We start from the raw sequence: 55,961 nt of genomic DNA on the forward strand, positions 1-55,961 counted from the left end.
TGGAATATCCCCGACGGAAAGGGTGGAAGTACCGAACTCCCAGGTCAATTGGAAGTACTGCCGAACCGTGCGCCAAAGGGTTCCGTATATGGCCAACTTCCACTGAATCGTGACGAGCCCCAGGAAGGAGTGTTCTCCTTCTCTTTCCCGCAGGTTGTAGAAGCTCCAGTTCTATCAGGAACCTTGGCTAATGGTGGAACAGTAATTCTTCTTGACGCCCACATTACTTACTGGACCATGAACCAGGGGCACGTGACCGGCAGCGCGGCCCTCTTGAGCAAAGGTGGAGAATTCTTCGGTCGGCGCACTTCGCAAACGATATCCGATAATAAAATCCCCCTTGTGTCGTCAATAGAATTTCAAATAACAGCACTCGACGCACTAACCGGAACTACCCCGATCGCGAGCGTGCAGACTCCAGGCATACATCCGGACAATCCCAAGGATTTGTGGAGTGCGAATCTCAACCTGGAAGCAAGAGCTGAGTGGGCGAAGGAAGGCGCGGAGCTTTCCGTTGGCTACAACGGCCGAATGCGAACCGCAGACGGATTCGAATTTCGCCTTTGTTTCAGCCCGGTGGCGACGGTCACCTTTCAACAAGGCGTATCACTTCGGGTTGCATTTGAAGATTTCGTAGAGCCGCTCCGACGGATCAGCTCAATCGCAACTGGTAAGCCCCAAGATCTGACGTACGTAGCAGTCAGGCTGACTGACATTGCGGGTCAGTACCAGGTGTACGGCACCGGTATCACGCAGGCCCCATTTGCTAGCTCAGCAAAAGACGTTAGGAATCACCGGAGCGCCATCAGAGCCAAAGCTGACGAACTATCCCTTTTGGACCTGGTTCTCGAATGGCGCAAATATTCAGCAGAGCACCACCCTTTGGTGGAAACATACGGCTCCATGCTGCACGCACACGACCAGCACCCACGGTCGCGCTTCTTGCTGCTAATCCAAGCATTGGAAGGTCTGCACGGATACGAAACACGCAACGAGTACAGCCAACGCAGGCAAAGGCATCTATCCAAGCGCGAGCAAGTCATTGACGGCCTGAGTAGCGTAGCCGACCGGGATGTGATGCAATTTTTGAAGAAGTTCCTTTCGAAGAACCCTCCCACGAGCCTCGATGCCGTATTGAAGTCCATGACTGGCGCGCTCCCCGTTGACATTATGGACCGCATCGCCGCAACCTCACTCGTCACAGAGGCCATGTCTAACCCCTCAGTAAGTACACCGGCAAATGCGCTGCGCATCGTTCGGAATAACCTTGCGCACGGCACGCGAGGCTACGATGCGTTCGAACTTGATGAAGTGGTGCGCATCCTTGAATTGGCAGTACGGGCTCATTCACTGAGAATCCTGGGGTGTCCAGATGACGTAGTGAAACGAGTCTTCGAAGAGTCTGATTGATCAATCGGCCCGCCTGGGTTCTCGTTACACCCAGGAAGCCGCAGCGCTCACGGGCTACGGCTTCCTGGTGTTCAGGCGGCGGGAAGGTCCGGCCGCCCCTCGGTGGCGATGCCCCGCAGAAGACCGGCCACCATGTCCGGCACGCGGGCGCGCTGCGCGGCCGTCAGCTCCAGGGCCTCCAGCGCCCGGTTCATCGCCTCGAACATGATCTTCGTCTGGACCTCGGCCAGGGTCACCAGACGCTCTTCCACGCCCATGCGCGCCGCAAGATCGCACATCTTCAGCAGCCGGTCCCGTTCTTCCCCCGTACAGCCGCACCCACCCGTTCACGGCCGCGCTGTACGTGGTGTCCACGCCGGGGAACTCCCCGCCCTGGCGCTCCACTTCGGAGGTCATGCCCCACACCAACGGCTCGGCCTCGGTCTCCTGCACCCGCTCCAGCAGCCACGCCACATGGCCGGACGCCTGCCGGATCAGCCGGGAGACGACGACCGCCGGGTCTTCCTGCGGACCGTCCACGTCCCCGTAGGTGCGCAGTAACTCCGCCGTGGCCTCCCGGCGCTGGGAAGCGCACGCTGCCCCTGCCGAAGCCGGTCCTGCGGGCTCTGAAGGCGTTCCACGCCACGCAGGCGGCGGAGAAGCTGGCCGCCGGGGAGGCGTACGAGGACAGCGGGTACGTCCTCGTGGACGAACTGGGGCGGCCGTGGAAGACGGACAAGCTCCGGCGCGAGGCGCACAAGCTGATGGCCACCACGGGAGTACGGAAGGTGCGGCTGTACAACGCTCGGCACGCCTGCCTGTCGTGGATGGCGAACAACGGGGTGCCGGACACGGTGGTCTCCGCGTGGGCCGGTCACTCGGACCTCGGGTTCACGAAGCGGACCTACGTGCACCCCGACCCGCAGTCGTTGAAGGCGGGTTCGGAGAAGCTGGCCGAACTGCTCGGCTGACCTTGATCAACAGCGTTTGTGAGAAATTGTGAGACGGCGCCCCTGGAAACGATCAAGAGGGATCCCGAAGGACCCCTCTGACCTTGTACTTCACCGTCGGGACGACAGGATTTGAACCTGCGACCCCTTGACCCCCAGTCAAGTGCGCTACCAAGCTGCGCCACGTCCCGGTGCGTCCGTACGGCCTGCCGTGTGAACGCGCGGGTCAACACTACCGCACGCGCGGACTGCTCTCAGCCGGTGGCGGTCCCCGCGCGGTGCGCGGCCTCGCCGGCGGGCTCGGTCTCGGCGTCGACGTCCTTGGCGTAGGCGAGGAAGTCGTCGACCATGCGGTGGAACAGGGTGGCGAGCCGGCGCAGTTCGTCGGCGGACCAGCCCGACAGGGCGGCCTCCATGCCGCGGGCGCCGACCTCGCGGACCCGGGCGATGGCGTCCCGGCCCTGCTCGGTGAGCCGGATGCGCTGGGCCCTGCGGTCGTCCGGGTCGGGGACGCGGGTGACGTACCCGGACTTCTCCAGTTGCTGCACGGTGCGGGTGACGTGGGAGGCTTCCACGCCGAGGCGGTGGGCCAGCTCGCCCGGCCGCAGCGGCTCCGAGTCGGCGATCTGGCGCAGCAGCGCGACCGCGGCACGGTCCAGCGGGACCCCGGCCAGTCCCATCAGCTTCTCGTGCTGCCGGGCCCGCGTGCTCAGGTACGTGATCCGGGTGAGAGCGCGCTCGATCTCGGCCACTTCGGGCGAGACGGGTCCGGGGGGCGAGGATGCTGTGGACATACCCCCAGTTTACCATATCGTTGCGTTACTCAACTAATTCGCGAGTGCACGCGCCGTGAGCGCCCACCGCCGCCCCGGCCCCGGTCCGCCGCCCGCCCGCCACGGCGCCCACCCCGGCCACTGGGCCCCGCGCTCGGCCGGCCCCCGCCGGGTGGAGCTTCCCGGGCGCAATCACGGTGGCGGCCGGCGCCACGCCCGCAGGACGGTCCCCGGGGACGTCCCCGCCGTCCCCGGGACGCGGGGACGGCATCGCCGGCGGCCTGCGCGGACACGCTGGGCGGCAGGTGATCACGGCACGTGGTCACGGAACGACAGCCCGGAGGTTTCCATGATCCGACGGACCCTCACCGGCGGCCTGCTGGCCACGGTCGCGATGCTCGCGCTCGTGCCCACCGCCGCCGATGCCGCCCCGGCCGCCCCCGCCCCGCGCGCCGCGGTCTCGGCGACCGCCCCGAACCCGCTCCCCGGCCGGGCGCTCCCGACCGCGCACCACGTCAACCACTCTGCCACGCACAGGCGTTCGCACCACCCCCTCGGCCGGGTGGTCACCCGCCACGCGTCCCTGAACGTCCGCTCCGGCCCGGGCACCGGCTACCGCGTGATCGGCGTACGGCACGCGGGACGGCTGGTGGCGCTCAGGTGCCGGACGTACGGGTCCCGGGTGCACGGCACCCACCAGTGGTACCGGCTCACCCACGGACGCGGCTACGTCTCCGCCCACTACGTACGCGTGGTGCGCGGCACCGTGCCGTGGTGCTGACGCGGCTCGCCGCACGCACCCGGTGACACGACCGCCCGGCGCGGGGACCCCGTGGTCCCCGCGCCGGGCCCGCGCCGCGCCGGGGGCCCGCCGGACGCGGCCGCACGCCCTGGAGCACCCGGACGCGGCCGCATCTGCGCACGCCCCCGGTCGCCTCGGGTTCACCGTCCTCACACCTTCCGGATGTGTGGCGGCACGCCAGGCCAGGGAAACCATCCGGACATCCGGGGTGAAACACCCGAAGCGGGAACGGAGTCGGGAGCAGCGAGATGCGGCAGCCCCAAGAAGCGGCAGCGTCCCCCGTGCCGCTGGTGGCGACCCTGCGCGAACTGAGGGACCGTACGGGCCTGAGCCTGGCGGCGCTCGCCACGCGCACCCCCTACAGCAAGTCGGCCTGGCACCGCTACCTCAGCGGGGCCAAGCACCCGCCCCGCTCGGCCGTCGAGGCCCTGGCCCGTCTCGCGGGCGCCGACCCCGCCCCGGTGCTGGCCCTGTGGGAAGCCGCGGACGGCACCGGACCCGCCGTGCCCGCCCAGCGCGGGGCCGCCCCGCGCGGGTCTGCCGCCCCGGACGCGCCCGGCGGGTCCGGCCGGCCGCCCGTCCGGCGGCGCCGGCTGCCGCTGCTGCCGGCGCTCACCCTGCTGACCGCGGCCGCCGCGGTCGCCACCGCCCTGGCCGCCTCCTCGCGCGGCGCCTCGCCGGGCTCACGGGCGGCGTTCACCCCCGCGCGCTGCCACGGCCGCTCCTGCCAGGGCGAGCTGCCCGGCGCCTCCGCCTGCGCGCGGGACGCGCAGACCAGGAGCGCCGTGTCCGACGCGACGTACACGGTACGGCTGCGCTGGTCACCGTCCTGCCACACCGCCTGGTCGCAGGTCGGGGTGCGGGACGCGGTGGCCCGGGAGATCTCCGTACGGACCGGTGAGGACGTGCTGTCGGCCGCCTACCCCGCCGGGGACACCGCGAGTGACACCAGTCCGATGCTGGCCGTCTCCTCGCCGCGCGGGGTGGAGGCGTGCGCCGAGGTGAACGGTGAGGTGGCGTGCACCGGCCTGGACGCCGACGCGGGCGGTGAGCCGTGATCCGCGCGCGAGTGCCGGGCGCCGCGCCGGTGCGCGTCCCGTCGCGGCCCGTCCCCGCGGGCGCGGCCACCGCGGGCGGGCCGCCGCACGGAACACGGCCGCGCCGGCCGGCCCGGCGGCCGGCGCGCGGGTGCGGGGGTGCGGGGGCGCGGGGCCTACTTGATGACCGCGTTGGCCACCACGACGATCAGGCCGAACAGGGCGTCCACCACGCCCGTGACCAGCACGATCGGCCAGCGGCGTCCCGCCCACCGCGCCGAGAGCAGCCCCAGCACGAACAGCAGCGCGATGTTGAAGACGAACGCCGGGTACTCCACTCCGTCCGCGGACCACCAGCCCCAGCCCGCGCCGGCGAGGATCAGCACCGTGGGCAGCATGGCCACGACCAGCGGCCACTCCGCGGCGAGCGCCAGCAGCGCCTCACCGCGCCGGCGCGGGCCGCGCTCGGCGATGTAGTGGGAGTAGCCGTGCGCCAGGGCCGAGGCGAACGCGGTCACCAGCAGCCAGGCCGCGTCGTAACGGCGGGCGCCCGGCGAGTTGTGCCCGTACTCGGTCAGCGCCGCGACCATGGCGCTGGCCACCACGGCGCCGTAGACCCCGCCGAAGAGCAGGAGGGACCGGGTGTCGTCGTGCGCGGGCCGTGCGGGGACGGCCGCCGCGGGGTCCGCCATGGGCTGCTCGCTTCCCGGACGTACGAGGACGGATTGTCCCCACGATCACCCCAAGCACCGGCCTCCGCCACTCCACGGACGCCTGCACCGCATCGCGCTCCGGCCACCACTCCCCGCACCCACCTCCCCACCTCCCCGCCCGATGACATCCCCACCGCCTTGTCCCCACCGCACGCTCTCCCCACCGCACGACGAAGTGTCCGGGCGTCCGGGCCGATCCCCCACACTCTGTCCAGACCACCGGGGCGCGGGGCCCCGTTAGGGTCCGTGCATGGACCGCAGCTTCGTTCTCCACGTCCCCGGCGTCCTCGATGCCGAGCTGGTTCCCGAGCCGCTCGCCCCCGGGCAGATCGTCTCCGGCTCGCCCGAGGTGACCGGGAAGGTCGTCTGGGAGTCGGCGGACGGCCGTCAGGTGCGCGGGATCTGGCAGATCACGCCCGGGGTCGTCACCGACACCGAGGCGGACGAACTGTTCGTCGTGGTCAGCGGGTCGGCGACCATCGAGGTGGAGGGCGGGCCGACCCTGCGCGTCGGCCCCGGTGACATGGCGGTGCTGCGCGAGGGCGACCGGACGACGTGGACGGTGCACGAGACGCTGCGCAAGGTGTACGCCGTCAACCTCTGAGCGGGGCGCCCCGGGGCCGGCCGGACACCGCGGGCGCGCGTCACCGGATGGCGGATCCGGCCCAGGTCCCGGCGCGGGTCGTGGTGCGGGTCGCCTGCCTGCGGCGCGGGTCACCGGGCGGCGGGCTGCGCCGGCAGGTCGAACACGTGCCGTGGCGTGACGATCCCGGTGACGGCCCGGCCGAACAGCGTGCTGGGCTCGGCGCCCTGGTGGCCGGTGTCCGTGTTGAGCAGGACGACGAGCGTCGTGCGGGCGGCGGGCAGGTAGACCGTGAGGGACTCGTAGCCGGGCAGGGAGCCGTTGTGGCCGATCCAGCCATGGACGGCGAAGATGCCCAGCCCGTACGCCGCGCCGGGGACGGACGTCGGCGGTGTGGTGAGCCGCTGCTTCTGCGTGGCCGGGCTGACCAGGGCACGACCGTCGGGGAGCACCCCGGTCGCCACGGTCCGCGCCCAGACGCGCAGGTCGTCGAGGTCGGAGATCATCGCGCCGGCCGCCCAGCCCCAGGAGGGGTTCCAGCCGGCGGTGTCGGCGGTGCGGCCGTTCGCGGTCTGGTCCGTGTAGCCCTGCGCGTGCGGCTCGGGGAACTCGGCACCGGCCGGGAAGAGGGTGTGGCGCAGGCCGGCCGGTCCGAGGACGTTCGCGCGGATGCAGTCGGCCAGCGACCGGCCGCTGACCTTCTCGATCACCAGCCCGAGCAGGATGAGGTTGGTGTTGCTGTAGTCGAACTTCCGGCCCGGCGGGAAGAGCACGGGGTGCCGGAAGGCGTACGCGAGCAGCTGCCGCGGGGTGAAGGGGCGCCGCGGGTCGGAGGTGAACGCCTTGCGGAAGCCGTCGTCCTCGGAGTAGTTGAACAGGCCGCTGCGCATGCCGGCCAGCTCGCGCAGCGTGATCCGGCCGCCGTCCGGCACCCCGTCGACGTACTTGCCCACGGGGTCGTCCAGGCCCACCCGGTGCCGGTCGACCAGCCGCAGCAGCGCGGTCACGGTGAACGTCTTGGTCTCGCTGCCGATGCGCATGTACAGGTCGGCGGACATCTTCCGGCCGGTGCTCCGGTCGGCGACGCCGAAGGACTTCACGTACTGGCCCTGGCCGGGTGTCCACAGGCCGACGATCACGCCGGGAACGTTCGCCTCGCGCTGGACGCGCCGCACGGCCCGGTCCAGCTGCCGGACCACGGCGGGTGTGAGGGTGCGGACCTCGGAGGCGGAGCCGGACGGGGAGGGAGAAGCGGACGCATAAGGGGAAGGGGGAGGGGACGCGGGCCGGGACGGGAGCTGTCCGGGCGGTGGCGCGCCGGTCCGGGCGGGAGGCGGGAACGGGGCGGCGGCACCGGCGGGCGAGGTCCGTGCGGCCGGGGCGGCGGCCGCGGGGCCCGCGGTGAACGAGGCGGTGGCGAGGAGTGGGATGACCAGGATCCCGGCGGCGGTCGCGGTGGCGGCCCTCCCGCGCAGCCGTCGTGGGCACGCGTGCGTCATGGGCTGACTCCGAGCGCTGCGGATCGCACCCGCGGCCGTCGTCGACGGGCGCGGGACCAGGAGGCGTCCTTACCGCGGCGGACGCCGACGGGACCGGCCATGACGTCAGGGGCGTCCGCAGGTGCACCGGCCGCGCGGCCCGACGTCCTCAGTACAGAAGGCACTCTCGGCCCAGGGGGCACCCCCGCAGGAGCGGACACCCGCGGGAGGAGTCACCCTCGGCGGAGGAGACCTCCCCAGCATAGGAGCGGCCCCGCCCGGCCGCCTGCCGGCGCCGCCCCTCTCACGCGCCGCGCCAGACGTTCGCGAAGGCGGCCTCCTCGATGGCGCGGCGCCGGCGCACCGCCTCCAGCTCCATCACGGCGTCGTGCACGGTGGCGAGCACGGTGAGGACCGCGTCGTCGGTGACCGCCGGCTCGTCGGGGGCGATCTCGTCGCGGATCCCGGCGGCCGCGGCCAGCGCCAGCAGCACCGGCTCGTCCGCGGCCCAGCGGAACGCCGCCCGCCGCCGCGCCTCGGTGTCACCCAGGACGGTGCGCGAGCCGCGGAAGGGCAGCCGGCGGGTCCGCTCCCACGTCACCTGCCCCTCCTCCTCCAGCGCCGCCAGGTAGGCCGCGGCCAGGCCGCGACCGCGCCGCCACAGCCAGTCCGGCAACGATTCGTAGGGGGCCTCGCGCAGGAGTGCGGCGGCGGCCTCGTCCAGGAGGCGGTCGCCGAGCCGGGTTCGCGGCCGGGGCAGGATCCGGCCACCGCCGTCCAGCCCGATCGCCTCCGCCCGGAGCAGGTCGTACGCCTCCGCCCCCGCCAGGGCGAGCGCGAGGTCCCCGCGCTCCACGGGCCGGGCGGACGCCACGTCCAGGGCGACGATCATCAGGTCACGCGGTGTGCTCATGAGGCTCCCCGTCGAAGGGCGTGTCCGGCCCCGCGCCGCCGGGCGACCGGCGCGGGACGTGGCGCCTGGTGATGCCGTACCCGGCCGACTGTAGCGCGGCGCGAGCGGCTGGGAACGGGGAGCGGGGCCGGGCGAGGGAGCGGTCGCGCACCGGCGGGCGGCACGGGACCGGCGGAAGTGACCGGGCCGGACCAACGGATCCCGCCGGAACCGGGGACCGCACCGGACCGGCCACGGATCTCACCGGACCACGGGGCCGACCGGAGCGCGGGACCGAGCCGGAGCGCGGGACCGAGCCGGTGGGCCGCCGGGCCCTGCTGCCGGGGTCCGGACCCACGTCGTCGCCCTGTTCCTGGACGACGCAGACGAGGTCCAATTTCCTGCACCTCACTGTGCGACGGGGGGAGGCCGGCCCCGGCGGGGTGGTGCGGGTCCTCGCCGGTTCACGGACGGCTGGTGCGCTGGGACGGGATCCACTCCCCTGCGGTGCCCGCTGTCCATAGTTTGTCAGGACATCACTTCAGAAGTAGGTCCGTATGTTAGAACAAAGCATTGACAGCGCACTGCCGCGGGCCCTACACCTTGGGGACGGCGGGCTCCCGGATCCGCCCTCCCCCGCCGGGGTCGATCCCTACCCGTTGTGTCCCGTCCTACCCCCGGGGGGCGGCCGACGGCCTGCCTGCGCCGGCCCGCCCCTGCACCCCCGCCCCTCCGCCCTCTCCTCGGCCGACCACCGCCGACCGCCTGAACGGAGCCCGGCCTTGCGCCTCCTGAACGGAGCCCTCCCTTGAGCGTCCGCATTCCCGACCTCACCTCGGTCAGAGCCCGGCACCCCGGCGCCGTCGCCGAGGCGGCCGAACGCCGGGTGCGCCGCCCGCTGGTCGGAGGCAGCGGACGGCTGCTGATCGTGGCCGCCGACCATCCCGCGCGCGGCGCGCTGGGGGTCGGGGAGCACGGCCTCGCCATGGCCGACCGCGCCGGGCTGCTGAAGCGCCTGTGCGTGGCCCTGTCCCGGCCCGGTGTCGACGGAGTGCTCGCCTCCGCCGACATACTGGAGGACCTGCTGCTCCTCGGCGCACTCGACGGCAAGGTGGTCATGGGCTCCATGAACCGAGGGGGGCCGGCGGGCGCGTCCTTCGAGATGGACGACCGCTTCACCGGCCACCGCGCCCGCGACATCGCCCGGCTCCGCTTCGACGCCGGCAAACTGCTGCTGCGCATCGACTACGACGACCCCGGCTCGCCGGCCACCATCGAGTCCGCGGCACGGGCGGTGGACGAGATGGCCGCGGCGCGCCTGCCGGTGTTCGTCGAGCCGTTCATCTCGCGCCGGGCGGACGCCCGGATCGTCAACGACCTGTCCGCCGGGGCCGTCACCCGTTCCATCGCCATCGCCTCCGGCCTGGGCGGCACCTCCGCGTACACCTGGCTGAAGGTGCCGGTCACCGCGGACCCGGACGCCATGGCCGAGGTCCTGGCGACCTCGGCCCTGCCCGCCGTGCTGCTGGGCGGGGAGGTCGGCGACGACCAGGAGGGGGCCTACGCGCGCCGGCGGAAGGCCCTGCGGCTGCCCACCGTCCAGGGCCTGGTCGTGGGCCGTTCACTGCTCCACCCCGCGAAGGGCGGTGTCGAGGACGCGGTCGACACCGCCGTCAGCCTGCTGCGACGAGGAGGGACCGCACCCGATGACCCGCACACCCCCGCGCCCCGGACCCACCGGGCCCGACCGACCCACCGGACCGGACGAACCCACCGGCCGCGCAGACCTCACCCCCGGACCCGACGGCTCCACCGCCCCGGCGGCCCCGACCCGGCCCGACCCGCCCACCGGCCCCGCCGAACCGACCCGGCCCGACCGGCCCGACCGACCCGACCGGCCCGCCGGTCCCGCCGGCCCGACCGGACCTGACGGCCGCACCGGCCCGGCGAGTCCGTACCACCTCCGGGCCGGCCGGGCGGCCCACGGCCCCTACGCGGTGCACGTCACCCCCGAGTCCGCCGGCTGGGGCCACTGCTCCCTCCGGGTCCTGGAACTGGCGCCGGGCGGCTCGCACACCTTCGACACCGGCGACAGCGAGTGGATCGTGCTGCCGCTGAGCGGGGGCTGCGCGGTCGCCTGCGCCGACGGCTCGGGCCACGACACGTTCGCGCTGACCGGCCGGGCGAGCGTGTTCAGCGGCGTGAGCGACTTCGCCTACGTGCCCCGGGACGCCCGGACGACGGTCTCGTCCGCCGGCGGCGGGCGCTTCGCGCTCACCGGCGCCCGCTGCACCCGGCGCCTGCCCGCCCGCTACGGCGCGGCCTGCGATGTGCCGGTGGAACTGCGCGGCAGCGGCCCGTGCTCGCGCCAGGTCAACAACTTCGCCGCGGCGGGGGTGTGGGACTGTGACGCCCTGATCGCCGTCGAGGTGCTCACCCCGGGCGGCAACTGGTCGTCGTTCCCGCCGCACAAGCACGACGAGCACCGGCCCGGCGAGGAGTCGGTCCTGGAGGAGATCTACTACTTCGAGTTCGCCGGCCACGACGGCACCCCCGGTCTGGGCTACCAGCGGGTCTCCCCGTCGGGGCCCGGCCGGGACACGGACGTGCTGGCCGAGGTGCGCGACGGCGACGTCGTGCTGATCCCGGACGGCTGGCACGGTCCGTCGATGGCCGTGCCCGGCCACCACATGTACTACCTCAACGTCATGGCGGGCCCCGGTACCGAACGCGCCTGGCTGATCCGGGACCACCCCGACCACGCCTGGATCCGCGGCACCTGGCCCGCACAGCCCGTCGACCCGCGTCTTCCCCTCTACTCGGCACCGGAGCAGACCCCATGACCCCCAGCCACCACTCCCGTCCCGGCCCCGAGCCGGGCCCCGGCCCCCGCACCCGCCGTCTGACGGTCGCCCAGGCGCTGATCCGCTTCCTCGCCGCCCAGTACACCGAGCGCGACGGGGTGCGGCAGCGGCTGATCGCCGGCACCTGGGGCATCTTCGGCCACGGGAACGTGGCCGGGATCGGCCAGGCACTCGTCGAGCACGCGGACGTGATGCCGTTCCACCAGGGCCGCAACGAACAGGCGATGGTGCACGCGGCCGTCGCCTTCGCCCGGCAGCGCGGCCGGCTCTCCGTCCAGGCGGTCACGACGTCCATCGGCCCCGGTGCCACCAACCTCGTCACGGGGGCGGCCCTGGCCACCGTCAACCGCCTGCCCGTCCTGCTGCTGCCCGGCGACTACTTCGCCACGCACCCGGCCGACCCGCTGCTGCAGCAACTGGAGCACCCGACGGCGGCGGACGTGTCCGTCAACGACACCCTGCGCCCGGTCTCCCGCTTCTTCGACCGCGTCACCCGCCCCGAGGCGCTGGTGCCGTCCGCGCTGAACGCCGTACGCGTCCTGACCGACCCGGCCGAGACGGGCGCCGTCACGCTCGCGCTGCCGCAGGACGTCCAGGCGGAGGCCCACGACTGGCCGGAGGAGTTCTTCGCCGAACGCGTGTGGCGGATCCGGCGGCCCGCCCCCGACCCGGCCGAACTCGCCGACGCGGTCGCGGCGATCAGGTCCGCCGCCCGCCCGCTGATCGTCGCGGGCGGCGGCGTCCACCACAGCGCGGCCGAGGACGCGCTGCGGGCGCTCGCCGACGCCACCGGCATCCCGGTCGCCTCCACGCAGGCCGGCAAGGGCTCGCTGCGGTACGACCACCCGGCCGACCTCGGCGGCATCGGGCACACCGGCACCGCGGTCAGCGACGACCTGGCCCGCACCGCCGACCTCGTCATCGGGGTCGGCACCCGCTACACGGACTTCACCACCGCCTCCGGCACGCTCTTCCAGCACCCGCACGTGCGTTTCGTCAACCTGAACATCACCGCGTTCGACGCGCACAAGATGGCGGCGGCCACCCTGGTCTGCGACGCGCGGGCCGGTCTCGCCTCGCTCGTCGACGCGCTGGCCGGACACCGTGTCGACCCCGCCTACGAGGGCGAGTACCGCGCCGGGAAGGAGCGGTGGCAGCGGGTGACGGAGGCCGCCTTCGCCGCCTTTGACGACAGCGCGGTGCCCACGCAGGCCCAGGTCCTCGGTGCCCTGGACGCGGTGGTGGGCGACGAGGACGTGGTGATCAACGCGGCCGGTTCGCTCCCCGGCGACCTGCACCGGCTGTGGCGGGCCCGCTCACCGCGCCAGTACCACCTGGAGTACGGCTACTCCTGCATGGGCTACGAGATCCCGGCCGCCGTCGGCGTGCAGCAGGCGGCACCGGACACGCCGGTGTGGGCCCTGGTCGGCGACGGCACCTACCTGATGATGCCCACCGAGATCGTCACCGCCGTCCAGGAGGACCTGCCCGTCAAACTGCTGCTGGTCCAGAACCACGGGTACGCCTCCATCGGCGGCCTGTCGGAGACGGTGGGGGCCGAACGCTTCGGCACCGCCTACCGCCACCGCGCCCCCGACGGCTCCTTCACCGGCGCCCCGCTCCCGGTCGACCTCGCCGCCAACGCCGCCAGCCTCGGCATGGACGTCCTGCGCGCCGGGACCGTGGGCGAGCTGCGCACGGCGCTGCGCACGGCCCGCGCCGCCCACCGCCCGACCTGCGTGTACGTCGAGACGGACACCGGCGCCACGGCGGCGGCCGCCGCCCCGCCCGCCGAGGCCTGGTGGGACGTCCCGGTGGCCGAGGTGGCCGCCCGCGAGGCCGCCGTCGACGCCCGCAAGCGCTACGAGCAGGAGGTCACCGCCCGCCGCCGCCCCCTGTAGGACGCCGGCTCCTGCCCCGCCCGCCACGTCACCCGGCCGCGGCCGTGACCCCGGGCCCCGCCGCCGGTTGACCAGGTGACCGGTCGGATCGGCGAGGCACGGGAGGACGGCGGATGGACAGCGGTACGCAGGCGGGTACGGAGCACGGGACCGTCAGCCGGCGGCGTTTCCTGGAGACGTCGGCCGTCTCCTTCGCCGCGGTGTCCCCGGTCGCGGCGCCCGCCGCCCGGGCGCGCGCCGCGGACGGGGACACGCGGCTGCTGACGTACCGGGAGGCGACCGGCGGGTCGGTCACCGCGCGCGCGGACGGACAGGTGCTGATCGCCGAGGTGCAGGGCGTGCTGTGGCGGGTGCCGCGGGCGGGCGGTGCGGCCGAGCGGCTGACCGGCTGGGAGGTCGAGGCGACCCGCCCGGCCCTCTCACCGGACGGCCGGAGCCTGGCCCTGTGCGGCTACGCGGGCGGCGCCTTCCACCTGTGGACGATGCGGCCCGACGGCGGCGGGCTGCGCCGGCTCACCGACGGCCCGTGGGACGACCGCGCGGTGGCCTGGTCGCCGGACGGCAGGCGGCTGGCGTTCTCCTCCGAGCGCGGCGGCGACCCGGTGGCCGGCGGCTCGTTCGGCCTGTGGACGCTCGACGTGGGCAGCTCCCGGCCGGTCCGGGTGACGAGCGGCCCCTTCGAGGACTACGACCCGGCCTGGTCGCCGGACGGGCGGACGCTGGTGTGCGTACGCGCCGCCCACACGCCCGACGGCGGCAACGACGGCGGTATGTCCCTGGTCCGGGTGTCCCTCGCGGACGGCACGGCGCGGACGGTGCGGACCGTCACCACGGGCCGTCTGCTGTGCCCCGCGGTGTCCCCCGGGGGCCGGATCGCCTGGCTGCGGCTGTCCGGTCCCGGTGGCCCGCCGTCCCTCCCGCCGTCCCGCGCGGAGCTGCTGGTGGACGGGCAGGTGGTCGCCGCGGACGAGGACCTGGCCGCGGCGCCGCCGTGCTGGCTGGGCGAGGACCGGCTCCTCTACGTGGCCGACGGGCGCATCCGGATCCGCACCCTGAGCACCGCCTCCGTCACGGACGTCCCCTTCACCGCCCGGATGCCGGTGCCCGCGCCGCGCCGCCGCAGCGAGCGGCGCCGGACGGCGGAAGGCACCGGTTCCGCCCCGGTGCGCGGGCTGCACCGGCCGGTGCTCTCCCCCGACGGCCGCCAGGTGGCGTACGCGGCGCTCAACTCGCTGTGGCTGCGGCCCGCCGACGGCCCCGGCGCACCCCGCGAGCTGGTCCGGGCCGCCGACGCGCACTACGTGCAGATGCCCGCCTGGTCCCCCGACGGGCGCTCCGTGCTGTACTGCACCGACCGCGACGGTCTGCCCGCGGTGCGCAGGGTCCGCGTGGACGGCTCGGCGGACGAGGCGGTCACCGGCACCGGCCGCCTGTCGCCCGCCCCGTCGCCGGACGGCACGCACCTGGCCTGTCTCGACGTCACCGGCGGCCTGCTGGTGCGGGACCTGGCCACCGGCCGGGAGCGGACCGTGGCCCGTCCGCTCGCCACCGACGGCCCGCCCGGCACCCCCACCTGGTCACCGGACGGGCGGTACGTGGCGCTGTGCGACCGCAACCGGCTCAACCACCGCTTCCGCGAGGGCTACAACGTCATCCGTGTCGTCGACGTACGCACCGGCACCGAGCGCCGCCACCTGCCCGCCGCGCACCAGTCGCTGTCGGACCGGGTCGCCGCCGGGCCGGTCTGGTCGCCCGACGGCCACTGGATGGCGTTCGTCGCCGAGTCCGTCCTGTGGCTGCTGCCGGTCACGCCCGACGGCACCCCCGCGGGCCGCGCCCGCCGGCTCACCGACGAGCCGGCCGACCATCCGAGCTGGGCGGCCGGCTCCCGCACCCTGCTGTACCTGTCGTGCGGGCGCCTGCGGCTGCTGCGTCTCGACGACGCCCGCACCCCGGTGCGGGCGCGCACCCTGCCCGCCGCGCCGCCCGCCCGCCGCCGCGCGCCCGGCGGCCGGGAACCGCTGCGCGTGCACGCCGGGCAGCTGTGGGACGGCACCGGCGGCGGACCGCGCCAGGACGTGGACATCCTGGTCCGCGGTGAGCGGATCACCACCGTCGAACCGCACCGCGCCCGCCGGCCGGGCCACCGCACGCTCGACGCCTCCGCCCACACGGTCCTCCCCGGCCTCTTCGACAGCCACACCCACCCCTACCAGGCCACCTACGGCAACCGGCAGAACCTGACCGCGCTCGCCTACGGCATCACCACCACCGCCTGCATGGGCGGTCCGCTGTACGAGACGGTCCGGCTGCGCGAGGCGACGGGCTCCGGGGCCTGCCTGGGTCCGCGGTCCCTGGCCTGCGCCGAACTGATCGACGGCTCCCGCACCGCCTACAGCATGGGCCGCGCCCACCGCACCGAGAGCGGCGTGCGGCGCACACTGGAGCGGGCCACCGCCCTGGACGTCGACTTCGTCAAGACCTACGTACGGGCCCCCGGCCGGTACATGGCGCTGGCCGCCGAGGCCGCGCACCGCCTGGGCGTGCCGTGCGGCAGCCACCTGTGCGCTCCGGGCCGGGCCTCGGGCCAGGACCTGACCACCCATCTCCAGGCCACCCAGCGGCTGCCGTACGGCCATGCCACCACCCCGCTCGGCCACATCCACCAGGACCTGGTCGAGCAGTACGCCGACGGCGACTTCGCCATGATCATGACGCCGTTCAGCGCGCAGTTCCTGCTCGGCGCGGATCCGGCGCTCGCCGACGACCCACGGGTGGACGTCCTCATGCCGCCCTGGGACGTGGCCGCCGTCCACGAGCGGGCCCGCACCCGGCCCACCGGCCCTGAACTGGCGGCGCTGAAGCTGGAGTTCGAGGACTACCGCCGGCTGGCCGCACAGGGCGCCCGGCTCGCCCTGGGCACCGACTCGCCCCTGGTGCCGGTCGGGCTCTCCCTCCACCTGGCCCTGCGCGGACTGCACGCCCACGGTTTCACCGCGGCGCAGGCCCTGCACACCGCGACCACCGTCCCGGCCCGGCTGTTCGGTCTCGCCCGGGACCTCGGCACGGTCGAGGCGGGCAAGCTGGCCGAGCTGACGGTGGTGGGCGGCGACCCGTTCACCGACTTCGCCACGCTCGTCGACACGGTCGCCGTGGTGCGGGGCGGGGTGCCTCACCGCAGTGCCGACCTGGTCGCCCGGCGCCGCGGGACCGCTCAGGCGCGGGCGTAGCCCGTCGGAGGCGCGGCCCACGAAGAAGGCGAGGGCCTTCCCGGACCGGTCCGGGAAGGCCCTCGCTCAGTGCTCCGTGGAGCTTGTACGACGGGAGGGGGCGGGGTCTCAGACCCAGTCGTCGCCCGCGGTGATCTGCCAGTACGTGCCGGTGTTGATGCGCACGGCGACCTTTCCGTCCGTGGTGTGGACCCACAGGTCGGCCTTGCCGTCGTTGTCGGCGTCGGCGAAGAGCAGCTCTCCCTTGGGGCGGCCGAGGAAGTTGCTCCAGCCGGCGCTCCAGTCCTTGCCGCCGTCCCAGTACGTCCCGGTGTTCGTGCGCACGGCGATCTTCCCGTCCGTGCCGTGCACGATCAGATCGGCCTTGCCGTCACCGTTGACGTCCGCGAAGTACAGGCGCCCCTTGCCCTCCTGACCAAGGAAGTTGCTCCACCCGGCGCTCCAGTCCTTGCCGCCGTCCCAGTACGTCCCGGTGTTCGTGCGCACGGCGATCTTCCCGTCCGTGCCGTGCACGATCAGATCGGCCTTGCCGTCACCGTTGACATCGGCGAAGTACAGGCGTCCCTTGCCCTCCTGACCAAGGAAGTTGCTCCACCCGGCGCTCCAGTCCTTGCCGCCGTCCCAGTACGTCCCGGTGTTCGTGCGCACGGCGATCTTCCCGTCCGCGCCGTGCACGATCAGATCGGCCTTGCCGTCACCGTTGACATCGGCGAAGTACAGGCGCCCCTTGCCCTCCTGGCCGAGGAAGTTGCTCCACCCGGCGCTCCAGCGGACGCCGTCGTTGAACCGGTAGTAGGGGTCGCCCGGCTTCACCGCGATCTTGCCGCTCTTGGCGGTGCGCACGGTGATGACGCCGTCGGCACCCAGGATGACGAGGTCGCTCAGTCCGTCACCGTTGACGTCGGCCGCGTACAGGACCTCCCGCAGGCGGTCCCTGGCCTCCTTGGCCCATGCCTGGACCGCGCTGTCGTCGACCCGCGCGGACACCGCGCCGGTGCGGGTCTCCGCCGGGTCCTGGCCGAAGCATCCGCCCTGCCAGGAGCGGCTGTTGACGGCGACGAGCTCGACCGTGCCGTCCTCCTTCTCCCGGAGCAGCGGCCCGCCGGCGTCACCGGCGCAGATCGCGTCCCCGTTGCGGCCGGTGATCGTCAGTTGGTCGCTGTCCGCGGCGTCGACGCCGAAGACGCCGGTGTGCTGCTTGAGCGGTGACCACTCGGTCCTGGTGCGGCCGAAGCCGACGGCCTTGAGGGTCTCGCCCGCGGCGGCCGGTGTGGTGGCGAAGGCGACCGGGGTGATCCCCGTGGTCGGCTGCGCCAGCCGGGCCATGACCAGGTCGCGTCCCTGGTACGGCACGAGTTCGGTGATCTCGGTGACGAGACCGCCGGTGGCCGTGAGGTCGGGGCGGCCGACGGTGACCTTGGTGGCCTTGGCCGGCTTCCCGGCGGCGGGAACGGCGCCGGAGGCCGGGTCGTCCACGAAGCAGGACGCCGCGGTGACGACCCACCGCGGGTCGACCAGGGCGCCCGAGCAGGCACGTTCGCCGTCGCCTATGTCGATCCGGGCGGTGAACGCGTAGGCGCTGTCGGCGGCGTCGCCGGTGACGGCCTGGGCGTTCGGGACGGTGAGCGCACCGCACGCGACGGTGACCGCGAGCAGAGTGCTCGTCAGGGCCGCGCGAGAGCGGGATCTTGACATGGTGGAGCCTCCCCGGAGGTCGTACGAAGTGCTGACGGATGGACGGACCAGGACGTGCTGACGGCGGTCCGCGGACGCGTGCGTGCGGGACGCGGCCGGGCGGGGGCCGCCGCCTGGAGCATCCGCCGGAGGCGGATCGTGCCGGGCCGGCTGATCAGCCGGTGACGCGGATCTCGACGAGGACCGAGCGCAGGCCCGTGTCGCCGGACTCGCCGACCGGGGTGAGGTCGTTGGCGGGTGCGTTGACGACCGTGTTCTTGCCTTCCGCGGTCAGCGTGGCCTTCACCGGGTGGTTCTGGGTCCAGATGCTGAACGTGTCGGGCAACTCCAGCGTGAGGTAGCCGGACTTGGCGTTGGTCTTGAAGCAGAAGAGGCCCTTGCGGGACTCGATCGCGATGTTCGACGCGCCGCTGCACTCGTTCAGGGACGTCACGTCGGTGAGCCAGACGTGTCCGTCGCCGCGCTTGAGCGTGACCCCGCGGTCCTGCTGCACCTGGGCGGCGCCCGGGTAGTTGAAGTCCTCCACCAGGCTCGGCACGTCGCCCGCGGCGGTGCTCGTGGCGGCGGACGTGGTGGTCTGCGGAAGGGCCAGCGCGGTGGCGCCGAGGCCCATCACCAGGGCGGCCGTCAGACCACCCAGCAGCACCTTGCGGGCGGGGGTTATCGCCATGGGTTCCTCTCAGAGTGCGGCGTGCGGAGCATACGTGAAGGCGGAGTAATCGCCTCGTCGAGCTGAAGTAAAGCACATGTAAGATCCGTAAATAAGTGGGCTCCGGCGTCACCACCTGCGGTTATGGGCCTTCCTGACGTGCTGCCACCACCTGTCGGCAGCCGTGGGGGCCCGGCTGCTCCGTTTCCTGCGAGAGCCCGGGGACGAGGGACACGGACTCCTGTGTCCGGTCCCGCCCAGGGGTGTTCCGCCGGGAGTCCGGTCACCGATCCATGAAGGACCGTCAGGTGAAACAACCATCACGCCCGATACCACCCGGGCACAGCCGCAGACCGCGACGGGGCGGCCCGGCGCGCGGAGCGGGCCTGCGGGCCGCCTGCGCGACCGTACTGGCCGTCACGCTCACGGGAACCCTCCTGGGCGCCTCTCCGGCCGTCGCGGCCGACCCCGACCCGGCCGCCAACCGCGGTCTGGTGGTGGGGTACTGGCTCGGGGGCGGCACCGGCATCAAGGAAGCGGCCGAGAAGGCGCTCGTGGGCACGGACGACGACGTCCGGCAGTTCCTCACGGACGCGCCCGCGATCCAGGAGATCGACGACCGCGTGGACGTCTCCCGCGTGGTGAACGCCGGCGGCCCCGCCGTGCGGGAGGCCGCGAAGAAGGCGCTGGCCGGCACCCCGGCCGATGTCGAGGCCTTCCTCGACGAGGGCTGGAAGACGGCGGACGAGCAGGACCTGCGGGTGCAGGCCACCCGGGTCGTGAACTTCGGCGGCCCCGGCGTCCAGGACGCCGGCAAGAAGGCGCTGCAGGGCACGTCCGCGGACCTCAAGCAGTTCCTGCGGATCGACCAGTACAAGGCGCAGCAGACCGACGAACGGGTCGAGGTCAGCAAGCTCTACAACAGCGGCGGCCCGAACGTGAAGGCCGCCGCCAAGCTCGCGCTGCGCGGCACCCCCGACGACGTCGTCGAGTTCCTGGAGGTCGGCCAGTTCGTCGCGCGCAACCGCGACCAGGAACGCGCCACGATCGAGCAGCTGATCGAGCAGGCCGAGAAGGCCGGCAAGCAGGCCGAGCACGCCACCGACGAGGCCGAGGAGGCGTCCGGCAAGGCCATCGCCGCCGCGGCGCTCGCCGAGGAGGCCGCGCAGAAGGCGGCCCGGGAGACGCAGGCGGCGAAGAACGACGCCCAGCGCGCGTCGCTGAAGGCCGGGCAGGCCGCCGACGCGGCCCGGGCCGCGGCCGCCGCCGCGCAGCAGGCGATCGGTGCCGCCGACGCGGCCAACCGCTCGGCCCGCAGGGCGTCGCTGGCCGCGGCGCAGACCGCGAACGCCGCGGCGGCGGCGGCCGAGGCCGCGAGCCGCGCCTCGAACGCGGCGTACGCCGCGAGCAAGGACAAGAACAACGCGCAGGCCGCCCGTGACCGGGCCGCCGAGGCGCGCAAGGCGGGGGCGCTGGCCAAGAAGTCGGCGCAGGCCGCCGAGCAGGCCGGCAAGGCCTCGCTCGCCGCCGCGGACGCGGCGGCCGCCTCCCGCAGCGCCACCGGGAACGCGAACAAGGCGGCGGCCGCGGCGGACGAGGCGGCCGACTACGCCGAGGCCGCCGGAGGCAGCGCCGCCGAGGCCCGGGCCGCCGCCGCGGAGACCCGTCGGCACGCCGCCGAGGCCAACCGCGCCGCCAACGCCGCCGAGGCACTGGCCCGCAAGTCGGCCGCGGCGGCCATGGAGGCCCGTGACGCCGCGAACTCCGCCGCCGCGCACGCGAACAGCGCCGCCGACGCGGCCGACGCGGCCGCCGAACACGCCGGTGAGGCCGCCGACCAGGCGGCGGAGGCGGTCAAGCAGGCCGCCGCCGCCAAGGCCGCCGCCGACGACGCCACCAAGGCGGTGGCGACCGCGCAGAAGACCTTCGACATCGCGCGGGAGGTCGAGACCGAGGATCTCAACACCCGTACGAACGCGGGCGTCGAGGGCGCCATGACGCAGAAGGCCTCGGCCGACGGCTTCACCGTCGACGTGTCCCGGTCGGTCATCGAGGGCCAGGCGATCACGGACGACACCCGGGCCCTGAGCGCCGAGGCGGCCGAGCCGGGGGCGGACCCGGCCGCGCTGGCCGCCAAGGGCCGCGCCGTCGCGCTGCGGGCGATGCAGTACTTCGGTTCCTGGCGCAAGGACGCCGCCGCGCAGGCCCTGTCCGGCACCGACGCCGACGTGATCGAGTACCTGCGCACGGGCTGGGACAAGGCCGTGGCCGACGAGACCCGCCAGCAGGTCGCCGACCTCGCCACAGACAGCCCCTACGAGGCCGTGCGCACCGCCGCCGCCGAGGCCCTGAACGGCACCGACCAGCAGATCCGCGACTTCTACACCACCGGGCAGCACCAGGCGGCCAACGCCGACTACCGCGTCGCCGTCACCAAGCTCGCCAACGACGGCGGGCCCGGTGTCAAGGAGGGCGCCAAGAAGGCCCTGGCGGACGGGGGCACGCAGGCCCTGCTCGACTTCCTCGACAAGGGACAGTACGAGGCCCAGCAGGCCGACGAGCGGGTGGCCGCCACGCAGCAGTACAACGCGGGCGGGCCCGAGGTCAGGTCCGCGGCCAAGATCGCCCTGGCCGCCCCCGCCGACCAGCTCCACCAGTTCGTCGAGGCGGGCCAGTTCATGGCCGCCCGCAAGGACGCCCTCGCCGACACGCACGTCGCCCAGATGCAGCGGCTCATCGCCGAGGGCCAGGAGATCGCGGCCACCGCCCGCAAGAACAGCGCCCTCGCCGCGCAGGCCGCCGCCGAGGCGCAGCACGCCTCGGCCGACGCCGACAAGGCCAAGAAGGACGCCGAGCAGAGCGCCAGGGACGCCGCGGGTTACGCCGCCGACGCCGACGCCGCCGCCGACCGGGCCGAGACCAGCGCCCAGCAGGCCAAGGCGTCCGCGACCACCGCGCGGGCCGCCGCCGACCGCGCCGCCCGGGATGCCGCCGCGGCCGAGGAGTCCGCCGCGCAGGCGGAGTTCTCCGCCGACTACGCGCGCACCTCCGCCTACGAGGCCAAGCAGGCGAGCGACCGGGCCCAGGCCGACGCGGTGGCCGCCGGGAAGAGCTCCGAGGAGGCCGGCAAGGAGGCCGCCGCGGCCTGGAAGGACGTGGTGACCAAGCGCCAGGCCGAGGAGGCCGAAGCGCGGCGGGTCGCCGCGGAACGGCGCAAGAAGGAGGAGGAGAGCAAGCCCAAGTGCTACATCCCGGTCAACCGGGACAGCCTCCCGCCGTGCGCGCTGGCCGGCCAGGAACTCGTGTTCCCCACGATCGACCCGACGATGAAGGAGTTCGCCTGGGAGATCCTCGGCCTCAACGACGCCAAGGACTGCGCGAAGAACCCCAGTCTCGGCAAGTGCGCCCTGGCGGCCATGAACTTCCTGCCCGTCGGCAAGCTCAAGCTCCTCAAGAAGTCGGTCGAGGGCGTGGAGGGCGCGATCGACAGCAGCCGTGCCGCGCGCATGGCCCAGAAGTGCGCCGAGTGCTTCCTCGCGGGCACCGGGGTCCTCATGGCGGACCGCTCGGTGAAGGCCATCGAGTCCGTCCGGGCCGGCGACCGGGTGCTGGCCACGGACCCGGTGACCGGGCTGACCGGGCCGCGCAGGGTCACCGACCTGATCGTCACCGAGCACGACAAGTACTTCACCGAGCTGGGCGTCTCCACCCCGCGCGGCCGGGAGAAGCTGACGGCCACGGAGGAGCACCCCTTCTGGTCGCCGTCCGAGGGCAAGTGGACTGCGGCGGCCGACCTCCGGCCGGGCATGACGCTCAGGACCGACGGCGGGGACACCGTCACCGTCCAAGACAGCCGGTTCTACAGCGGCTTCGCACGGACCTACAACCTCACGGTCGAGGGCCTGCACTCGTACTACGTGCTGGCCGGCGGCACCCCCGTCCTGGTCCACAACAGCCGGTGCCTGATCGCCGACGTCCTCGGTCCCAAGGGGGAGAAGCTGTGGCTCCCCAAGGGCCGCAAGGCCGTCGCGACGGCCAACAACCTCAAGGGGTGGGTGTACGAGATCAAGAAGAGCGAGGCCGTCGCCAACGGGCTCAGCGACAAGGTCGCCTACGTCCGGGTCATGGATCCGGTCACGAAGGGCAAGTTCCAGTACCCGAACGGCTACGTGGAATACTTGAACGCCGTGGGACAGACCGTGCACCCGCTGACCGGCCGGGCCGACATCGCGAAGTCCGATCCCTACTACCACATCCCGATCCCGTGATCTCCATCGAAGAACTGTTCACCGGCGCCGCGGACGTCACGCGGGCGGTTCCCGTCGACTGGGACCCGCTGCGGGAGGAAGCCGCGCTGCAGGAGGTGCACCTCCTGGACTGCCGGGTGTCTCCTCCCACGGGCCGTGCGGGACTGCTCCTGGACATGCGCACCGCGCTGCAGTACGACACGGGCAACGCCGCTCTCCTGGTGGTCCGCGGACTGCACACGTTCCGGTGGCAGGAGGAGCCGCTGGAACGCACGCTGCTCCCCTTCGCCATCATGAACAGCGTGCCCTCGGTGACCAGGAGGGAATGGCGGATGGACCTCGGCCTCTTCCCGGACGGTGAGCTCTCCCTCTCCGGCACGGCGGCCGAGTTCCATCTCCTGCAGGCCGCCGGGATCCCCGAGGGCCTGCCGGACTACTCCGAGCACCGGTTGGACGAGATCCGCGCGGATCTCCCCTGGTGGGATTCCGGCTGCACGGTCCTGCAGTCGTCCACCACGAGCACCACCTGACGGGAACGGCGGGGGTGGGCGCCCGGCCACCGGCCGGGCGCCCGCCCCCGTCCGTCATCCGGGGCCGCCAGAGGAACGGTTCAGTTCGGCGGCCAGACGGTGCAGGGCCGTGCGGTTGGCGCGCCGCATCACGGTCCGCACCAGGGGCGCCAGCAGCCGGTCGGCGAGCGGGGCGCGCCGCCAGGCGTACGTGAACGTGACGCGGCTCGCGCCGGCGCCTTGCGGCTCGATGGTGTAGGTGCCCTGGGCCAGCCGCCGGCCGGCGGCGCTGACGTTGCGTTCGACCAGGCGCCGCGGTGCGTCCGCCTCGACGGTCTCGATGGTCACCTCGGTCCTCGCGCCGGCCAGTGCGGCGGTGACCGTGGCGCGCGACCCGACACCCCGGGCCGGGCCGTCGCAGCGCCAGCCGGAGAGGTAGTGGTCGGTGAAGCGCTGGTGGTGCGCCATGACCTCGAGGAACTCGTAGACCTGCTCCGGCGTCCGCGGCACGTCGATCGACACAGTGACAGGCTGCATGAGCCCACCGTAGCGGCGGGCCGGCCCCGCGAACACGGGCGTGACGCGACGAACACGCCGACCGTGCCGCCCCGGAAACGATCGAGGGCCGGTCCCGGATCGCTCCGGAATCGGCCCTGACCTGCGACTCCTACGAGTCGGGACGACAGGATTTGAACCTGCGACCCCTTGACCCCCAGTCAAGTGCGCTACCAAGCTGCGCCACGTCCCGACGCGCTCACGTGCGGTGACCCGCGTGATCGCGTGAACGTCACTTTACCGCACGCCGGGGGCCGCGCCGAAGGGGGCGCTCGGGCGGGGCGGGCGGCGGGGGGCAGAATCGCACCATGAGCAGCACATCCTCCGGCCGGGCGGCCGGCGCACGCGACCGGGACAGCGAGGGGCGGGCGCGCAACGCCAGGCCCCGGGACGGCCTGGGGCGCCCCCTGCCCTACGGCGCGGACGGGGTGGCCCGGCAGCCCGAGGGCGTGGTGCGCACGCCCGCGGAGACGGTCGCGGAGGCCCAGGAGCTGCTGGAGGCGGGCAGGCCGTTCCACGCGCACGAGGTGTTCGAGGACGCCTGGAAGTCGCGGCCCGCGGGGGAACGCGGTCTGTGGCGCGGGCTGGCCCAGCTGGCGGTCGGGCTGACCCACGCCGCCCGCGGCAACGTCACCGGCGGCGCCCGGCTGCTGCGGCGCGGGGCGGGCGCGGTGCGGGAGTGGACGGCGGACACGGGCGAGCGCGAGCCGCACGGCCTCGACCTGGCCGGTCTCGTCGCCTGGGCGCAGGAACTGGCCGTCGCCGTGGAGAGCGGGACGGCGGCCCCCGTGGACGCGGCCGAACGAGCACCCCGGCTGAGGCGCGAGACGTAGGCGGACGGGACCGGCGGGCGCGGCGGAGCGGAAGGACGACGGGCGCGGCGGGCGACGGCAGGGGGCTGGTGGGTTGGGGGGGCGGGACGGGCGTCGGGCCGGCGGCCGGGCGGCCGGTGTGGTGCCGGTTGGGGTGTGGGGGCGCGCAGTGCGTGGGGCCGGGCGGGCGGTGCGTGCTTGCGGGCGAGGTGGCCAGTGCGCAAAGGCCAGCCGGCGGGCCGATACGTGCCTGCGGGCCGGGTCGCCGGGGGCGGAGGCCGGCCGAGCGGGCGGTGCGTCGGGGTCCGGTGGCCCGGGCGCGGCGGGGCGGCCGGTGCGGGGGTGTCGGTGGCCTGCGGCAGACTCGGGGTGTGCGGAAGATTCATGTCATCGGTATCGGTGCGGGCGACCCCGACCAGCTCACTCTGCAGGCGGTCAGGGCGCTGCGCGACACGGACGTGTTCTTCGTCCTGGACAAGGGCGAGGTGACGGCGGACCTGGTGCGGCTGCGCCGCGACATCCTCCGCACGCACCTGCCCGCGGGCGGCTACCGGGTGGTGGAGGCGCGGGACCCGGAGCGGGACCGTGCCGCGGACGGCGCGGCGTACTCCCCGGCGGTCGGGCAGTGGCGCGGCGCCCGCGCCGGCGTCTACGAGCGGCTGATCGCCGAGGAGCTGGGTGAGGACGCGACCGGCGCGTTCCTGGTCTGGGGCGACCCCGCGCTGTACGACAGCACGCTCGGGATCCTCCAGGAGGTGCTGGCGCGCGGGTCGGTCGCCTTCACGTACGACGTCGTGCCCGGCATCAGCAGCGTCTCCGCCCTGGCGGCCCGCCACCGCACCGGGCTGAACCGGATCGGCCGTCCCGTGCAGATCACCACGGGCCGGCGGCTCGCCGAGGGGTTCCCCGAGGGCGTGGACGACGTGGTGGTGATGCTCGACGCCCACCGGACGTTTTGGCGGTACGCGGACCAGGACATCGACATCTACTGGGGCGCGTACCTGGGCACTCCGGACGAGATCCTGGCCTGCGGCCCCCTCGCCGAGACCGCCCCGCGCATCGAGCGGCTGCGTGCCGAGGCCCGGGAACGCAAGGGCTGGATCATGGACACGTATCTGCTGCGCCGCAGGCCGAAGGGGTAGGGGCGGCCGGGGCGGGGGCGGCACGCCCGGCCGGGCGCCGCCGGGGCGTGCCGCGGCCCACCTCGTGCTCGGCCAGGGTGCCCACCTCCCAGCCGGCGTCGCGGCAGGCGGCGACCAGGCCGGGCAGGGCACCGAGGGCGGCGTGCCAGCAGCCCGGCGCCGAGGCGTGGTCCGTGTCGTGCAGGAGGACCGTGCCGCCGCCGCGCAGGTCCGCCCGGACGCAGTCCCGCACGGTGACCGCGGTGGCGTCCGCCGTCCAGTCCCGGCCCCAGGCCGACCACAGCACGGGCCGCAGCCCCAGGCTCCGGGCGGCCGTCCAGCGGCCCGCGGTGAGGATGCCGTAGGGAGGGCGGTACCACAGGGGCCGGCGGCCGGTGAGGTCGTGCACGACGCGGACCGCGCGCGCGGTCTCCCGCAGGTCCCGGCCGGGGGCGGGCAGCCACGGGCGGCTGTGGGTCCAGCCGTGCACGCCGAGTTCGTGGCCGCGCGCGGTGACGGCGCGGGTGAGCGCGGGATGGCGGGCGGCGCTCTCCCCGAGCACGAAGAAGGTGGCGCGTACGCCGAGCCGGTCCAGGACGTCCAGGAAGTACGGCGTGGTCGCGGGGTCGGGGCCGTCGTCGAAGGTGAGGGCGACGTGGTCGGACCTGCCGTGGCCGGCCAGGCGCGGGAAGCAGCGCGAGCGCAGGCGCGGCAGCCAGGTGGCGGCGGGGACGATGTGGGCGGCCGCCACGGCGGACACGGCGGCCGGCACCGCGAGGGCCGCGGCCGTGAGCGGCGGGACACCCGCGGCCCGCGTGAGGGTGCCGACGGCCCCGGACCCGCGCCGTCCCGTTCCCCGGTCGCTCACCCGGCTCACCCGAACCGTGCGGCCAGGCGCCGGTACAGGCCGGGCGCGGCGCCGCGGACGCGGCCGGGCAGCCGGGTCCAGCCGGGGACGTAGACCTCGTCCCGCCCCCGCGTGACCGCCTCCCAGACGGCGTCGGCGACCCGGGCCGCCGGGACGGGCCTGGGCCGCGACCGGCGGTACGGTACGCCGCGGCGGTCGAAGAACGGGGTGTCCACCACGCCGGGCACCACGTGGCTGATGCCGACGCCGGTGCCGCGCAGTTCGTAGCGGACGGCGTCGGCGAAGGCGCCCAGGGCGGCCTTGGCGGCGGAGTAGACGGCCTCGTCGCGCACCCCGACCGTCCCGGCCAGGGAACCGATGATGACCACCCGGCCGGCGCCCTGCCCCACCATGTGCGGCAGCAGCAGCCGGACCAGGCGCACCGTGGCGAGCACGTTGACGTCGAACACCTCGTCGATGGCGGACTGCGGCATCGTGCTGAACGGTCCCGCCCAGCCGATGCCGGCGCCGGCCACGAGGAGGTCGACCCGGCCTACGCGGTCGAGTGCGAACTCGGCGAGCCGGCGCTCGGCCCCCGGCCCGGACAGGTCCGCCGGATAGGCCAGCGCGGAGGTGCCCCGGGCGACCTCTTCCAGCCGTGCGCGGTCCCGCCCGTTGAGCACCATCCGCCAGCCGCCCTCCGCCGCGAGCCGCCGCGCGACGGCCGCGCCGATCCCGGAGGAGGCGCCGGTGACCAGCGCGCCCCCGCCCGTGGGCGTGCCGTCGGCGCTTCTGCGGCGCTCGGCGCCCTGCGTCGCCGGTGCCTCGGCGCGGAGCCCGGAGCCGGACCGTACGCGGGAAGGGGCTTGGGTCATGGGGGCGCACCTCTGGATCGACGGGCCCGGGGCCGCCGGTGCGGCGCCGGTGGTCCGGGACGGCCATGCCGGGCGTGGAGTATCCCGGTGGCCGGGTCCGAAACGCGGGACGGGCTGGGGCGGGTCGGTTCGTTTGACTGCGGTGGGTGAGGGTTACTCACTTCCAGTGTCGTCCGAAACGCCCGCGCCGCCACCGCTGCCCGCCGCCCGGGGTCCCGTGACCGGGGCCGGGCGGGATCCCTCGGCCGCCCCGGGGACCGGCCCGGCCGCCGTCGGCGGTCCCGTTCCCGGTGAGGGCTCCGTCACCGGGGCGGGGCGACTGCTCGTGGTGAGCGCCAGCATGGGCTCCGGGCACGACACGGTGGCCGCGGAACTGGCCCGCCGGGCCCGCGCCGCCGGCGGCCGGGCCGACGTCGTCGACGTGCTGGAGCTGCTGCCGTACGGGCTGGGCGCGGGGCTGCGCGCGGGCTACCAGGGCGCCGTCCGGCACTGTCCGTGGGTCTACTCCGGTGTCTACGACCTCTTCCTGCGGCCCGGTCCCCGGCCCCGCCCGAGCGGCACGCCGCTCGCGCGGCTGGCGGGGGACGCGCTGATGGCGCTGGTGCGCGAGACGTGCCCCGACGTGGTGGTGTCCGTGTTCCACCTGGCGGCGCAGCTCACCGGGCATCTGCGGGCGCGCGGGACGCTGCGGGTGCCCAGCGCGGTGGTCGTGGTCGACTTCGCCGTGCACCGCCAGTGGCTGCACCCGGGCAACGACCTGCACCTGTGCCTGACGGACGAGGCCGCGCGGGAGGTGAGCCGGGGCCTGGGCCGTCCGGCGCGGGCGACGGGACCGGTGGTGGACCCGGCCTTCTTCGCGCCGGGGGCGGGGGCGGCCGAGTGGCGGGACCGGTTCGCGCGGCAGGCGCCCGGGCGCCCGGCGGTGCTGGTCTCCGCGGGTGCCTGGGGGGCGGGCGCGCGGCTGCCCCGTACCGCGCGGCTGCTCGCGGCGCACGGCTTCCTGCCCGTCGTGCTGTGCGGGCGCAACGAACGGCTGCGGCGGGCCCTGTCCGGCGTGCCCGGGGTGCTGACCCCCGGCTGGGTGAGGGACATGCCGGAGCTGCTGCACGCCTGTGCCGCGCTGGTGGACAACGCGGCCGGGCAGACGGCCGTCCAGGCGCTCGCCGCGGGTGTGCCGGTCGTCGGGTACCGGCCGCTGCCGGGGCACGGGGCGGAGGGGGTCCGCACGATGGCCGGTCTCGGGGTGTCCGACCACGCCGGGGACGAGACCGGTCTGGTGCGGTCCCTGGCCCGCCTCACGGCGGAGGGTCCGGAGCGGGAGCGGCGGATCGCGGCGGGGCGCGCGCTGTTCGGGACGGACGCGCTGACGGAGGTCGTACGCCTGCGCGGGTGACCGGAAGCCCCGGCTCCGCGCGCCCCGCTCCACCCGTCGTCCTCACACGGGCACGCTCACCCCGTCGTCGGCCCGCTCCCGCCGGGGCGGACCCGGTCCAGGCGCATCACGTGGTCCACGTTCCCGCGGTCCTCGGCGTCCTCGCTGGGCACGGCGGCGAACCAGGCGTCGAGGATCTCCTTCAGCAGGGGCTCGGAGGTCAGCCGCAGGCCGAGGGCCAAGACGTTGGCGTCGTTCCAGCGGCGCGCGCCGTCCGCCGTGTACGCGTCGGTGCACAGGGCGGCGCGGACGCCCGGCACCTTGTTCGCGGCGATCGACGCGCCCGTCCCGGTCCAGCAGCACACCACCGCCTGGTCGCTGCGGCCCTCGGCTACGTCGCGGGCCGCAGCCCGGGAGCACACCGCCCACCGGGGATCGTCGCCGGCCCGCAGGGCGCCGTGGGTGACCACGTCGTGGCCGCGCTCACGCAATGCGGCGACGAGGGCGTGGGCCACGGGTTCGGGCATGTCCGAGGAGACGGAGATCCGCATGCCCGGAAGGCTACGCCTGGAACAGGGTCATGCCGAGCAGGAGGGCGCAGACGAACAGGGCGGCCGCGCCGACGACGGCGACCAGCCGGGAGTGGCGCCGCAGCGAGGTGCGCACGCCGGGACGGCGCGGGGGCACCCGGTGGACGGTGGTGTTCCAGCCGGTGTCCACCCCCGGGACCTGCGGGTGCGCGGCGGTCCGGTCCGGTACCGCCCGCCCGGGGCCCGGGTGGGGCGCGGCGGCGTAGGGCTCGTGGGCGAGGCCCGGCTGCTCGGGCGGCAGCGGTTCCGGTGCCCCGCGCCAGGCGCCGCTGCGGAACCAGTCCGCCGTCTGCCGGGCCGTGGGCCGCTCCTCGGGGCTCTTGGCGAGCATGCTCAGCAGGTACGCCTCGAAGGCGGGGGGCAGCGCGGCGCCGCGCTGGTGCGGGGGCACGGGCGGGGAGTCGACGTGCTGGTACAGCAGTCCGGTGGCGGTGTCCGACTCGAACGGCGGACGGCCCACGGCCAGTTGGTAGAGGACGCAGCCCAGCGAGTACATGTCGGAGGCCGAGGACGCCGGGGTGCCGATGGCGCGTTCGGGCGCCAGGTAGAGGCCGGTGCCGACGATCTGGCCGGTCGTGGTGAGGCCGGCCGACGGGTCGTCGACGAACCGGGCGATGCCGAAGTCGCCGATGCGGACGGTGCCGTCGCGGTCGCTCAGCAGATTGCCGGGCTTGATGTCGCGGTGCACGATGCCCTGGGCGTGCGCGGCGGCCAGCCCCTCGGCGGCCTGCTCGGCCACCTGGGCCAGCCGCTCGGGTGTGAGCGGACCGCCCGAGGACAGTTCCCCGGAGAGGCTGTCGCCGTCGACCAGTTCCATGACGAGGAAGCAGCGGTGCTCCCAGGTGCCGAAGTCGAGCGTGCCCACCACATGGGGGTGGTTGAGCCGGGCGGAGGTCTGCGCCTCCAGCCGGAAGCGGGCCTCGGCCGAGGCGTCGGCCAGGTCGCTCAACAGCAGTTTGACCGCGACGGGCCGGCCGAGCACCTCGTCCTGGGCCCGCCAGACCTCACCCATCCCGCCCCGCCCGATGACCGCGTGGAGCCGGTACCGATCCGCCACCAGCACCTGTAGACCGCCCTCAATCCCCGTAGCCACCAATGTCCCCGCAATCCCCCCGCACGAGCCCCGCCCCGCGGGCGGGCACGGCCGCAGCCGGGCACCGCTTCCGGGGCGCGGCAACCGGCCCATCTTAACGATCACTTGGCCTTCCGCCGACCGGCGTCTTACCTTCGGCGACGGCCGGCGGATCACGACCATCGTGACGTACGGGACCCTTACGGGTGAAAAGCGGAACATCCCACTTCGTACCAGTATGTAGAACTGATCATGTATGTCATCGTCGCCGTGACCCGCTGATCCACTCAGGAAGGGTGAGGACGACCTTGGACCCACTGACCTGGCTGCTCATCCCACTGGCGGCCGCGATCATGGCGGCCCTGTGGGGCTCTTGCGCGGGGCGCACCCGGCGCGCCGACGACTGGACCAACGTGCAGCGCTACGACCGCCTGCGGGCGGCCCTGGCCCGCGCGACCGCCTCGGCCTCCACCGCCCCGTCGGTCCCCTGCCGCTGACGGGATCCCTGGGGCAGGCCCGCCGGACCCTGCCCTAACCCAGCAGCAGCTGCACTCCCCCGACGGCCGTCGCCGCGATCACCAGCCGCTCGAAGAGCCGCTGGTCGATCCGGTCGGCGGCCCACCGGCCGAACACGGCGCCGGGCACGACGAAGACCACGAGCACCGCGTCCAGCAGCAGGGAGCGGCCGTCGATCAGCCCGAGCCCCACGCTGAAGGGCACCTTGGAGACGTTGACGATCAGGAAGAAGAAGGCCGACGTCCCGAGGAAGCCGAGCTTGCGGAAACCGGCCGAGAGCAGGTACATCGACATCACCGGGCCGCCGGCGTTGGCGACCATGGTGGTGAAGCCGCCGAGGACACCGTAGGAGCGGGCCTTGAGGCGGCCGGCGCGGGTGGTGACCGCGCCGGGTTCCTCCTGCCGCTCGGCCGCCCTGCGCCGCACCACCGTGACGGCGGCCATCAGCAGCAGGATGGCACCGATCGAGATCCGCACGACCCCGTCGTCGGCCCGCAGCAGGAACAGGGTGCCGACGACCACTCCGGCCGCGACCGCCGGGAACAGCCGCCACAGCGTGGGCCAGTGGGCGTGGCGCCGGTAGGTCAGTACGGCCAGCACGTCTCCGGCGATCAGGACCGGAAGCAGCACCCCGGTCGAGGCGCGCGCGGGGAGGACGGCCGCGAAGATCGCGAGGCTGACCGTGTTGGCCCCGTTGACGGCGGTCTTGGAGAAGCCCACCAGCAGGGCCGCGGACGCGAGCGCGGCGAAGGCCCAGCCGGACAGGTGCCACAGAGTCATCGTGTCCATGCGGAGACCGATGGTACGTCCGGGCAGGATCCGGTGGTAACCGGCGTCTCGCCAGGTGGTCCCGGGACCTGCGGGGCGTGGGCGACTGACGTGAGTGGCGGGCTGATGTGAGGGAGGCTCAGGCGGCCGGTGCGTTGATGTGAGGGGGCTCAGGCGGCCGGTGCGCCGGCCGCGGACCGCTCGCGTCCCGCCGTCCCGCCCTCGCCGTCCCGCTTCCCCGCCGTCCTCCGTCAGGCGTACCGAGCCCGCAGTTCCCGCTTGAGCACCTTCATGCTGGGCCCGAGCGGCAGCGCGTCGGTGAACTCCACGCGGCGCGGGTACATGTGGCGGCCCAGCCGCTCCTTGGCCCACGCGGTGACGGCGGCCGCGTCCGCCGGGGCGCCGGGGGCCGGCACGACGACCGCGCACACCTCCTCGCCATGCAGTTCGTCGGGCAGGCCGATGACGGCGACCTGGGCGACGCCGGGGTGGCGCAGCAGCACCTCCTCCACCTCGCGCGGGTAGACGTTGTAGCCGCCGCGGATGACGACGTCCTTCTTGCGGTCGACGATGCTGAGGAAGCCCTCGTCGTCCTTGGTGCCGAGGTCGCCGGTGCGGAACCAGCCGTCGACCAGGGCCTCGGCGGTGGCCTCGGGGCGGCCGAGGTAGCCGGAGAAGACGTTGTGGCCGCGGACGACGACCTCGCCCAGTTCGCCCGGGGGCAGGAGTTCGACGCGGTCCTCGGTCTCGGCGCGGGCGATCTCCACGTCCACGCCCCACAGCGGGTGGCCGATGCTGCCGGGCTTCGCGCCGAACACCGGCTGGTTGACGGCGGCCGCCGGGGAGGTCTCCGACAGCCCGTACCCCTCGTAGATCTTCGCCCCGAACGCCGCCTCGAACCGTTCGAGCACCGCGACCGGCAGGGAGGCTCCGCCGGAGACGCACACGCGCAGCTCCGGGAGGACGTCGGCGCCGGCCGCCGCGGCGGCCAGGGAGACGAACATCGTGGGCACGCCGTGGAAGGTGTTGACGCCCTCCTTCACCATCAGCTCGATCGCGCGGGCCGCGTCGAAGCGGGGCAGCAGCACGAGGGTCGCCCCGGCCCGCCAGGTGGAGTTCATCGACACCGTCTGCCCGAAGGCGTGGAAGAGGGGCAGCGCGCCGAGTGCGATGTCGTCGGGGCGGATGTCGTTGGCGTCGAAGGCGTTGACGGTGGCGTTCATCACCAGGTTGAAGTGGCTGAGCACGGCGCCCTTGGGGACGCCGGTGGTGCCGCTGGTGTAGAAGACGACGGCGGGGTCGTCGGCGGCCCGGGTGACGTAGGACGCCAACGGCTGCGCGCCGGCCGCCAGTGCCTCCAGTTCGGCGCCGAGCGTGACCACCCTCACCCCGGCGGCGCGGGCGGCGGCGGTGCCTGTCTCCGCCTGCGCCGGATGACACAGGAGCAGGGTGGCGCCGCTGTCCTTCAGGACGTGCTCGGCCTCGGCCGCCGAGAGCAGCAGGTGGACCGGCACGACGACCGCGCCGGCCGCCGCGATCGCGTAGTACGCCTGCGGGAACTCGGCGGTGTTCGGCGCCATCAGGGCGACCCTGTCACCCGGCCGGATCCCGAGCCCGGCCAGCGCCCCGGCCTGCGCGCGGGCCCGCTGCCACACCTGCGCGAAGGTGAGCCGCAGGTCGCCTTCGACGAGGGCGGTCCGGTCGGGGCGGCGCCGGGCGTTCTCGGCGAGGATGGCGGCGACGGAGAGGGTTGCCATGGGGGGTACTTCCTTCAGGTGCGGCTTCGTTGCTGCGGTGAGGGGAGGCGGCTTGTTCCGGCGCGGGGGTACGGCCGGTTTCGTCACGGCGCTCTCCGGCACGGCCGGGGGGCGGCGCGGGGCCCGGGGACGTGCCTGCCGGCCGGGCGGGTCCCGGGACGTGCCCGGGCCCGGTCCCAAGCCCAGGACGTGTCCCGGGCCGAGTCCCACGCCCAGGACGTGTCCGGGCGGGTCTAGGGTCGCTCGACGAGCAGGGCGCTGCCCTGTCCCACGCCCACGCACATCGTGGCGAGGCCGCGGGCCGCGCCGGTGCGGTCCATGCGGTGCAGCAGGGTGGTGAGGATGCGGGCGCCGGAGCAGCCGAGCGGGTGGCCGAGGGCGATGGCGCCGCCGCTCGGGTTGACCAGGTCCTCGTCGATGCCGAGCTGGTCGACGCAGGCGAGGGCCTGGGCGGCGAACGCCTCGTTGAACTCGGCCTCCTCGATGTCGCCGATCCCCCATCCGGCGCGGGCCAGCGCCTTGCGGGTGGCGGGGACGGGACCGATGCCCATGACGTCGGGGTGGACCCCCGCGGAGGCGCCGGCGACGTAGCGGCCCAGGGACCGCAGGCCCAGGTCGTTCAGCGCCTCCTCGCTGACCAGGAGGAGACCGGCGGCTCCGTCGTTCATCGGGGAGGCGTTGCCCGCCGTGACCGTGCCGTCCGCGCGGAAGACGGGCTTCAGCCGGGCGAGCTTGTCGTAGGAGGTGTCCTCGCGGATGCACTCATCGCGGTCGACGACCGTACCGTCGGGACGCTTCACGGGCAGGATCTCGGCGTCGAAGTGGCCGTCGGCGCGTGCCTGGGCGGCGCGCCGGTGGCTGCGCAGCGCGAACGCGTCCTGGCGGTCGCGCGCGATGCCGTACCGCGCGGCGACCTCCTCGGCGGTCTCGCCCATGGAGAGCAGCCCGTGCAGGTCCTTCATCGCCGGGTTGACCAGGCGCCAGCCGAGCCGGGTGTCGTACGTCTCGATGCGGTGCGGCAGCGCCTCGTCCGGGCGGGGCAGCACGAAGGGGGCGCGGCTCATCGACTCGGAGCCGCCCGCGAGCACGATGTCTGCCTCGCCCGCGGCGATGGTGCGTGCGGCGGTGGTGACGGCCTCCAGGCCGGAGGCGCAGAGCCGGTTGACGGTGGCGCCGGGCACGGACTCGGGGAGCCCGGCGAGCAGCGCGGCCATCCGGGCGACGTTGCGGTTGTCCTCGCCGGCCTGGTTGGCGGCGCCCCAGTAGACGTCGTCGACGCGGGCCGGGTCGAGGGCGGGCACGCCGTCGAGCAGGGCGCGGATCACCGCCGCGGCGAGGTCGTCGGGGCGTACGGAGGACAGGGTCCCGCGCAGCTTGCCGATCGGGGTGCGGCGGGCGGCCGCGAAGTGGACGGGACGCACGGCAGGACTCCTCGAAGGGCTCGTACGGCCGGACGGTACGGCGCGGGGTCACCGCTCGGTCCCGGACGACCATTAATTAGCACTGCTAGTTTCGGACTATAGACCGCGGACCGGCCCGCTGGGAAGATCCCCTCCGGACCCGCCGACCCCGCAGGAGGAGACATGGCCGACACCCGCGAGCACGTCCTCACCGGAACCCGGGGCACCCTGTGCGTCCACGAGTGGCCGCACCCGCGCCCGCGCTTCCTCGCGGTGCTCGTCCACGGCTACGGCGAGCACGCCGGGCGCTACCAGGAGGTGGCGGACGTGCTCCGGGGGCTCGGCGCGGCCGTCCACGCGCCCGATCACATGGGGCACGGCAAGTCGGCGGGCGAGCGCGTGGTCGTCGAGGACTTCGAGGACGTGGTGAGCGACGTGCACGCCGTGGCGGACCTCGCCCGGTCCGCGCACCCGCGCCTGCCGCTGGTCCTGGTCGGCCACTCCATGGGCGGCCTGGTCGCGGCCCGCTACGCCCAGCGCCACGGGGACGAGCTGACCGCGCTCGTGCTGTCCGGCCCGGTCATCGGCGCCTGGGAGCTGCCCGGGCGGCTGCTCGCCCTGGACGAGATCCCCGACCGGCCGATCAGTGCGGCGGCGCTCTCCCGGGACCCGGCGGTCGGCGCGGCCTACGCGGCGGACCCGCTGGTGTGGCACGGCCCGATGAAGCGGCCGACCGTGGAGGCGTTCGCGCGCACCCTGCGGACCGTCGCGGACGGCGGCGACGTCGGCCGGCTGCCCGTGCTGTGGCTGCACGGGGACGACGACCGGCTGGTGCCGCTCGCCGGGAGCCGGCCCGGGGTGGAGCAGCTCACCGGCGGCCCGGCCGGGGCCGGCGGCGACCTGACCGAGCGGATCTATCCCGGCGCACGGCACGAGGTGTTCCTGGAGACCAACCGGGCGGAGGTCTTCGCGGACGTGACGGCCTTCCTGGACCGGGTCCTGCCCCGCTGAGGACCCCCCACGGGGCGTCGTGACCAGGACCGTCCGCGGGGGCACCTGCCCGGTTTGCGGGAGCACGCGCCGGGCACCCGCTCGGTACCGCCAAGACGACCCCACGAGGGAGAACCACCGCATGACTGTCGTGAAGAGCACGATTCCCGAGTCGGCACGCCAGGTCACCGGGGAGGCACTGCAGAGCACCCTGGTGGATCTTCTCGGGCTCTCCTTGATCGGTAAGCAGGCGCACTGGAACATCGTGGGACCCCGTTTCCGCTCGATCCACCTGCAGCTGGACGAGGTGGTGGCGGCGGCCCGCGAGTTCGCCGACACGGTCGCGGAGCGCTCCTCGGCGCTCGGCCTGCCGCCGGACGGCCGTCCCGAGACGATCGCCTCCGCGTTCACGCTGCCCGGCCCGAAGGACGGCTGGGTGCGCGACACCGACGTGGTCGAGGTGATGATCGAGGCCCTGGAGGCCGCCATCGCCCGGCTGCGCGAGCGCATCGAGGCGACGGAGAAGCCCGACCCGGTCACCCAGGACCTGCTGATCACGATCACCGCCGAGCTGGAGAAGCAGCGGTGGATGTTCGCCGCGGAGAACGTCTCCCGCGACGACTGAAGCGTGAGGGCCAGGGGCCACGATGAGTGAGGCCACCGGTGCCGGCCGTGCGCCCGGCGCCGGAGAGAAGGACGAGAAGGACGACCGGCGCGGGGTAGCGGTGCTGCGCGAGCTGGCCCGGCGGCACGGCGAGACCTTCGCGCAGGAGGCCGGCATCACCCTGAAGAACACCCCGCAGCCGCTGTACCGGCTGCTGGTGCTCGCCGTGCTGCTCAGCGCCCGCATCCGCGGGTCGGTCGCCGTCGCGGTGGCCCGGGAGCTGTCCGGCGCCGGACTGCGCGACCCGCGCCGCATGGCCGCCGCCGGCCGGCGGGCGCGGGTGGACGCGCTGGGCCGCGGCGGCTACCGGCGCTACGACGAACGCACCGCCACCCAGCTCGGCGAAGGCGCCGAGCTGGTCATCGGACGCTGGGGCGGTGACCTGCGCCGGCTGCGCGCGGAGGCCGGCGGCGACGTGGCTGCGCTGCGCGGGCTGCTGCGGGAGGTACCGGGGCTCGGTCCGGCCGGCGCGGACATCTTCCTGCGGGAGGTCCAGGGCGTGTGGCCCGAGGTCGCCCCCTTCCTGGACGCCAAGGCGCTGTCGGGCGCCGAACGCCTCGGCCTGCCCTCCGACCCCGGCCGGCTGACCGCCCTCGCCGGCGGCACGGGCCCGGAGGTCCTCGCGGCGGCACTCGTGCGCGCGGCGCTCGACAAGAAGGTGGCCGGCTCGGTCGGCTGACCCGGCCGGGCACGCTCCGTGCGCGGCGGCCGCCCCGGCCCCGGGCAGGCGCTCAGCCCCGCGGCAGCGGCAGGCCGAGGAGGCGGCTGATGGTCCGCAGGACGCCGTTGTCGTTGTTGGAGGGCGCCAGGTGACGGGCCCGGCGGATCACGTCGGGGTGCGCGTTGGCCATGGCGAAGGACCAGTCGGCGGCGTCCAGCATCTCCAGGTCGTTGAGGTAGTCGCCGAACACCAGGGTCTGCGCGGGCGTGATGCCCAGCTCCCGCTGGAGACGGCGCAGCGCCGCGCCCTTGTCGGCGGTGCGGTTCATGACGTCGACCCAGTGCTCGCCGGAGACGACGACCTGGTGGGTGGCGGCGAACGGTGCCAGGGCGGGGGCGGTCGTCCGCTCGGCCGGTCCGAAGTCGAAGACGGCCACCTTGATGACGTCGTCGTCGACGGCGGCTGCGTCCGCCACGACCTCGTGCCGTACGTAGTACTTGCGGACCTCCGCGAGGAACGCCTCGTCGGACCGTTCCACGTAGGCGGACCGCTTGCCGCAGATCACCGCGCCCACGTCCGCGCCCCCGGCGGCCAGCTCCCGTACGGCCGACACGAGCCGGACGGCCACCGCGGGCGCCAGCGGGTCGGAGCTGAGTTCCTCGCCGTCCCGGACGACGTACGTGCCGTTCTCGGCGATGAAGACCATGCCCTCGTCCGCGCCGGCGAACTGCTCGGCCAAGGTGGCGTACTGGCGCCCGCTCGCCGGGCTGAAGAGCACACCGCGGCGGCGCAGTTCGGCCAGGACCGGCCACAGGCCCGCGGGCATCCGTTGGGCGTCGTCGAGGAGCGTGCCGTCCATGTCGGTGACGATCAGCCGTATGCCGGCCGGACCGGCGGGGTCCCCGGGGCGGCTGACGGGGGCGGTGAGCAGGGGCGAGGGAGTGCTGGACATGTCCCGGTTCCTGTGGGGGCGCGGGGGCGCCGGACGGGTGGCGGAGCGGCGGGAACAGCCGGAACGGCTCCCCCGCCGGCCTCCGAGACAAACACGTCCCCCCGCCGCCGGGCAAACCCCGCCGGCGGCCGCCCCGAGTGCCGCCGGGCCACGACGGCCGCGGCCCCGGGCGGGCGGGTGCGTCGATTCCCGGGACAGGGTGATCTTCGCGCGGCACAATGGCGGGAGACTGCGCGGTCTGCGCCGTGCCGTCGGCGGACATGCACCGAGCGGACAGGAACCAGGAGCGCGGACGTGAGCGAGAGCAGCATCCCGACGGGCGGGTCGCCGAGGCTGAACACCGGGGTGGCGCACAACGCGCGGGTCTGGAACTACTGGATCGGCGGCAAGGACAACTACGAGGTGGACCAGCGGGTCGGCGAGCACGTGGCCGGCATGTTCCCGGTGATCCGCGAGGTCGCGCGCGCGGACCGCGAGTTCCTGGGCCGGGCGGTGCGCTTCCTGACCGCCGAGCGCGGCATACGGCAGTTCCTCGACATCGGCACCGGGCTGCCGACCGTCGACAACACCCATGAGATAGCCCAGCGCCTGGCTCCCGAGGCGCGCATCGTGTACGTCGACAACGACCCGATCGTCCTCGCCCACGCGCGCACCCTGCTGACCAGTACCCCCGCGGGCGCCACCGCCTACATCGACGCGGACGTGCACGACCCGCAGGCCATCGTCGAGCGGGCCGCGGCCACGCTGGACCTCGGCCGGCCCGTCGCCGTGATGATGCTCGGCATCCTGAACTTCGTCCTGGACACCGACAAGGCGCGCGACATCGTCCACCGTGTCATGGCGGCGGTCCCGTCGGGCAGCTACCTGGTCCTCACCCACCCCACCGTCGACGCCGACCTCGGCGGCGAGGGCAACGTGGGTGCCATGGCGTTCTGGAACGAGAACGCCACTCCCCCGATCACCGCCCGTCCGCGGGCCGAGGTCGCCGCCTTCCTGGACGGTCTCGACCTGGTCGAGCCGGGTCTGGTGCCGTGCTCGCGGTGGCGGCCCGGGGCCGAGGCCCCCGCCGTGGTGCCGCAGTTCGGCGCGGTGGCCGTGAAGCCCTGACCCGGGCGGCGCGGCGGCACCCTCGCCGCACGCCCCGAGGCAGCCCCATGGAGTACGTATGACCACCCACGCCGACCCCGTGCCGGGCGGTCGCCCCGGCGAGGTGGAGCGGGCCGGCGCGCTCGCCGCCGAACTGGCCGGGCAGGGCGTGCACGGTGTCGTCCTGGCCTACGTCGACACCGCCGGGATCACCCGGGTCAAGACGGTGCCCGTCGCGCGGCTGCCCGACGCGGTGGCGTGGGGCGTGGGCATGTCACCGGTGTTCGACACCTTCCTCTCCGACGACTCGGTCGTCACCACGGACGTCCTCGGCTCCCCGGACGGCGACCTGCGGCTCTACCCCGACCTCGACCGTCTGGTGGCGCTGGCCGCCCAGCCCGGCTGGGCCTGGGCGCCCGTCGACCGGATCACGCAGGACGGCGAACGGCACCCGGGGTGCGGCCGTACCGTCCTGCGCCGGATCACGGCGCACGCGCGGCAGCGGCACGGGATCACGTTCAAGGCGGCCGTCGAGATCGAGTGGGTGCTCGGCCGGGGGACGGCGCCTCGGGGCGTGTTCGAACCCGCCGTCTCCGGTCCGGCCTACGGAGCCGTCCGGCAGGTCGAGGTGAGCGACTACGGCGCCGACCTGCTGGCGGCGCTCGCGGCGCAGGCCGTGGAGGTCGAGCAGTTCCACCCCGAGTACGCGGCCGGGCAGTTCGAGGTGTCGGTGGGCGCCCTGGACCCGGTGGCGGCGGCCGACCGGAGCGTGCTGGTGCGGCAGACCGTGCGGGCCGTGGCCCAGCGGCACGGACTGCGGGTCTCCTTCGCCCCCGCGGTCCTCGCCCAGGGCGTCGGCAACGGCGGCCACGTCCACCTGTCCGCCTGGCGGGACGGCTCCAACCTGCACGCCGGCGGCTCCGGCCGGTACGGCATGACGGCCGAGGCGGAGTCCTTCGCCGCCGGTCTGCTCGCCCGCCTGCCCGCGCTGACGGCGGTGACCGCGCCGAGCCCCGCCGGCTACCTGCGGCTGCGGCCCTCCCAGTGGGCCGGGGTGTTCACCGCGTGGGGGCGGGAGACCCGCGAGTGCGCGCTGCGCGTCGTCACCGGGACGCTCGGTGTGCGCGAGCGGGCCTCGAACCTGGAGGTCAAGCCGGTCGACCTCGCGGCCAACCCGTACCTGACGCTGGGCGCCCTGATCGCCGCCGGTCTCGACGGCATCGCCACCCGTGCCCCGCTGCCCGAGGAGACCACCGGCGATCCCGCGCGGCTCGACGCGGCGACCGCCGCGGCCCGGGGCGTACGGCGCCTGCCGGTGTCCCTGGCCGAGGCGGTCGAGGCGTTCCGCCGGGACACCCTGCTGCGCGACGCCCTCGGGCCGGTCCTGGCCGACGCGGTGACCGCCGTGCGCCGGGGCGAGATCGCGGCCGCCGACGGACTGGACGACGAGCAGGTGGCGGCGGCCTACCGCTGGAGGTACTGAATGGGCGGGCCGACGGCCGCGGGCACGGATGCCGGTACGGACGCGGGCGAGGGGACGGCCGACGGCACAGGCACGCGGACGGCCCCGGATACGGATACGGGTACGGGTGGCGGGCGGATCGGTGAGGTGCTCGGTGCGCTGCCGCTCGTGGACCACCACTGCCACGGCGTGGTCACCGCCGGCCTGGACCGGACGGCCTTCGAGTCGCTGCTCACCGAGGGCCCCGGCTGGCCGGACAGCGGCATCTCGGCCTTCGACAGCCCGGTCGGTGTGGCCGTGCGCCGCCACTGCGCCCCCGTCCTGGACCTGCCCCGGCACGCCCCGGCCGCGCAGTACCTCGAACGCCGGGCGGAGCTGGGCCCCCACGAGGTCAACCGGCGTTTCCTGGCCGCCGCGGGCACGGCCGTGCTGTGCGTCGACACCGGCTACGCGCCCCAGCGGCTGACCACCCCGGCCGAGCTGGCGCAGCCGGCGCGGGCGGCGGCCTACGAGGTCGTACGGCTGGAGAGCGTCGCCGAGGCGGCGGCCGAGGGCGGGGTGGAGGCGGACGAGTACGGCGCCGTGGTGCGCGCGGCCGCGCAGGAGGCAGTAGGGCGGCCCGGGGTGGTCGCGGTGAAGTCGGTGGCCGCCTACCGCACCGGTTTCCTGCTGGACCCGGCCCGCCCCACGGACCCGGAGGTCACGCGGGCGGCGGCCGGGTGACTGGCCGGGTCCCGCGGGCGCCCCGGCGGGCGTGCGGGCCTGCGGCTGGAGGACCCCGTCCTCGTACGGCACCTGCTGTGGACGGCCGTCGACCTCGGGCTGCCGCTGCAACTGCACACCGGGTTCGGCGACGACGACCTGCGTCTGCACCGCGCCGATCCCGCGCTCCTCACCGACTGGCTGCACCTGACGGCCGGCACGGTCCCCGTGATGCTGCTGCACTGCTGGCCCTACCAGCGGCAGGCCGCCTACCTCGCCGCCGTCTTCGAGCAGGTGTACCTCGATGTCGGTCTCGCCCTGCACCACGTCGGTCCGGCGCGGGCCGGTGCCGTCCTGGCCGAGGCCCTGGAGATCACCCCGTTCCGCAAACTGCTGTACAGCTCCGACGCCTGCGGTCTGGCCGAGTTCCACCACCTCGGCGCGGTCGCCTTCCGGCAGGGCCTGGCGGGGCTGCTGCGCGAACGGGTGGAAGCCGACGAGCTGAGTCTCGCCGACGCGCTGCGGATCGCCCGCTGGACGGGGCGGGACAACGCCCTGCGGGTCTACGGGCTCGCCGGAACTCCCCATCCGGAACCACTGAAAGTATGATCAAACAATGTCTGACATGACCGAGATCACGCCCGGTTGGCTGACCACCGATGAACTGGAGTCGGCGCGCGCCCGTATGCCGATCCTGTACGTCGAGGCGGTGCCGGTGCGCGTCGACGACAGCGGCGAAGTGACCAGTATCGGCCTGCTGCTGCGCATCGGCCCGGACGGGACGGTCAGCCGGACCCTGGTCTCCGGCCGGGTGCTCCACCACGAGCGGGTACGGGACGCGCTGCTGCGCCATCTCGAGAAGGACCTCGGACCGGTGGCGCTGCCCCGGGTCCCCGCCTCCCTCCAGCCGTTCACCGTGGCCGAGTACTTCCCGACGGCGGGCATCACGCCGTACCACGACCCGCGCCAGCACGCCGTGTCGCTCGCCTACATCGTCCCGGTCGCCGGTGACTGCCGCCCCCGGCAGGACGCACTGGACCTGGTGTGGTTCACGCCGCAGGAGGCGGCCTCCGGCGCGGTCCAGAGCGAGATGCCGGGCGGGCACGGGGTCCTGCTGAAGCAGGCACTCGCTCACGTGGGTCACGCCTGACGCGAACCGGACCGCGACGGTCACCGGCCGGCGAGGCGGCCGCCCCCGGAGGGCACCGCCCGGTGCGCCGCGGACGGACACGGGTGGGCGGTGACGGGGGGACGGTCACCGGCGGGCGGTCACCGGCCGGCGCTCACAGGTGGGCGGCGCGGTGGGTGGGGCGGCCGTTCACCACGGTGAGCAGCACCGGGAGCCGGGCCAGGTCGGCGTCGGCGACGTCGAGGGGGTTGTCCGCGAGGACCGTGAGGTCGGCCCGGTGCCCGACAGCCGGCCGGCCGGCCACGCCCTCCTCCCCCGCGACCCACGCCGGAGCGAGGGTGATCGCCTGCAGCGCCTGGAGCGGCGTCAGCGCCTGCTCGGGACCGTGCGGCGGCAGGGAGAGGTCGCCGGGACGGCGGTGGCGCGCGCCCGCCATGACGCCCAGCGGCGGGAAGGGCGCGATGGGCCAGTCGGAGCCGAGGACGACCCGGGCACCGGCCTCCCACAGGTCCCGGCAGCGGAAGGCCCGCGAGGCGCGCTCCTCGCCGAGCCGCCGCGACCAGTTGTCGGTGTGGTCGGCGCGGGTGTACTCGCAGCAGTGGGTGGGCTGCATCGACGCCGCCACCCCGAGCCGGGCGAAGCGCGCCACCGTGTCGTCGGGAACGGTCTCGATGTGCTCCACCCGGTGGCGTACCGGCGCCCCGCCCATGGCCTGCGCCTTCTCCACCGAGTCCAGCACGTGCCGCACCGCCGCGTCGCCGATGGCGTGGGTGGCCGTGGGCACCCCGGCCCGGTGCAGTTCGCCGACCACCCGGCTGTACTGGTCGGGGTCGGGCCAGAAGGCGTGCACGGACTCGCCGTGGCAGTCGGGACGCTCCAGCCAGGCGGTGCCGTTGTCGATGGTGCCGTCCATGAACATCTTGACCCCGGCGACCCGCCACAGGGTGCCACCGGTGCCCTGGAGCCGGACGAGTCCGGCCACCGCGTCCGCGTCGGCGCCCGGCTGGCACCAGGGCGCCACCCGCAGCCGCAGCGGCAGGGCGTCCTCGGCCTCCAGGGCGCCGAGGATCGCCAGGGTCGCGCCGTTGGCGTCCATGGCGTGACCGCCGGTCAGGCCGGCCGCCGCCATCTCGCGCAGCACCTCACCGGTGCGCGCCCGCACCTCCTCCTCCGTGGGCTTGGGCGCCACGGCCTCGACGAGTTCGCAGGCGGCGTCCTCCAGCAGCAGGCCCGTGGGGCGGCCCGCGTCGTCGCAGACGATCTCGGCGGCCTGCTCGAACCGCCGGGGCCCGTCGACGCCCGCCAGTTCCAGCGCCCGGGCGCTGGCCAGCACGGAGTGGCCGTCGAACAGGTCGATCAGGGCGGGGACGCCGTCGAGGACCGGGCCGAGGGAGGCGGCGCCGACGGGTGCGTCACCGAAGGCGTTCGGGTCCAGGCCCCAGCCGCGCAGCCAGGTCCCGGGCGCGAGCGTCGCGGCCCGCTCGGCGAGCGCCGCCCGCACGGCCGCCAGGTCGCGGCAGCCTGAGAGGTCCACGCCCATGGTGCGCTCGGCGCCGGAGACGGGGTGGATGTGCGCGTCCGTGAATCCCGTGGTGACCACCGCGCCCTTCAGGTCGATCACCGTGGTCGCCGGTCCGGCCAGCGCGCGGACCTCCCGGTCCTGCCCGAGGTGTGTGATGCGGCCGCCGCCCGCGGCCAGCGCGGTGTGCGGCAGGAGCGAGCCCGTGCCCGGGTCGAGGAGCCGGGCGGAGAGCAGGACGAGATCGGGGAACACGGGGTCGCTCCTTCGGAACTGGTGGTGCGGGGGGTGCTGAGGTGCGGTGGGGCGTGCCGGCGGCGGCCGGCCGTGCGTCAGGCGCGCGCCGCCGTCGCGTCGTGAGGGTCCGTCCTCGCCCTACGGCGCTGTACGGGAAGCGGGGCCGGTGTCCGTCGCCGGGGCCGCCGCGTCCTCGGCGCGGTGGACGAGGGCGCCCGCCGGCAGGCCCAGGGCGCGTTCCGCCGTGGCGACGGCCATCCCGCTCACCTCCGGCCTGCGTTTGGACACACCGGAGTTGGCGTGCGCCCCGAGCCCGTCGAGGACGACCAGGATCTGCACGGCCGCCACCGGCACGTCGTCCGTGCGGAACTCGCCCGCGGCGACTCCGTCCCGGATGACGTCCCCGAGCCGTCCGCGCCAGGCGGCCTCCTGCTCGTCGACCCGGTCGCGCAGCACCGGCCGGTAGCGGCTGAGGTGCCGGGCGTTGATCCACAGCCGGCTCATCGCGTCGTAGGCGTCCCCCACCGTGCGGGCGAGGAAGCGCGCGAGGTGCTCCGTCGGCGTGCCCTCGGGCCGCTCGGGCGGGATCAGGCTGTCCAGTTCGCCGGTCGCGGCGCTGCCGAACGCCTCGGCCACCAGGTCGTCCGCGGACGGGAAGTAGTGGCTGATCAGTCCCGGCCGGACGTCGAGTTCCTCACCGATCCGGCGCAGGGTGATGCACTCCAGGCCCTCGGTCAGCGCGATCGCCGCGGCGGCGTCGACGATTTCCGCACGTCGCGTGGCCGGGTCTTTGCGAATTCGTTTACGGCTGACGCTTGACGACATACCGGGGATGTTATTGAGTGACCGACCAATAAGCAAGCCGCCATCAGCCCCTCGGAGTGACCATGGTGTCCACGACCCCTGGCCCGGACCCGGACGTCGACGACCGTCCCGGTCCACCCCCGTCCGCGGAACGTTCCGCCCGGGTCGAGGCGCACGGCATCGATCACATCCCGGACAGCGAACGCCGGGGCCGTCCGGGAGTTGTTCTCCGTGTGGGCTGCCGCCAACGTGAACTACCTCAGCCTGGTGGTCGGCGGCGCGCTGGTCATGATGGGTCTGAGCCTGTGGCAGTCGCTCGCGGTGATCGTGGTGGGCAACGCGTTCTGGCTGCTGACCGGGGTGCTGGCCGTCTCGGGCCCCGCGGCGGGCACGCCGAGCGAGGTGATCACCCGGGCGATGTACGGGATCCGCGGCAACCGCGTCAACAACGCCGTCGTCGGCTGGCTGATCTCCGTCTGCTATTTCGCGCTCAACCTCGCCGCCGCCGCGACGGCCGCCTTCTCCCTCGTCGGCAAGGCCGGCCTGCCGGTGAACACCGGCGTCAAGATCGTGGTCGTGGTGGTCGTCGCGGCACTGACGCTGACCATCAGCGTCTGCGGCCACGCACTGATCATGAAGCTGTACCTCCCGATCACCCTGGTCCTCACCGGGGCCTTCCTCGGTGTGGCCGTCGCCGTGGCCGGCCACACCGACTTCGCCTACGTCCCCGATCAGCCGCTCACCGGCCGGAGCCTGTGGGCCGCCGTGCTCGCCGGGGTCGCCCTCGTCGCCTCGGGTCCGCTGTCGTACACCACCAGTGCGGACTTCTCCCGCTACCTGCCCCGCACCGCCTCCGCGAAGGCGATCGTCGGCTGGACGGCCCTGGGCGGCTTCCTGCCGGGCACCGCGGTGTGCGCGCTGGGCGCCTTCGCCGCGACCGCGGTCGACATGACGGACCCGCAGAGCGCGCTGCAGAAGATCCTCCCGTCCTGGTTCGACCCGGTCTTCCTGCTGGCGCTGATCCTCGGCACGATCGCCATCAACGCCCTGACCGCCTACAGCGCGGGCCTCGCGCTCCAGGCCGTGGGCGTGCGCATCCGCCGCTCCCTCAGCGTGCTCGTCGACGGCACCGTCTCGGTCTGCCTGACGCTGTACGCGCTGCTCGTGTCCGACTTCCTCGACACCGTGAACAACGTCCTGCAGCTCACCGTCGCGCTGCTCGGCCCCAGCATGGCCGTCTACGCCACCGACATCCTGCTGCGCCGCAACCGCTACGACGGCCCCGCCCTGATGGACGAGACCCCGGGCGGCCCCTTCTGGTACACGGGCGGCGTGAACCGGGCGGGCGCCGTCGCGGTCGTCGCGGGCACCGCCGTGGCCTCGCTGTGCGTGAACACCCTGTACTACACCGGGCCGGTGGCGACCGCCCTCGGCGGCGTGGACCTGGCCCTGCCGGTGGGCCTCGTGGTCGCCGCGGTGCTCTACGCCGCCCTGATGCGCGGGACGGCGGGCCTCGCCCGCACGCGCTGACAGGCCGGCCCGAAGCCCGTGTCCGGCAGGCCCCGGCCGGCAGTTCCCCGCAGGGCCGCCGCCGGTCAGGACTGCCGCCGTCGGGCGCCGTGCCGGTCAGGGGCATCGCCGCTCGGGGAAGATGCCGGTCAGGGCCGCCGCCGTTCACCACCGCCGACGTTCAGGGCCGTCGCCGTTCACGGCAGCAGGCGCTGCTCCTTGGCGACGGCCACGGCGCCGGCGCGGGTGTCGACGCCGAGTTTGCCGTAGACGCGCCCCAGGTGCGTCTTGACCGTCGCCTCGCTCAGGAAGAGCGCCTTGGCGATGTCCCGGTTGGTCAGCCCCCGGGCCAGCTGCCCGAGGATGTCGCGCTCGCGGTCGGTGAGCCCGGGGCGCGGGCTGCGCATGCGGGCCATGACCCGGTGGGCGACGGGTGCGGACAGGGCGGTGCGGCCGGCCGCGGCGCTGTGGATGGCCGTGAACAGCTCGTCGGGGCGCTCCGCCTTGAGCAGGTAGCCGGTGGCCCCCGCCTCGATGGCCCGGGTGATGTCCGCGTCCGTGTCGTACGTGGTCAGGACCAGGACGTGCACCCGGCCGCCGGAAGCGGCGGTGATCCGGCGGGTGGCCTCGACGCCGTCCATCCCCTCACCCAGCTGCAGATCCATGAGGACCACGTCGGGGGTGAGCTTCGCGGCGAGCGCGACGGCCTCCGCCCCGCTGTCCGCCTCACCCACCACCTCGATGCCCGGGGCGCTGCCCAGCAGCGCCCGCAGACCCGCACGGACCACCGCGTGATCGTCGCAGAGCACGATCCGTACGGCCCCGGCGGGCCCGGCGGACGAGCTAGGCACGGTGGACGGGCGGGCCGGGGCCGATCCGCTGGGGTCGGCGCCTTCGCCGGGGCCGGTGGAGCCGTCGGGACCGGCGGATCGGTCGGGTTCGGGGCGGGTCACGGTGCGGGGACCTCCACTGCGCTGGGGGTGGGACGGAGCGGTACGGCGGCGGAGACGACGGTGCCGTCACCGGGTGCGGACTCGATGGTGAGGGTGCCGCCCAGCTGGCCGACCCGGGCGCGGATCGCGGGCAGGCCGTGCCCGCGTACCCCGGACGCCCGCTCCGGCAGGGCCGAGGTGTCCAGGCCGCGGCCGTCGTCGGCCACGTCCAGGCGGACCTGGTCCTCCAGGTAGGTGAGGGTGAGGGCCGCCCGGGTGGCACCGGAGTGCTCGCGGACGTTGGCGAGGGCGCCCTGCGCGATGCGCAGCAGTGCGGACTGCACCCGGTCCGGCAGCCCGGACGGTCCCGGAGTGCCGTCGACGAGGCAGGTCACGGTGCGTTCCGCCGTGCTCTCGCGGGAGGCGAGGCCGCGCAGCGCCGCTTCCAGCCCGCCGCCCTCGGCGAGATCGGCCGGGGCCAGGTCGTGCACGAACCGGCGGGCCTCGGTGAGGCTGCTCTCGGCGATCGCGGCGGCCGTGCGCACATGGGCCTGCGCCTGGCGCGGGTCGGTGTGCCACACCAGGTCTGCCGCCTGGAGGAGCATCCGCTGACTGGACAGGCTCTGGGCGAGGGTGTCGTGGATCTCCATGGACAGCCGCTGGCGCTCGGCGAGGGTGCCCTCGCGGCGCTCGGTGGCGGCCAGTTCGCGGCGTGTGCGCACCAGGTCGCGGATCAGCGCGGCCTGGCCCGCCGCCTGCCGGTCCATGTGGGTGAGGACCGCGGTGGCCAGGAGGGCGACGGCCGGCGGTGCGACCACCAGGTCGACGTCGACGCGGTCGGCCAGCCGCACCTGCGCGACGACCACGAAGAGGGTGAGGAACACCACCAGCGCGTACGCGGCGCGCGCGGGGAGGATCCGCAGGGCGGTGTAGAACAGCGGCACCGCGCACCAGGCGAAACTGGGTGCCAGGGCGACCAGCACGGCCCACACCGCGACCAGCGCGCCCAGCCACAGCAGGGCCCTGCCGGGCGGTCGGCCGGGGTCGCGGACGGACCCGCCGGCAGCCGCCGATACCACCGAAGCACCCGTTGCCATTGGAGCTGCCCAAGCCCCCGTTGCCGCCGGAGCAGCCGAATGCGCTGATGCGGCCGGAGCAGCCGCTGGAGCAGCCGCTGCCGCCGATGCGGCGGACGGCCCCCGGAGCGCGGGGCGCCCCGCTCCGGGCTGGGCCGCCGCCCCGGCCGACGCGGCCCTCGCCCCGGGCACGGCGGCGGCCGCCCCCGCCGCCGTGCGGCGACCGACGACGTAGAGCAGGGCCAGCGCGCCCGCCAGCGCGAGGACGGCGGGCACCTGGGGCTGGGCACCGTGCCGCTGCACGTAGCGGGCCAGGGCGGAGAGCAGCAGCAGGAAGAACGCCAGATGGATGACGAGCGCGAGCCTGCGCTCCTCACCGTCGGTGTTCTCCGCACGGGCCGGGGAGGTTCGGCCCATGGACGGCATGGACGGCATGGGCTGCTCCTCCCGGCCGGGACTTCGGGACGTACGGACTTGGCCGCCGAGCTGGGCGAGCACTGCCATTGTCGCCCCGGCCGCACCCGCCCGGGTCAACCGAACGGATGACCCCGGTGTCCACCGTCCTGCTCGCCGGGACCAGCCGGTACGCCGACGGGTGCGCGGGGCGGACGGGGCGAGGCTGGAGGCACAGCGCAGGAAGCGCTGCGCTCTCCTGCACCGTAGGGGCCGGGCGGCGACGCCGGCCGGTCCCGCCGGGGCGGGAGGGACGCGAGACTACCGGGGAGTTGCCCGCATGCAGCACAAGGCCGAGAAGTTCTCCACCCGCGCCAAGCTCGTCACCTCCGTGGCGGCCGTGGCAGCGGTCGCTGCCGGTGTGGCCGGCGCGGTCTCCGCGTCCGCCGACACCCCGGCCGCCGCTCCGGTCGCGGCCGTCGCGGCGGTGAAGGGGAAGGCCACGACCACCAGCACCCACCTGACGGTGGACGCCGCCGCCGACGCGGCCGAGGCGGCGCTGAAGGCCGCGCGGAAGGAGGGCCAGCGGGTGAGCGTCGCGGTGGTGGACCGCGACGGCAACACGATCGTCACCCTGCGCGGCGACGGTGCCGGCCCGCAGTCGTACGAGTCCGCGGTGAAGAAGGCGTACACGGCGGTCTCCTGGAACGCGCCCACCTCGCAGCTGGTCAAGCGCTTGGAGTCGGCGCCCACCCTCAAGGACATCCCGGGCACCCTGTTCCTGGCGGGCGGCGCCCCGGTGGCGTACGACAACGCTCCGATCGCGGGCATCGGTGTGGCGGGTGCGCCCTCCGGTGACCTGGACGAGAAGTTCGCCCAGGCCGGCGCCGAGGCGATCGCGGGCGGCCGCTGACCGGGTCGCTCGTCCCGCCCGGATGAGCGGCGGCCCCTGCCGGGGCCGCTCGGTGGCGGCGCGCGGGGTTCCGGCCTCGCGCGCCGCCCCACTGTCTCCGGTCCCCCGCCGTCCCGTCGTCACCGTCACCCCGTGGAGGAGTTCCGCCGTGGCCAAGAAGTCACTTTCCCCTGCCGACCGCGCCCTGCTGGAGGCGGCGCGCGGCGGCGACGTCCCCGCCGTCCGCGCGGCCCTGGCAGCGGGCGCGGGCCTGGAGGCCCGCGACGAGGAGGGCCGTACGCCACTGCTCCTGGCGGCCCTCGCCGACCAGGTGCCCGCGGCCGGGGTGCTGGTCGGGGCGGGCGCGGACGTGAACGCGCAGGACGACCGGCAGGACAGTGCCTGGCTGGTCACCGGGGTGTCCGGCAGCGTGGCGATGATGCGCGCGCTGCTGCCCGGCGGCCCGGACGTGCGCCTGACCAACCGGTTCGGCGGGGTCTCGGTGATCCCGGCCGCCGAACGCGGACACGTGGCGTACGTGCGGGCGGTCCTGGCCGAGACCGCCGTCGACGTGAACCACGTCAACCGGCTCGGCTGGACGGCCCTGCTGGAGGCGGTGATCCTCGGCGACGGCGGACGCACCCACCAGGAGGTCGTGGAGGTGCTGCTCGCGGCGGGCGCCGACCCGCTGCTGCCGGACGCCGAGGGCGTCACGGCCCGCGTCCACGCCGAGCGCCGCGGCTTCAGCGGGATCGCCGCCGTGCTGCTGTCGGCCGAGCGGCGGACGGCCTCGCGGGGTGCGGAGACCGGCGAGTGAGGCGGCGGCGCCCGGCGGCCGTCAGGGGCGCGGTGCTCGCGGACGTCGCCAGGCCGGCCGGGTGCGCGCCGGACGTCGGCACGGGCCGCGTCACGCGCCCGGCGGCCGGTCACCGGCCGCCGGGGACCGCCGTGCTGCAGCGAACGCGCGGTGCAGGTCGTACAGCCGCCCGGCCAGCGCCGGTGCGGGCCCCCGCACCTCCGGGCCGGGCACCACGTCCCGGATGGGCGTGCAGCGCTCCGGGGACGGCGGTACACCGAGGTCGGCCAGCCACCGCGTCAACTGCGCGGCGGAGTGGGCGTACACGACGGGACCCAGGCCGGCCCAGCCGTGCGCGGCCGCGCACATGGGGCAGTGCTCGCCCGAGGTGAAGACGGTGGCCGCGGCCCGCTCGTCCTCGGTGAGGTGGGCCGTGGCCCAGCGGACCAGCTCGAACTCCGGGTGCCTGGTCCGGTCGCCGAGGGTACGGACGCGGTTGCGGTCCTTGGCCAGGACCCGCCCGTCGGCGCCGACCAGGAGGGAGCCGAAGGGCTCGTCCCCGGCGCGCAGTGCCTCGGCCGCCAGCTCGACGGCACGTTCCAGGTGGGGCATGTCACCTTCGCCGGCGCTCATCTGCCCGGCATCACCGCGGCGACCTTGTTCACGGAGACCCTCAGCCTGGTCACCGGCGCGCACCGTCCGGAGGACGCACCGCCGGCGCCGCTCCCCGTACGCGACCTGATAGACCATCAGCTCGCGTTGCTCAGCGGCGACTTCGCCACCCGGGGGCACATCGACGCCCATCTCGCGGCCCACAGCGTGCGCCCGCGCATCGCGGTCGAGGCCAACTCCATCCAGGCCCTGGTCGAGATCGTGCGCCGCACGACGATCGGCACGGTGCTGCCCGACGCCATCACCCACGACCACCCCCACCTCACCCCGGTGCCCCTGGAACCGGCGCTGCCCGCGCGCACGGTCACCCTGCTGCGCCGCGCGGGCGGTTACGAGAGCGCCGCCGCCCGGGCCTTCACCCGCCTCACCCACGCCCTGGTGCGCGCCCGCGGCTACACCGACGCCCGCCCCCTGAAGGATCCGCGGCACCATGAGGATCCCGGCCGGGACGAGTCCCGGCCGGACGGCCCGCGCATCTCGCGCATCTCACCTGACCAGGAACTGCACCGACCCGAAGTGATCGGCGCCGCTCCGACCGGGCGCCCGTGGGACGCCCCTCACCCGGACGGCCGCGGAAGAAGCGATCCCGCCTCACTCACCGGAGCTACCTCACGCCTCGCCGCCCCCGCCCGCTCACGCGTCTCGCCGACGGCCCCGGCAGCGGATCCGCGCCGTGCACGGACCGCGTCGGGGCGGCCCGCCGGGCCGCCCCGAACACCGGGCGGGTCTTCCTCACGCCCTCTCAAAGGTCCGTGATCAGCAAGGCCTCATGGAACTGGTCTTGTCGTTGATCCAGTCAGGCAGGCTGGCCCAGTGCTCCCTGGGGCCCATCTTCATCACGGCGCCCCCGTAACCCTCCTTCTCGTAGAGGCAGTAGTTCCCGCCGGTGTTGTTGACGAAGGACGAGATCTTGTTGTCCATCACGGGGAACCCCTCCTTGAGGATGTCCGCCACGCTGAAGCTGGGCCCCACGAGAGCTACGCCGTACCCCTTGTAGTTGTTGTCCACCCAGAAACACACGTTGGCGGCGATCTGCTTGCTGCAGGAACCGTCCCCTTCACCGATCCACTGGTACTGGACGTCCGCCGACGACGACCCCGCGAACCCGAGCCCCAGGGCCGCTGCGGCGGCTCCGACGACGCCGATACGGGCGATGCTCCTGGAAATCCTGGCCATGTCATCCCCAATGCACTCACGCGACACGCCCACCCGTCGGCGTGCGATGTCCGGGGAGATCCGTACCGGCCTCCGGCCGCCCGCAGCGGGTGAACCTTACGTAAGGGCAACGGGGGTCCGGACGCGGAAGGTTCAGTGGCCTCCGGTCCCGACGGCCACCGGAGCACGTCCGCCTGCGCGGCGCTCCCGGCACTTCTCGGCGGGCCGCGCGCTCCACGCCGTGCGCCGAGCCCGATGGTCCTCCCGCGCCGGCACCGGTCCGGGAGGCCGGCGCCGGTCCCCGACCGACCCCGACCGGCCCCGAGCGGCCCCAAGCGGCCCCGAGCGGCCCCAGGAAAAAACGAGGACCGGCTTCGGATCGCTCCGAAACCGGCCCTGATCTGCGACTCTCGCGAGTCGGGACGACAGGATTTGAACCTGCGACCCCTTGACCCCCAGTCAAGTGCGCTACCAAGCTGCGCCACGTCCCGTTGCCCGCTTGACCTGGGGTTTCCCCTGGCCGAACGCGCAGGAAAACCATACCGCACTCGGGTCGGTGGTCGCGCACGCCTTTCCCGCGAGCGGGGCACCGGCGCGCCTTCGGGAGGCCGGGGCCGTCGGCGCCGTACGCAGCACACGCCCGCGTGGCGGTGGGACCTGTTCGGCAGCGCTTGACCTCAAGTTTGCTTGAGGTTGCACGATCGTCGCCATGACGACCACCGAAGAACGCGGGCGCACCTACGGGTACGCCGACCTGCCCCGGCTGATGGGGCTCATGACGGGTGACGAGAAGCACGGGCCCGCGGCCACGTCCACGCTGGACGTGCTCTGGGTCCTGTACGACCGGGTGCTCCGCGTGGGTCCGGGGAGCCGGGACGATCCCGGGCGCGACCGGTTCCTGCTGTCCAAGGGACACGGCCCGATGGCCTACTACGCGGTCCTCGCCGCCCGGGGTCTCCTGCCGGTGGAGTGGCTGCCGGGCTTCGGCTCCTACGACTCCCCGCTCGGACACCACCCGGACCGCACCCTGGTGCCGGGCGTGGAGATCGGCAGCGGCTCGCTGGGGCACGGGCTGCCCCTGGCCGTCGGCACGGCCCTCGGACTGCGCGCCCAGGGCCTGGAGGAGCCCCGGGTGTGGGTGCTGACCGGTGACGCCGAGCTGGACGAGGGGAGCAACCACGAGGCGATCGCCTTCGCCGGTCCGGCGGGACTCGGACAGCTGCACACCGTGGTCGTCGACAACGCCTCCGCGAGCCATGCCCGGCCGGGCGGGATCGCCGCCCGTTTCGAGGCCGCGGGCTGGTCGGCGGTGACCGTCGACGGCCGCGACCACGAGGCGCTGTACACCGCGTTCACCGCGCCGCATCCGGGCCGCCCGCACGTGGTGGTGGCACGGGTGGAGCCGAAGACCTCCTGACGCGGCCGCCGGGCGCTTCCCGGACGCCACGGCCGCCTCACGACCTCTCCGCCCTCACCACCTCTCCGGCTCTCCGCCCCTTCCGCCCTCTCTGACCTGCCCCGCCCACCGCGCCCACCGGGCACGCGGCCGCCCTGTCCCCCGCACCCTCTCCGCCCCTCCCCCGCCTCCGTCCCGAAACAGAAGGACCCGATCCCATGGACACCATGCGTGACCGTTTCGCCCCCGTCGTCTCCCGTCTCCTCGACGAGGATCCACGAGTGGCCGTCGTCCTCGCCGAGATCGGCAAGGACGCGTTCGCCGCCGCCCGGCAGCGGCACCCCGACCGGGTGATCAACGTGGGCATCCGTGAGCAGCTCCTCGTCGGGGCCGGGGCGGGTCTGGCGCTGACCGGTATGCGGCCGGTGGTGCACACCTTCGCCAGCTTCCTCGTGGAGCGCCCCTTCGAGCAGGTGAAACTGGACCTGGGGCACCAGGGGGCCGGCGCGGTGCTGGTGAGCGCGGCCGCCTCGTTCGACTGGCCCGCCGGCGGCTACACCCACATGGCGCCCGGTGACGTGGCCCTGTTCGACACCCTGGACGGCTGGACGGTCCACGTGCCCGGGCACCCGGACGAGGCCGAGACCCTGCTGCGGCACGCGGTCGCGGCGGGCGAGGACAAGGTGTACGTACGGCTGTCCGTGCAGTCGAACGCGCACGGGCGGCCGGTGGACGGCGAGCACTTCGTGACGGTGCGCGAGGGCCGTGGCGGGGTCGTGGTGGCCGTCGGGCCCCTGCTCGACGCGGTGCTCGGCGCCACGGAGGGCCTGGACGTCACCGTGCTGTACGCGACGACCGTGCGGCCCTTCGACACGGCGGCCCTGCGCCGGGCCACCCGCTCGGCCGGCACCGACGTGGTCCTCGTCGAGCCGTACCTGGCGGGCACCTCGACGGCGGCGGCGAACGACGCGCTCCACGACGTCCCCCACCGGGTCCTGGGCCTGGGGGTGGGCCGCGCCGAACTCCGGCGGTACGGCACCGTCGAGGAGCATGCCGCGGCGCACGGCCTGGACGCCCCGTCCCTGCGGGAGCGGATCTCCACGTTCCTCGCGCCGGGCGCCGGGAACGCCTGAGCGCCGGGCGCCGCGACCGCCGGGGCGGCGGGCGCGGAGAGCACGGCGGTCAGCTCCGCGCCGGGTGTGCCCGCCCGGCCCGCGGCCCGCGCCCGTCGGCGCGCACGAGACCGCGTATCGCGGGCACCGCGAGCAGCGCGACCGGGACCACGAGGCTCATCGCCGCGGAGACCAGCAGGACGTGCCCCGCGCCGAGCAGGGCGGCGGACGGTCCGGCGAGGGCCTGGCCCACGGGCATCATGGCGAGGGAGCCCGCCACGTCGTAGGCGTGGATGCGGTTGAGGACGTCGGAGGGGACCTGCGTCTGGACGCTGGTCGCCCACATCACGCCCCAGAACGCCTGTCCGGCACCCGCGACGGCGGCTCCCGCGGCCATGGCCCCCACCCCGAGACCGGCCCCGACG

General features: G+C 74.5%; 46 protein-coding genes, 3 tRNA genes and 5 pseudogenes (2 of these 54 cut by a window edge). 28 read left to right on the forward strand and 26 right to left on the reverse strand.

Features of this window, described 5'->3' with window-relative positions:
- Positions 1–1,410, forward strand: partial view of a HEPN domain-containing protein gene (locus ABZ719_RS17890; protein ID WP_366726129.1) — the 3' portion only. 60 nt of this gene lie to the left of the window's left edge; the window shows 1,410 of its 1,470 coding nt (coding positions 61–1,470); the start codon falls outside the window, past its left edge; its stop codon occupies positions 1,408–1,410.
- 71 nt (positions 1,411–1,481) lie between these two features.
- Here the strand turns inward: ABZ719_RS17890 and ABZ719_RS17895 are convergent, their stop codons facing one another.
- The gene (locus tag ABZ719_RS17895; RefSeq protein ID WP_366726196.1) at positions 1,482–1,667 is read right to left on the reverse strand and encodes a hypothetical protein; all 186 of its coding nucleotides are present in this window, start codon (positions 1,665–1,667) and stop codon (positions 1,482–1,484) included.
- Positions 1,668–1,985: 318 nt separating this feature from the next.
- Between ABZ719_RS17895 and ABZ719_RS17900 the strand changes: the two genes are divergently transcribed.
- Positions 1,986–2,360, forward strand: coding sequence for a tyrosine-type recombinase/integrase (locus ABZ719_RS17900; protein ID WP_366726190.1), 375 nt, complete (start codon positions 1,986–1,988; stop codon positions 2,358–2,360).
- A 96-nt stretch (positions 2,361–2,456) separates the two neighbouring features.
- On the opposite strand, the gene ABZ719_RS17905 is transcribed toward ABZ719_RS17900, so the two are convergent.
- Together ABZ719_RS17905 and ABZ719_RS17910 are read right to left on the reverse strand one after the other, a co-directional pair.
- Positions 2,457–2,530, reverse strand: a tRNA-Pro gene (locus ABZ719_RS17905).
- Between the two features lie 63 nt (positions 2,531–2,593).
- Entirely contained in the window at positions 2,594–3,133 is a 540-nt protein-coding gene (locus ABZ719_RS17910; protein ID WP_366726130.1) for a MarR family transcriptional regulator, read from the reverse strand.
- Between the two features lie 328 nt (positions 3,134–3,461).
- Between ABZ719_RS17910 and ABZ719_RS17915 the strand changes: the two genes are divergently transcribed.
- Positions 3,462–3,893 (forward strand): SH3 domain-containing protein, encoded by a 432-nt coding sequence (locus ABZ719_RS17915; protein ID WP_366726131.1) that lies wholly within the window; start codon positions 3,462–3,464, stop codon positions 3,891–3,893.
- Positions 3,894–4,162: 269 nt separating this feature from the next.
- Entirely contained in the window at positions 4,163–4,972 is an 810-nt protein-coding gene (locus tag ABZ719_RS17920; RefSeq protein ID WP_366726132.1) for a DUF2690 domain-containing protein, read from the forward strand.
- A 155-nt stretch (positions 4,973–5,127) separates the two neighbouring features.
- Here ABZ719_RS17920 and ABZ719_RS17925 read toward each other — a convergent pair whose 3' ends face one another.
- Positions 5,128–5,643 (reverse strand): hypothetical protein, encoded by a 516-nt coding sequence (locus ABZ719_RS17925; protein WP_366726133.1) that lies wholly within the window; start codon positions 5,641–5,643, stop codon positions 5,128–5,130.
- Between the two features lie 271 nt (positions 5,644–5,914).
- Between ABZ719_RS17925 and ABZ719_RS17930 the strand changes: the two genes are divergently transcribed.
- Positions 5,915–6,268, forward strand: a complete 354-nt coding sequence (locus tag ABZ719_RS17930) for a cupin domain-containing protein (RefSeq protein WP_366726134.1) — start codon at positions 5,915–5,917, stop codon at positions 6,266–6,268.
- Positions 6,269–6,378: 110 nt separating this feature from the next.
- On the opposite strand, the gene ABZ719_RS17935 is transcribed toward ABZ719_RS17930, so the two are convergent.
- Positions 6,379–7,746, reverse strand: coding sequence for a serine hydrolase domain-containing protein (locus ABZ719_RS17935; protein WP_366726135.1), 1,368 nt, complete (start codon positions 7,744–7,746; stop codon positions 6,379–6,381).
- 283 nt (positions 7,747–8,029) lie between these two features.
- Positions 8,030–8,638 carry a GPP34 family phosphoprotein gene (locus ABZ719_RS17940; protein WP_366726136.1) on the reverse strand — a complete coding sequence of 203 codons (609 nt, stop codon included), beginning with the start codon at positions 8,636–8,638 and terminating at the stop codon, positions 8,030–8,032.
- A 787-nt stretch (positions 8,639–9,425) separates the two neighbouring features.
- Here ABZ719_RS17940 and ABZ719_RS17945 point away from each other — a divergent pair.
- From ABZ719_RS17945 to ABZ719_RS17960, 4 genes and pseudogenes are all read left to right on the forward strand, one after another.
- A pseudogene (locus ABZ719_RS17945) lies at positions 9,426–10,301 on the forward strand (deoxyribose-phosphate aldolase); the annotation flags it as partial.
- 271 nt (positions 10,302–10,572) lie between these two features.
- A pseudogene (iolB, locus tag ABZ719_RS17950) lies at positions 10,573–11,460 on the forward strand (5-deoxy-glucuronate isomerase); the annotation flags it as partial.
- Positions 11,457–13,382, forward strand: coding sequence for a 3D-(3,5/4)-trihydroxycyclohexane-1,2-dione acylhydrolase (decyclizing) (gene iolD / locus ABZ719_RS17955; RefSeq protein ID WP_366726137.1), 1,926 nt, complete (start codon positions 11,457–11,459; stop codon positions 13,380–13,382). The pseudogene iolB and the gene iolD, both read left to right, overlap by 4 nt.
- Before the next feature lie 113 nt (positions 13,383–13,495).
- The gene (locus ABZ719_RS17960; RefSeq protein ID WP_366726138.1) at positions 13,496–16,612 is read left to right on the forward strand and encodes an amidohydrolase family protein; all 3,117 of its coding nucleotides are present in this window, start codon (positions 13,496–13,498) and stop codon (positions 16,610–16,612) included.
- Positions 16,613–16,720: 108 nt separating this feature from the next.
- On the opposite strand, the gene ABZ719_RS17965 is transcribed toward ABZ719_RS17960, so the two are convergent.
- Both ABZ719_RS17965 and ABZ719_RS17970 read right to left on the reverse strand, forming a co-directional pair.
- Positions 16,721–18,307, reverse strand: a complete 1,587-nt coding sequence (locus ABZ719_RS17965; RefSeq protein WP_366726139.1) for an FG-GAP-like repeat-containing protein — start codon at positions 18,305–18,307, stop codon at positions 16,721–16,723.
- Positions 18,308–18,461: 154 nt separating this feature from the next.
- On the reverse strand, positions 18,462–18,977 hold the full coding sequence (locus ABZ719_RS17970; protein ID WP_366726141.1) for a hypothetical protein: 516 nt from the start codon (positions 18,975–18,977) through the stop codon (positions 18,462–18,464).
- Positions 18,978–19,264: 287 nt separating this feature from the next.
- Here ABZ719_RS17970 and ABZ719_RS17975 point away from each other — a divergent pair, with 287 nt between their 5' ends.
- Together ABZ719_RS17975 and ABZ719_RS17980 are read left to right on the forward strand one after the other, a co-directional pair.
- The gene (locus ABZ719_RS17975) at positions 19,265–23,224 is read left to right on the forward strand and encodes a polymorphic toxin-type HINT domain-containing protein (RefSeq protein WP_366726142.1); all 3,960 of its coding nucleotides are present in this window, start codon (positions 19,265–19,267) and stop codon (positions 23,222–23,224) included.
- Entirely contained in the window at positions 23,221–23,733 is a 513-nt protein-coding gene (locus ABZ719_RS17980) for a hypothetical protein (protein WP_366726143.1), read from the forward strand. Before ABZ719_RS17975 ends, ABZ719_RS17980 begins: the two co-directional genes overlap by 4 nt.
- 54 nt (positions 23,734–23,787) lie before the next feature.
- Here ABZ719_RS17980 and ABZ719_RS17985 read toward each other — a convergent pair whose 3' ends face one another.
- Positions 23,788–24,249: an SRPBCC family protein gene (locus ABZ719_RS17985; RefSeq protein WP_366726144.1), complete on the reverse strand. Its 462-nt coding sequence runs from the start codon at positions 24,247–24,249 to the stop codon at positions 23,788–23,790.
- 137 nt (positions 24,250–24,386) lie between these two features.
- Positions 24,387–24,460: transfer RNA gene (locus ABZ719_RS17990), tRNA-Pro, on the reverse strand.
- Positions 24,461–24,575: 115 nt separating this feature from the next.
- On the opposite strand from ABZ719_RS17990, the gene ABZ719_RS17995 reads away from it, so the two are divergent.
- Both ABZ719_RS17995 and cobF read left to right on the forward strand, forming a co-directional pair.
- Positions 24,576–25,100 (forward strand): DUF309 domain-containing protein, encoded by a 525-nt coding sequence (locus ABZ719_RS17995; protein WP_366726145.1) that lies wholly within the window; start codon positions 24,576–24,578, stop codon positions 25,098–25,100.
- Between the two features lie 350 nt (positions 25,101–25,450).
- Entirely contained in the window at positions 25,451–26,221 is a 771-nt protein-coding gene (gene cobF, locus ABZ719_RS18000; protein ID WP_366726146.1) for a precorrin-6A synthase (deacetylating), read from the forward strand.
- On the opposite strand, the gene ABZ719_RS18005 is transcribed toward cobF, so the two are convergent.
- Positions 26,181–26,972: a polysaccharide deacetylase family protein gene (locus ABZ719_RS18005; RefSeq protein WP_366726191.1), complete on the reverse strand. Its 792-nt coding sequence runs from the start codon at positions 26,970–26,972 to the stop codon at positions 26,181–26,183. The genes cobF and ABZ719_RS18005 overlap by 41 nt on opposite strands.
- Before the next feature lie 101 nt (positions 26,973–27,073).
- Complete coding sequence (locus ABZ719_RS18010) at positions 27,074–27,922, reverse strand: SDR family NAD(P)-dependent oxidoreductase (RefSeq protein WP_366726147.1); 849 nt, start codon at positions 27,920–27,922, stop codon at positions 27,074–27,076.
- Positions 27,923–28,262: 340 nt separating this feature from the next.
- On the opposite strand from ABZ719_RS18010, the gene ABZ719_RS18015 reads away from it, so the two are divergent.
- The gene (locus tag ABZ719_RS18015; protein WP_366726192.1) at positions 28,263–29,315 is read left to right on the forward strand and encodes a galactosyldiacylglycerol synthase; all 1,053 of its coding nucleotides are present in this window, start codon (positions 28,263–28,265) and stop codon (positions 29,313–29,315) included.
- 56 nt (positions 29,316–29,371) lie between these two features.
- On the opposite strand, the gene ABZ719_RS18020 is transcribed toward ABZ719_RS18015, so the two are convergent.
- Together ABZ719_RS18020 and ABZ719_RS18025 are read right to left on the reverse strand one after the other, a co-directional pair.
- A complete protein-coding gene (locus tag ABZ719_RS18020) occupies positions 29,372–29,845 on the reverse strand; it encodes an RpiB/LacA/LacB family sugar-phosphate isomerase (protein WP_366726148.1) in 474 nt (157 codons plus the stop codon).
- Positions 29,846–29,855: 10 nt separating this feature from the next.
- Positions 29,856–30,941: a protein kinase gene (locus tag ABZ719_RS18025; protein WP_366726149.1), complete on the reverse strand. Its 1,086-nt coding sequence runs from the start codon at positions 30,939–30,941 to the stop codon at positions 29,856–29,858.
- Positions 30,942–31,264: 323 nt separating this feature from the next.
- Here ABZ719_RS18025 and ABZ719_RS18030 point away from each other — a divergent pair, with 323 nt between their 5' ends.
- Positions 31,265–31,453, forward strand: a complete 189-nt coding sequence (locus ABZ719_RS18030; protein ID WP_366726150.1) for a hypothetical protein — start codon at positions 31,265–31,267, stop codon at positions 31,451–31,453.
- A gap of 34 nt (positions 31,454–31,487) precedes the next feature.
- On the opposite strand, the gene ABZ719_RS18035 is transcribed toward ABZ719_RS18030, so the two are convergent.
- The 3 genes from ABZ719_RS18035 to ABZ719_RS18045 all read right to left on the reverse strand — a co-directional run bounded on the left by ABZ719_RS18035 (position 31,488) and on the right by ABZ719_RS18045 (position 35,418).
- Positions 31,488–32,261 carry a sulfite exporter TauE/SafE family protein gene (locus ABZ719_RS18035; protein ID WP_366726151.1) on the reverse strand — a complete coding sequence of 258 codons (774 nt, stop codon included), beginning with the start codon at positions 32,259–32,261 and terminating at the stop codon, positions 31,488–31,490.
- A 230-nt stretch (positions 32,262–32,491) separates the two neighbouring features.
- Complete coding sequence (locus ABZ719_RS18040; protein ID WP_366726152.1) at positions 32,492–33,997, reverse strand: long-chain fatty acid--CoA ligase; 1,506 nt, start codon at positions 33,995–33,997, stop codon at positions 32,492–32,494.
- A 233-nt stretch (positions 33,998–34,230) separates the two neighbouring features.
- Positions 34,231–35,418 carry a thiolase family protein gene (locus tag ABZ719_RS18045; protein ID WP_366726153.1) on the reverse strand — a complete coding sequence of 396 codons (1,188 nt, stop codon included), beginning with the start codon at positions 35,416–35,418 and terminating at the stop codon, positions 34,231–34,233.
- A gap of 162 nt (positions 35,419–35,580) precedes the next feature.
- On the opposite strand from ABZ719_RS18045, the gene ABZ719_RS18050 reads away from it, so the two are divergent.
- The 3 genes from ABZ719_RS18050 (at position 35,581) to ABZ719_RS18060 (ending at position 37,730) form a co-directional block, all read left to right on the forward strand.
- Positions 35,581–36,408: an alpha/beta fold hydrolase gene (locus tag ABZ719_RS18050; protein WP_366726154.1), complete on the forward strand. Its 828-nt coding sequence runs from the start codon at positions 35,581–35,583 to the stop codon at positions 36,406–36,408.
- Positions 36,409–36,529: 121 nt separating this feature from the next.
- Entirely contained in the window at positions 36,530–37,012 is a 483-nt protein-coding gene (locus ABZ719_RS18055) for a DNA starvation/stationary phase protection protein (RefSeq protein WP_366726155.1), read from the forward strand.
- Positions 37,013–37,034: 22 nt separating this feature from the next.
- A complete protein-coding gene (locus tag ABZ719_RS18060) occupies positions 37,035–37,730 on the forward strand; it encodes an endonuclease (RefSeq protein WP_366726156.1) in 696 nt (231 codons plus the stop codon).
- A gap of 52 nt (positions 37,731–37,782) precedes the next feature.
- Here ABZ719_RS18060 and ABZ719_RS18065 read toward each other — a convergent pair whose 3' ends face one another.
- On the reverse strand, positions 37,783–38,664 hold the full coding sequence (locus ABZ719_RS18065; protein ID WP_366726157.1) for a Cof-type HAD-IIB family hydrolase: 882 nt from the start codon (positions 38,662–38,664) through the stop codon (positions 37,783–37,785).
- A gap of 294 nt (positions 38,665–38,958) precedes the next feature.
- On the opposite strand from ABZ719_RS18065, the gene ABZ719_RS18070 reads away from it, so the two are divergent.
- The 4 genes and pseudogenes from ABZ719_RS18070 (at position 38,959) to ABZ719_RS18085 (ending at position 43,064) form a co-directional block, all read left to right on the forward strand.
- Positions 38,959–39,771 carry an SAM-dependent methyltransferase gene (locus ABZ719_RS18070; RefSeq protein ID WP_366726158.1) on the forward strand — a complete coding sequence of 271 codons (813 nt, stop codon included), beginning with the start codon at positions 38,959–38,961 and terminating at the stop codon, positions 39,769–39,771.
- A 58-nt stretch (positions 39,772–39,829) separates the two neighbouring features.
- Positions 39,830–41,233, forward strand: a complete 1,404-nt coding sequence (locus ABZ719_RS18075; RefSeq protein ID WP_366726159.1) for a glutamine synthetase family protein — start codon at positions 39,830–39,832, stop codon at positions 41,231–41,233.
- Positions 41,234–41,350: 117 nt separating this feature from the next.
- Positions 41,351–42,523, forward strand: a pseudogene (locus ABZ719_RS18080) (amidohydrolase family protein).
- A gap of 16 nt (positions 42,524–42,539) precedes the next feature.
- The gene (locus ABZ719_RS18085) at positions 42,540–43,064 is read left to right on the forward strand and encodes an NUDIX hydrolase family protein (protein ID WP_366726193.1); all 525 of its coding nucleotides are present in this window, start codon (positions 42,540–42,542) and stop codon (positions 43,062–43,064) included.
- A gap of 133 nt (positions 43,065–43,197) precedes the next feature.
- Here ABZ719_RS18085 and ABZ719_RS18090 read toward each other — a convergent pair whose 3' ends face one another.
- Positions 43,198–44,817 (reverse strand): amidohydrolase, encoded by a 1,620-nt coding sequence (locus tag ABZ719_RS18090; protein WP_366726160.1) that lies wholly within the window; start codon positions 44,815–44,817, stop codon positions 43,198–43,200.
- Positions 44,818–44,937: 120 nt separating this feature from the next.
- Entirely contained in the window at positions 44,938–45,624 is a 687-nt protein-coding gene (locus ABZ719_RS18095) for a TetR family transcriptional regulator C-terminal domain-containing protein (protein WP_366726161.1), read from the reverse strand.
- A 62-nt stretch (positions 45,625–45,686) separates the two neighbouring features.
- Here ABZ719_RS18095 and ABZ719_RS18100 point away from each other — a divergent pair.
- Positions 45,687–47,133: pseudogene (locus ABZ719_RS18100) on the forward strand (cytosine permease).
- A 176-nt stretch (positions 47,134–47,309) separates the two neighbouring features.
- On the opposite strand, the gene ABZ719_RS18105 reads toward ABZ719_RS18100, so the two are convergent.
- Together ABZ719_RS18105 and ABZ719_RS18110 are read right to left on the reverse strand one after the other, a co-directional pair.
- Complete coding sequence (locus ABZ719_RS18105) at positions 47,310–47,963, reverse strand: response regulator transcription factor (protein WP_366726162.1); 654 nt, start codon at positions 47,961–47,963, stop codon at positions 47,310–47,312.
- A 98-nt stretch (positions 47,964–48,061) separates the two neighbouring features.
- Positions 48,062–49,555, reverse strand: coding sequence for a sensor histidine kinase (locus ABZ719_RS18110; RefSeq protein ID WP_366726163.1), 1,494 nt, complete (start codon positions 49,553–49,555; stop codon positions 48,062–48,064).
- Between the two features lie 298 nt (positions 49,556–49,853).
- Between ABZ719_RS18110 and ABZ719_RS18115 the strand changes: the two genes are divergently transcribed.
- Both ABZ719_RS18115 and ABZ719_RS18120 read left to right on the forward strand, forming a co-directional pair.
- Complete coding sequence (locus ABZ719_RS18115) at positions 49,854–50,426, forward strand: heme-binding protein (RefSeq protein ID WP_366726164.1); 573 nt, start codon at positions 49,854–49,856, stop codon at positions 50,424–50,426.
- A 148-nt stretch (positions 50,427–50,574) separates the two neighbouring features.
- Entirely contained in the window at positions 50,575–51,222 is a 648-nt protein-coding gene (locus tag ABZ719_RS18120; protein ID WP_366726165.1) for an ankyrin repeat domain-containing protein, read from the forward strand.
- Positions 51,223–51,312: 90 nt separating this feature from the next.
- Here ABZ719_RS18120 and ABZ719_RS18125 read toward each other — a convergent pair whose 3' ends face one another.
- Complete coding sequence (locus tag ABZ719_RS18125; protein WP_366726166.1) at positions 51,313–51,834, reverse strand: nucleoside deaminase; 522 nt, start codon at positions 51,832–51,834, stop codon at positions 51,313–51,315.
- Between ABZ719_RS18125 and ABZ719_RS18130 the strand changes: the two are divergent.
- Positions 51,805–52,272 (forward strand): annotated as a pseudogene (locus ABZ719_RS18130) (LysR substrate-binding domain-containing protein); the annotation flags it as partial. The gene ABZ719_RS18125 and the pseudogene ABZ719_RS18130 sit on opposite strands and share 30 nt — an antisense overlap.
- A gap of 357 nt (positions 52,273–52,629) precedes the next feature.
- Here the strand turns inward: ABZ719_RS18130 and ABZ719_RS18135 are convergent.
- Together ABZ719_RS18135 and ABZ719_RS18140 are read right to left on the reverse strand one after the other, a co-directional pair.
- On the reverse strand, positions 52,630–53,049 hold the full coding sequence (locus ABZ719_RS18135) for a peptidase inhibitor family I36 protein (protein WP_366726167.1): 420 nt from the start codon (positions 53,047–53,049) through the stop codon (positions 52,630–52,632).
- Positions 53,050–53,445: 396 nt separating this feature from the next.
- Positions 53,446–53,519 (reverse strand) — tRNA-Pro (locus ABZ719_RS18140).
- Between the two features lie 218 nt (positions 53,520–53,737).
- On the opposite strand from ABZ719_RS18140, the gene ABZ719_RS18145 reads away from it, so the two are divergent.
- Both ABZ719_RS18145 and ABZ719_RS18150 read left to right on the forward strand, forming a co-directional pair.
- Positions 53,738–54,445 (forward strand): transketolase, encoded by a 708-nt coding sequence (locus tag ABZ719_RS18145; protein ID WP_366726168.1) that lies wholly within the window; start codon positions 53,738–53,740, stop codon positions 54,443–54,445.
- A 197-nt stretch (positions 54,446–54,642) separates the two neighbouring features.
- Positions 54,643–55,557 carry a transketolase gene (locus tag ABZ719_RS18150; protein ID WP_366726169.1) on the forward strand — a complete coding sequence of 305 codons (915 nt, stop codon included), beginning with the start codon at positions 54,643–54,645 and terminating at the stop codon, positions 55,555–55,557.
- Between the two features lie 49 nt (positions 55,558–55,606).
- Here ABZ719_RS18150 and ABZ719_RS18155 read toward each other — a convergent pair whose 3' ends face one another.
- Positions 55,607–55,961, reverse strand: partial view of an MFS transporter gene (locus ABZ719_RS18155; RefSeq protein ID WP_366726170.1) — the 3' end only. Its footprint extends 1,052 nt past the window's final position; 355 of the gene's 1,407 nt are visible here — the last part of the coding sequence; its start codon lies off the right edge, out of view; the stop codon is at positions 55,607–55,609.

The organism is Streptomyces sp. NPDC006743 (assembly GCF_040703815.1).
Taxonomy (GTDB): Bacteria; Actinomycetota; Actinomycetes; order Streptomycetales; family Streptomycetaceae; genus Streptomyces.

What these genes read in the sequence shown, in the direction of transcription:
- ABZ719_RS17895 (WP_366726196.1), bottom strand. Translation starts at nt 1,667, where the DNA reads ATGGGCGTGGAAGAGCGTCTGGTGACCCTGGCCGAGGTCCAGACGAAG.
- ABZ719_RS17910 (WP_366726130.1), bottom strand. Translation starts at nt 3,133, where the DNA reads ATGTCCACAGCATCCTCGCCCCCCGGACCCGTCTCGCCCGAAGTGGCC.
- ABZ719_RS17915 (WP_366726131.1), top strand. Translation starts at nt 3,462, where the DNA reads ATGATCCGACGGACCCTCACCGGCGGCCTGCTGGCCACGGTCGCGATG.
- ABZ719_RS17920 (WP_366726132.1), top strand. Translation starts at nt 4,163, where the DNA reads ATGCGGCAGCCCCAAGAAGCGGCAGCGTCCCCCGTGCCGCTGGTGGCG.
- ABZ719_RS17925 (WP_366726133.1), bottom strand. Translation starts at nt 5,643, where the DNA reads ATGGCGGACCCCGCGGCGGCCGTCCCCGCACGGCCCGCGCACGACGAC.
- ABZ719_RS17930 (WP_366726134.1), top strand. Translation starts at nt 5,915, where the DNA reads ATGGACCGCAGCTTCGTTCTCCACGTCCCCGGCGTCCTCGATGCCGAG.
- ABZ719_RS17935 (WP_366726135.1), bottom strand. Translation starts at nt 7,746, where the DNA reads ATGACGCACGCGTGCCCACGACGGCTGCGCGGGAGGGCCGCCACCGCG.
- ABZ719_RS17940 (WP_366726136.1), bottom strand. Translation starts at nt 8,638, where the DNA reads ATGAGCACACCGCGTGACCTGATGATCGTCGCCCTGGACGTGGCGTCC.
- iolD (WP_366726137.1), top strand. Translation starts at nt 11,457, where the DNA reads ATGACCCCCAGCCACCACTCCCGTCCCGGCCCCGAGCCGGGCCCCGGC.
- ABZ719_RS17960 (WP_366726138.1), top strand. Translation starts at nt 13,496, where the DNA reads ATGGACAGCGGTACGCAGGCGGGTACGGAGCACGGGACCGTCAGCCGG.
- ABZ719_RS17965 (WP_366726139.1), bottom strand. Translation starts at nt 18,307, where the DNA reads ATGTCAAGATCCCGCTCTCGCGCGGCCCTGACGAGCACTCTGCTCGCG.
- ABZ719_RS17970 (WP_366726141.1), bottom strand. Translation starts at nt 18,977, where the DNA reads ATGGCGATAACCCCCGCCCGCAAGGTGCTGCTGGGTGGTCTGACGGCC.
- ABZ719_RS17985 (WP_366726144.1), bottom strand. Translation starts at nt 24,249, where the DNA reads ATGCAGCCTGTCACTGTGTCGATCGACGTGCCGCGGACGCCGGAGCAG.
- ABZ719_RS17995 (WP_366726145.1), top strand. Translation starts at nt 24,576, where the DNA reads ATGAGCAGCACATCCTCCGGCCGGGCGGCCGGCGCACGCGACCGGGAC.
- ABZ719_RS18010 (WP_366726147.1), bottom strand. Translation starts at nt 27,922, where the DNA reads ATGACCCAAGCCCCTTCCCGCGTACGGTCCGGCTCCGGGCTCCGCGCC.
- ABZ719_RS18015 (WP_366726192.1), top strand. Translation starts at nt 28,263, where the DNA reads ATGGGCTCCGGGCACGACACGGTGGCCGCGGAACTGGCCCGCCGGGCC.
- ABZ719_RS18020 (WP_366726148.1), bottom strand. Translation starts at nt 29,845, where the DNA reads ATGCGGATCTCCGTCTCCTCGGACATGCCCGAACCCGTGGCCCACGCC.
- ABZ719_RS18035 (WP_366726151.1), bottom strand. Translation starts at nt 32,261, where the DNA reads ATGGACACGATGACTCTGTGGCACCTGTCCGGCTGGGCCTTCGCCGCG.
- ABZ719_RS18040 (WP_366726152.1), bottom strand. Translation starts at nt 33,997, where the DNA reads ATGGCAACCCTCTCCGTCGCCGCCATCCTCGCCGAGAACGCCCGGCGC.
- ABZ719_RS18050 (WP_366726154.1), top strand. Translation starts at nt 35,581, where the DNA reads ATGGCCGACACCCGCGAGCACGTCCTCACCGGAACCCGGGGCACCCTG.
- ABZ719_RS18055 (WP_366726155.1), top strand. Translation starts at nt 36,530, where the DNA reads ATGACTGTCGTGAAGAGCACGATTCCCGAGTCGGCACGCCAGGTCACC.
- ABZ719_RS18060 (WP_366726156.1), top strand. Translation starts at nt 37,035, where the DNA reads ATGAGTGAGGCCACCGGTGCCGGCCGTGCGCCCGGCGCCGGAGAGAAG.
- ABZ719_RS18065 (WP_366726157.1), bottom strand. Translation starts at nt 38,664, where the DNA reads ATGTCCAGCACTCCCTCGCCCCTGCTCACCGCCCCCGTCAGCCGCCCC.
- ABZ719_RS18075 (WP_366726159.1), top strand. Translation starts at nt 39,830, where the DNA reads ATGACCACCCACGCCGACCCCGTGCCGGGCGGTCGCCCCGGCGAGGTG.
- ABZ719_RS18085 (WP_366726193.1), top strand. Translation starts at nt 42,540, where the DNA reads ATGACCGAGATCACGCCCGGTTGGCTGACCACCGATGAACTGGAGTCG.
- ABZ719_RS18095 (WP_366726161.1), bottom strand. Translation starts at nt 45,624, where the DNA reads ATGTCGTCAAGCGTCAGCCGTAAACGAATTCGCAAAGACCCGGCCACG.
- ABZ719_RS18110 (WP_366726163.1), bottom strand. Translation starts at nt 49,555, where the DNA reads ATGCCGTCCATGCCGTCCATGGGCCGAACCTCCCCGGCCCGTGCGGAG.
- ABZ719_RS18115 (WP_366726164.1), top strand. Translation starts at nt 49,854, where the DNA reads ATGCAGCACAAGGCCGAGAAGTTCTCCACCCGCGCCAAGCTCGTCACC.
- ABZ719_RS18125 (WP_366726166.1), bottom strand. Translation starts at nt 51,834, where the DNA reads ATGAGCGCCGGCGAAGGTGACATGCCCCACCTGGAACGTGCCGTCGAG.
- ABZ719_RS18135 (WP_366726167.1), bottom strand. Translation starts at nt 53,049, where the DNA reads ATGGCCAGGATTTCCAGGAGCATCGCCCGTATCGGCGTCGTCGGAGCC.
- ABZ719_RS18145 (WP_366726168.1), top strand. Translation starts at nt 53,738, where the DNA reads ATGACGACCACCGAAGAACGCGGGCGCACCTACGGGTACGCCGACCTG.
- ABZ719_RS18150 (WP_366726169.1), top strand. Translation starts at nt 54,643, where the DNA reads ATGGACACCATGCGTGACCGTTTCGCCCCCGTCGTCTCCCGTCTCCTC.